This is a genomic window from Bdellovibrio sp. 22V, assembly GCF_030169785.1.
Lineage (GTDB): Bacteria > Bdellovibrionota > Bdellovibrionia > Bdellovibrionales > Bdellovibrionaceae > Bdellovibrio.
In genome coordinates this window covers 1,258,609-1,315,830 of sequence record NZ_CP125854.1, presented here as the reverse complement: position 1 = coordinate 1,315,830, position 57,222 = coordinate 1,258,609, and the positions used below count along the sequence as shown (strand labels likewise).

The window sequence follows — 57,222 nt, the reverse complement described above, 5'->3', positions numbered from 1 at the left end:
GTTGATGTCCACACCCATCTCGCGCGCCAAACGACGAGTCGCCGGAGTCGCAAGAACTTTAGAATCCGCCACTGGAGGGAAAATTCCGCCCGTCGCGACAGCCGCTGCTGAAGAAGCTTGTGCTGGCATTGCAGATGCCGCCGCGAAATTCGCATGCGCTGAAGCAGGAACTTCACGTTGTGCGCCCGCAGGAGCTTGTGGAGCTGGAGCCGCACCGGCTCCCGCTGTAAGAGTAATCATTGTCGAGCCGACTTTTACGACGTCACCAGATTTGAATTTCAAATCTTTGACAACCCCTGCGACTGGAGTTGGAACTTCAACGGTCGCTTTGTCCGTTAAAACTTCTGCAATCGCTTGGTCTGCTTTCACAGAGTCGCCTGGTTTTACCAACCATTTTACAAGTTCACCTTCAGTAACACCTTCTCCCAATTCTGGAAGTTTGATGTCTTGAACTTTACCGCCACCCGCAGCTGGAGCTGCCGCTTGCGGAGCCGGAGCCGCCGGAGCTGCTGGTTTTGCAGCCGGAGCCGCAGGTGCCGCCGTTGCGCCCGCGCCGTCAAGTGTGATCATTGTTGCGCCGACTTTTACGACGTCGCCAGATTTGAATTTTAAGTCTTTAACAACACCTGCAACAGGAGATGGAACCTCTACAGTTGCTTTGTCAGTCAATACTTCCGCGATAGGTTGATCGGCTTTGACAGAGTCGCCTGGTTTTACCAACCATTTTACCAATTCACCTTCAGTAACACCTTCACCAAGTTCGGGCAGTTTTACATCAGTTGCCATGTTGAGAAAGTTCCTTTCCTTGTTGCATATCCGTATTAAAAATTAACTTGTTCCAATTCCATCGCTCTTTGTTTCTCGACGATTCCTTTCATGAAGAATTCGCCGGCACGATAAGAGCTTCTTACCAGCGGGCCTGATGCTACGTACAAGTAACCCATGCCTTCCGCTGTCGTCTGCCACTCTTTGAATTTCTCGGGAGTGACATACTCTTCCACTTTCAGATGTCTCTTCGCAGGTTGCAGGTATTGACCAAAGGTCACAACGTCACAGCCTACGCTTCGCAAATCTTTCAGTGTCTGCAAAACTTCTTCGTCCTTTTCACCAAGTCCCAACATGATTGAAGACTTCGTGTAACGGGAAGGGTCTCGCTCTTTCACCATCTCAAGCACGCGCAGAGTTTGACGATAACCCGCACGTGGGTCCCGCACCTTCGGAGTCAGACGCTCCACCGTTTCGATGTTGTGTGCATACACATCCGGTTTCGCATCGGTGAGTTGATACACAAGATCCCGCTCACCACGGAAGTCTCCTGCAAGTATTTCGACAATCAAGTTCGGTGCGAGCTTCTTAATCGTCTTCACGGTGCGCGAGAAATGTTCGGCACCTTGATCGGGAAGATCATCGCGATCGACGGTTGTGATCACGACGTATTCCAAACCCATCTGAGAAATCGAGTAAGCAATTTTCTCAGGCTCAAAAGGATCGAGGACTCCTTTCGGATTTCCTGTCTTCACGTTGCAGAAGCGACAGCCCCGAGTGCACACGTCACCCATAATCATAAAAGTGGCTGTGCCGCCGGACCAACATTCACCGATGTTGGGACAACGCGCTTCTTGACAGACCGTCGCCAGTTTCAACTCACCAAGCATTTCCTTGATGCGCGTGTAATTTTCTCCGACAGGAGCGCGCACCTTCAGCCACGAAGGCTTCGGACTTACTGGCTTTTTTTCAGACATAATCCGTCCTTTTTGAACACTCCCTTCTATTCTCACCCTAGAGCATTTGCACTTAATTACGCCATGCATAAACGGAATAAAAAACAGACGCTGCGGAGGCCTAGCAAAAGGCATCGACAACGGCCTATTAAAAAGTCTAAGTTGATGGTGAAATCGCAGGCTTACAAGGGGTTGCCATGAAGTTTTCTCGGAAGTTGCAGGAAGGTATTTTGTTGAAGCGCTATAAACGCTTCTTCGCGGATATCGAATGGAAGGGTGAAACAATTATAGCCCACGTTCCTAACACGGGAAGTCTTAAAAGCGTGAACAACCCGGGTCAGCACTGTCTGTTTTCGGAAAGTGATAATCCCGAAAGAAAGCTCAAGTTTACATTGGAGATGATTAAAGCTCCAACGGGGGCCTGGGTGGGCGTGAACACCGCGACTCCCAATACGATCGTTAAAGAGACCTTGCTTCGTGTTGTCGGGCAAAAGGGCATTCTTGGCACTTTCGCCGACTGGTCTCGTTTTGACGAGTGTAAGGGCGAGCACAAGATCAACGCGGAAACGCGGTTGGATTTTGTTTTAAAAAGAAAAAATTCAGACAAAATGCACTTTATCGAAGTGAAAAATGTGACACTCGCAGAAGAGGGTGTCGCAAAATTTCCGGACGCTGTCTCCGAGCGCGCACAAAAACACCTGCGTGAGCTCATGCTCTTAATGGAGCAAGGCCACAGTGCCGAAATTATTTTTACGATTCAGCGAAATGACTGCGGATCGTTTGCGCCTGCGGATGATATCGATCCCGAGTATGGAAAACTTTTGCGTGAGGCTTTTCATAAAGGTTTGAAAGTCTCGCCTTTGGTGGTCGACCTCAGCCACGAGTCGGCGGAGTTGTCAGAGACGACGCTGCCTTTGCGCCTTTAAAGAAAAAGTCGCGAGTTTTTCACTCGCGACTTTGTTTTATCTAATGTTCTGAAACGCTTTGAAGTGTGTCGTGACTGATTCTTGCGCTGCCAGCTTTGGTTGCGATGTCACCGATGCTGACCATGCCGACCAAGCGTTTGTTGCGGTCTACGACCGGTAAACGTCGGATCTGTTTCGACGACATTTTGCGACTGACTTCGCTGACATCTTCGTCATCAAAACAATAACTAATACCCGGACTCATGATGTCTTCCACTTTTGTGCTGCGCGGATCTTTGCCGTGAGCGACAACGCGAATGGCGATGTCCCGGTCCGTCACCATACCAATCATTTTATCGTCTTTTTCAACCGGAATGGAGCCGCAGTCTTCTGATTCCATCAGTTGCGCGGCTTCAGCGACAGAGTGTTTAAAATTAAGAACTTTGGCATCTGGATGCATGATTTCGCGGACTTGCATAAAAGGACCCTCCATCATCTGTTGTTCTTTTCCCCAATGATAAGTCGGATTTGCTCTGGAGGACTTTAAATAATCTGTCATGTGTCGTCTGAAACGGGACCTTGGGCGGCTCACTTTTTCTCTTTCTTTTTAATGGTGATAGAGCCGTTGTTTTCAAGCACGGCGAGTTCGACTTCTTCGTAAGTCGTGCAGCCCTCTTGGCGCATGGCCGCTTCAATCTCGTGACGTGTGAGTCTTTCTCGTCTCACAAGATCTTCATTGAGCTGCCCTTTGTAGATGAGAACCTCGGGCCGACCTTCAAGCAGAGTGCCCACGCGTTTGAATTTAAAACCGATGATGCCCACAAGATGATCCATAGTAAAAAGAGTCAACGCCGTGATCAAACCTCCGGGAAGGGATTCGTCACCGCCGCTCATGGAGTTCTGCACGCCATCGGCAATGATGAGTAACAAAACAAAATCAAACGGGGAGGATTCCCCAATCTGCCGTTTTCCTGTGAGCCGCAATGCAAGGAAAAGAAAAAAATAAACGATGACGGCTCTTAAGATAATCTCCCAGAAGGGTAAAGAAAGTTGCATCATGATTTTTGCTCCTCTTCACCATCAAGCCAGCCTTCTTCGCGTAAGTAATTTCTAAATCCCTGATCATCTAAAGACATCGCCGGCATGTACAGACTGACGCGAGCGCGTTTCCACCAGCCCTCTTTGGGATTTTTTGTGAATCGATAGAGATAAAGATGGGCCCGGATGTAGCGGGGCTTTTCGCCTTTAAAGGGATCTTCTTTGAGCAATCCCAAAACTTCTTTATTTCCCTCTAAAAGTTTCGCGACAAGATTGATGATCCATGGATGAAAGCGAAAGTCCGACATCGCTGCAAACCACATCTGCCAATCCAGTTTGTAGTGGTAAGGGCTGACTTGCGGGGGACGTCGGCGCGGATCTCCCGGTTTGCCTTTGAACTCGTAAGGAGTCCACTGCGTGGCAGGATCGGGATGTTGCTCGGTGGTGCCTTCCAGAATAATCTCATAGCGCTCTTTCGTGATGCTGCCGAATGCGCCGTAGGTGTTCATCAAATGCCAACGATCAAAACTGCGATTCATCGCCTGGCGTTTTGAAATCATGTTCATCAGTGGTTTGTAACTGAGATAAAGAAGCAAACCAGAAACGGCGATAACGAAAACCGCATGGAGGGGCGAAAAGGCCTCTGCCCTCATTGCGAAGCTTGGCAGTGTGGCAAAGTAAGCGAAAAATCCGTCGTCAAAACACGGAATACAAAGAACGATCGTGATCAGATTCAACCAGCTGAAATTACCGCTGATGGCGATCACGATCTGAAAAATGATCGTGAGCAAGGCCGTCGTGTAACGGACGACAGCAGGCCCGAAATAACCGAAGGGCGCAATCAATTCGACAACGTGATTGTAAAACACCGAAAAGCGATGAAACCATTTTGGCAAGTGATGAAAGTACCACGACAGCGAATTCGGCAATGGCTGCGTTTCATAGAAGTAGTACATACAAGTAAGATCGCGCCAGCATTCGTCGCCGCGGATTTTGATGAGGCCCGCGCCAAAAATTACCCGGAATAAAAGCCAGCGGTAAAGCCAAATAATGGGGAGCGCGACGGGAGCCGACGTGGGCCCCAGGAATAGCGCAAGAAAACCCGTTTCAAGTAATAATATTTCCCAGCCAAAGCCATAGAAGTCTTGACCGACATTTACGAAAGAAGAGTAAAGAACCCACAGCGAGAACCAGATAACAAAAGAAAACAAATATCCAAAAGCATCAGAAAGACCCAAAAGTGCGAGTGTGGAAATGAAAACGCCGAGCCACGCGATACCACTTATAAATCCATCGCTGTTCTTCCAATAAAAAATACTGGGATTGTCCCAGAAGCGTGTGCGCGCCGTGAAAAGATGAATTGGAAGCAGTCCGTGCTGTCCCAGAAGACCGCGGCCCTGATTTGCAGCAATTAAAAATCCCATGAGGTAAAGAAACGCGATTCCTCTTTGCAACAAGAAGCGCGTGAAGGTGTATTCTTGGGAGTACAAAATTTCCAATCCCATATTTTGCAAATTATAGATGATACCAAGAGGCGCACAGGACATGTGTTTTACCAGAGATCATTTGCGCGAGAATGATCTCGTGTTTAGTATGAGACTTCTAAACCTGAACGGAGTTGTGAAATGCCAACTGTAAACGCTTATGCTGCTTACAATGCCAAAGAAGATTTAAAGCCCTACCGTTTTGATCGCCGCGAACCGGGGCCTTACGATGTCGTCATCGACATTCATTACTGCGGTGTTTGCCATTCTGATTTGCATCAAGTGCGTGACGAGTGGGGCGGCTCTCAATTTCCGATGGTTCCCGGTCATGAAATTGTCGGTAAAGTTTCGCAAGTCGGCGGCTCGGTCAGTAAATTCAAAGTCGGCGACACCGTCGGGGTCGGCTGTATGGTGGAGTCCTGCCGTACATGTCCATCATGCGAAGAAGGCCTCGAGCAATATTGCGAAAAAAGTTTCGTAGGCACTTATAACTCTGTAGAAAAAGACGGGACGACGCCAACGCAAGGCGGTTATTCCCAAAAGATTGTTGTGACGGAAGATTTTGTTTTAAGAATTTCGCCAAAGCTGCCTTTGGATAAAGCGGCACCTCTCTTGTGCGCCGGCATCACTACTTATTCTCCTCTTCGTCATTGGAAAGTGGGACCTGGCAGTAAAGTCGGTGTGATGGGACTTGGCGGCTTGGGACACATGGCCGTCAAATTAGCGGCGGCGATGGGGGCGGAAGTCACGGTCCTAAGTTCGTCTCCGAAGAAAAAAGAAGATGCGCACCGCTTGGGCGCGAAAAATTATGTCGTGGCTGCGGATGCGGAAGCGATGAAAAAGCTGTATCGCAGTTTTGATTTGATCATTAACACAGTGTCTGCGCCGATTGATTTGAATCAGTATCTGGTTTTGCTTAAGCGTGATGGCGCCATGGTACTTTTGGGTGTTCCAGAAAAACCGGAAGCGATTCATCCGTTTCCCCTTATCATGGGCCGTCGCAGTCTTGCGGGCTCCTTGATCGGTGGAATCAAAGAAACGCAAGAGATGTTGGACTTCTGCGCCGCTAAAGGCATCACGTCCGACATCGAATTGATTCCAATTGCCAAGATTAACGAGGCTTACGAACGCATGTTGAAGGGCGATGTTCGCTATCGTTTTGTGATTGATATTGCCTCTTTGAACTAGGCTTTTTTCGAGGGAAAGTGTCAAGAATTCACACGTTTTCCCTCTGAATGCTGTTCAGAGATCAGTCACAAATAAAAAGTTTTAAGTTCTAAAAATGACCTGCCGATCACTTCCGTAGACCACTACGGAGGATCGGCATGATGTCATTATCTCCCACGAAAGTTCTTACGACCTTAGCAATGATGCTTACGCTTTCTGCCTGCGGACCGCAAATTCCGGTTTTGCCGGATGACCCTCATAACGAACCCGCAGCGACATTTCCCGGCGATGGTAACAATGAAGGGCAAGGGGAGTTGCCTTCGGAAACTCCACCCGACGTTGCGGAGCCAACGACTCCCACATCGCCTCCCAATCCCGAAGAACCTGTGCTGACAGAGCGCGAGCAGATTTTAAAAATGTACGACTATTTGGATCCGAATCAGATTGTTCCGACCAAGCCGTTGGAAGAGGCGGTGATTTATTTTCACAAAAATAAATCCAAATTTAAAAACACTTCGGTGATTTCGGTTTTGGATTTCAGTCAGAAGTCGACGCAGAAGCGCTGGTATTTTATTAACATGCAAACAGGGTCCGTATGGAACGTGCATGTGTCCCATGGAAAAGGATCGGACAGCAATCATGATGGCTATGCTGAAAAATTCAGTAATACCTCGGGCTCGAACGCGTCTTCGTTAGGCTTTTACAAAACAGCCGAGACCTATACCGGAAGCAATGGATACTCTTTGCGCTTGGACGGCCTTTCTACGACAAATTCCAACGCGCGATCTCGAGCGATCGTTGTGCATGGTGCGAACTATGTTCAGGATTCAAGCGTGATTCAGGGAAGAAGCTGGGGTTGCCCTGCGGTTTCGCAAAGCAACCGGGATAAAGTCATCAATATGATCAAAGGCGGAAGCCTGATCTATGCAGTGAACAAGTACTAAAGGTACTTGAGCTGTTCACCCACAAGTTTTTTAAGGTTCTCGACATAACCTACATACTCTTCCATGTCCAAGCGCTCGTCTTCTTTCACGTGAGCTTTGGGAAAGTTGTAGGGAGTCAATTCAATCACATCCGCATGAGAAGAGATCGCCGCAAAATTGTTTTCTTCCAAAACTTGCATAAGAGCATCAAGATCGTGCCCTTCTTCGTCATGGGGATATTCAAGGCCGCGCATTTCGCAAAGAGCTTTTAAGTATTTCTCGCACGCTTGCGCCAAATTATAACCGACGAGATCGTGCTGTTTTTCATCGTGAAGATTCTTTTTTGCTAAGTCGAGATCGTCCTGAGCCTTAAGAATAAGAGATTTTGCGTGAGCGCTCATGATGGACTCCTTTGTGGTGGTTCTACATTTATTTAACCGGACAAAAGACGAGGAGCCAATGAAAATCATGAGCTCTAAGGCAAAAAAAAAGCCACGGTTTGGGCCCGTGGCTTCTTTGTTCGTCTTAGCTTTTCAGATTACTGAGCTGCTTTAAGGTGACGATCAATGATGTCTTTGAATTCAGAGAATGGGTACGCACCACGAAGAGAAACACCGTTGATCAAGAAACCTGGAGTTCCAGAGAATCCGAACTTACGAGCTTCTTCCATGTCAGCGTCGATACGCTTAGTGATTGCTTCGCTGTTCAAGTCTTTTTCAAGTTTCTTCATGTCAGCGCCCGCTTTTTTAGCAGCGTCTTTCAAAGCGCCTTCTTTTTTAGTGCGAAGATCGCCTTGGTTTTCGAACACGAGGTTGTAGAACTTTTCAGCTTTTGCATGGTCTTGCATTGCAATCGCTTCGAAGTATCTAGCTGCAGGCATTGCCATTGGATGGAAATCCAAAGGAAGGTGCTTGTACACAACGCGCACGTCTTTAGGATATGCTTTCATCACTTCGTCAACTGTCGCGTGACCTTTTGCACAGTATGGGCACTCAAAGTCAGAGTATTCGATGATAGTGATTTTTGCGTCTTTAGGGCCAAAGATAACGCGGCCTTCTTCGATTGCCGGTTTCAATGGATTCGCAAACTCTTCGTCACGCTTTTTGCCTTCTTCAGCAACAGCTTTTTCTTGAGCTTTACGTTGAGCGTTCTGAGCCGCCTTGTTTACAACTTCGATGAATTGTTCTGGATCTTTTTCAATAGCAACGAAAACGATGCTTGGATCTTTTTCTACTGCTTCTTTGAGTTGTTTCGCTGAAGGAGCACAATTTACAAGAGAAAGTGCCAACGCGCCGATACCTAAAAACTTAAGTGCTTTCAATGTTTCCTCCGAGATGGATGATTAAAGTTTTGAGCCCTTCCATTTGACAATATTTTTAGTTTAGAGGGAAGGAAAAAATCCCGGTCCTAGGTCGGGATGATTCTGGCCTTGTCTCAGTACCGGACGTCTTTAAACTTATGTTTATGAAAAAAGCAATATTCATTCTAACAATGTTCACCTTTGTATTTTGCACACAAGCCCAAGCAGGTTTGTTATTTAACTACTCACAATTGGCACTGAAAGACTTGGACCAAATGAATAAATTGGTCAGTGACAAAGTGAAAGAATCGCGAAAGTCGGCAAGCGGCAAAGCGGTGCCGCTTAAGGAAGCATTGCAGGCAGTTTATTCTCGGCCGAACGAAGATGACATGATTGATAAAATTATTGCACCTTTGCGTTCCAATTTAGATGAGTTGGAGTCCTGGGAAAAAACGGTCAGTCAATTAACTGACGAAGCCATCAATGCTTTGAAAAATCCTCGGGCTTTTAAACCGGTAGTGCAAACAACGTACGTCATTTTCCTTGAAAATCTTTTGGCTGAGATCAAACCGTATGTAAAGAATGACGGCTTTGAAAAGCAGATCGCTGTCAGAGTGCGTGATGCCAAGATTGAGGTTTCAAAAGAAGCGGTCAATGAACGCAAACTTCGCACGATGAAACCGACGACATCGCCATCGGAAATCGCCGAAAAGATTTTGTCTCAAAGCAACGAGCCGGCTCCTGTGGTCACAGATACAGAAGAAAAAACGTCTGAAACTTCGGCAAAAAATGCCGAATCCGCGCAGTAATTTCCCTCGACTAGACTGGCTCCGGACACATTCGACCGTGGGCCAGCGTCAAACGATAGATCTCCTCAAGTCTCGAAAAATCGCCTCAAATTGACTCAAGTTCTCACGAACTCCTACCGATAGAAACAACATGTAGTGGCTGGATGCCCGAAAGAGCAATTAGGAGGATTCGATGTTTCTACAAGGCGATTTACAAATAGTGTTCGATGCACTCTACACAGTGGGCGCAATTGATCCTGTTTTAAAGTTGGATTGGAATGAAGTCACAAAAGAGATGATGGCAAATCCACAACTCTTGAGCGATGCGTTTCAAAACATCAACGCGTGTAAAGGAAACAAAGATCTCCTCATCCAGAAGCTTCACATGATGGATCAAAGATCCGTGAATTATATTGCTATGGAGGTGGCGCGTGAGTTTTGTGAGTTCCAAGATCGCACTGAATTGCACTAAGGTTTTCTTCGCTCTTTGTGTGACTCAGTCGGCGTTCGCCTTTGAAGTGGACTTCTCTCGTCGCCAGGTTGATTTCAACAGAGTTAAAAACGAAGATCGTTTACCTGCAAGCATTCAGGAAGATCAATCGGTGAATATCCTTAATAAAGTTTTTGATTCGGTTGAGCCGACGCAAGACATCGTGATCATGAACACGGATAAAGGCTTCGTGCCTGACACGGTTCGTTTGCGAAAAGGGAATAACTACCGCATTCATGTGGTGAATGTGAACGGCAAAGAAAAGAACGTCAGTTTCGTTCTTGATGCTTTCTCTGAACATCACAATACGGTGTTCGGCGAACAAAAAACTTTTTATGTCACTCCGAAAACGGATGGAATTTTCTCTTACCAATGCCCGGAAACGGCGGTGCAAGGAAAGTTCATTATCTTTTCTGAATCCGGAGCGGACAGAAAACCTGCTTCTAACTAATTTTGGAGATGCGCCCTCATGTCTGATCAGTCGAACGTTTTCAAACAGACCATTCAGCAGAATCTAGGTCCTGTTTTGAAGTACCTCGATGACAAGGGCGTTTCCGAAATTCTTGTCAACGGTCACAAAGAAATTTTCGTCGAAAGAAAAGGGAAGCTCGAGCGAGTTCCTGAAAGTTTTCCTTCGGAAGACGATCTTCGCGCGGCCGTAAACAGTATCGCGCAAAGCGTGGGTCGTCGTATCGACGATGAGTCCCCGCGTTTGGATGCGCGTTTGCCGGATGGTTCGCGTATCGCGGCGGTGATTCCGCCGATGTCGCGTAAGGGGACGACTCTTTCGATTCGTAAATTCACGAATAATAAAATCACTTTTGCGGATTACATTAAGTTCGGCGCGATCACTGAAGACGGCGCGCGTTTTTTGGATATCTGCATGTTCCTTGGCAAAAACATCATCGTGAGCGGTGGTACCGGTTCCGGTAAGACGACACTTTTGTCGTTGTTGTGCACGCGCATTCCCAAAGGGCAGCGTGTGATGGTGATCGAGGACTCTTCCGAATTGCAAGTCGACTATGAGCACGTGGTGATGTTTGAAACGCGCCAAGGTGACCAAATGGGGAAAGGCGAAGTCACGATCAAAGATCTTTTGAAAAGTGCGCTTCGTTTGCGTCCTGACCGTATCATCGTGGGGGAGGTTCGTTCGAGTGAAGCGATGGAGCTTCTGAACGCCATGAACACAGGTCACAAAGGTTGTATGGGAACGGTGCATGCGAATACACCGGAAGATGCGATTGTGCGTCTGGAAGCTTTGGCTCAAGGCGGGGATGCGAAGATCAGTGAGAAGGCTTTGCGCTCGCAAGTGATCTCAGCCATCGAAATTATCATCCAGGTCTCGCGTTTTTCCGATGGATCTCGCCGTATCGCAGCAATCTCGGAAGTGCGCGGATTCAATGCGGATGGTTCGTACAACGTCGTTCCAATCTTTGAAATGTCCCGAATGACTCGTCGTCCCGACGGCACTCTGGAAGGTAAACTCGTTGCCACAGGCAATATACCGACGTTCATGGACGAAATCATCGACAACAACCTCCCATTCCCAAAATCCAAATTCACAAAAGCCGCCTAAAAGGTGCCTGCTTCTTTTTTCTGGCAATAGTGCGTCATCCGATTTTCGGCATAATATAGTTATTTAAATGCCCTGGGAATTACGCTAAGACTTCCCCGTGCACTTTAGTTGTAAGATTTCAAACGCAGTCTTGAATATTTTAGAGGAACAGGGTGAAGACCTGACGCCTCTTTATGAGCAGACTCACCTGCCGGTGGAGTTGCTCCGGGATTCGTCGTATTGGATCAGCGCTCCGGATATGGAAGCGTTTTTGGAACTCACTCTTCGTCTGCCCCTGAAGCGTGACGGAAATATTTTGCAGCGTGCGGGCCATGAAGGGCCGAGTCTGCGCGCGTGGGGCGTGCTCGACAGCGTTCTGCGCATGATGCCGCGTCCACAAGAAATTTTTAATCAGCCCGAGCAGTTTCTTTCTTACTTTATTTCGCCAAAGCCGCCGATTGAAAATCTTCGTCGTGACGAAGTCAGTATCTCGTTCGACCTTCCTCTGCCAGCGGAGCAATACCCACTGGTGACGACATACCTGAAAGCGGCGTTTGAATCTTTGCCAGTTTATGTCGGTCAACCGCCGGCGATTTGCGAGTGGACGGGGATCACAATCAAACTCAACTGGTCGACACAACAAAATTCGATCTTCAGTGAGAGTGTCGGCCATCAAGTCAGTCCCGCTCTTTTCCAAAGTTTGATCGATGATTTGCAACGCACGCAGCGTGAGCGCGAGGACTTGCAAAAGTACGTCAGTGATCTTGAAGAGAAAGTGCGTGATCTCGAGAAACAAAAAATCAAATTAGTGACCGAAGTCGCTGTCGACGTGGAAGAGCAAAAAAGAGAATCGCTTCTCCCGCATGAAGGCTCTTTGTCGCATTTGAGTTTTGATAGCGAGTCACCTGCTTACGTGCTCAACCAAAATCTTGCGCGTATGCACGACTACATGGTCCGAGCGCAACAGCTTATCACTATGCTGGTCGCGCAAGGCAAAATGACGTCGCCGGTTAAAGAGGCGATGAGACGTGTGGATTGGGAACATGTGAAAACACAGTACCCGCGCACTGTCTTTGAAAGCATGGAATTAGTAAAAAAAGTAACAAATAAAAACACCGACAAAGAAGGAAATCATCATGTCTGAAATCGTCAGCGTCGTATCTCGTGAAATCTTGGATAGCCGTGGAAACCCGACTGTTGAAGTCGAAGTGACAACAGCAGAAGGCAATATCGGTCGTGCCGCAGTTCCCTCTGGAGCTTCTACAGGCGCGCACGAAGCTTGCGAATTGAGAGATGGCGATAAAAATCGCTATTTGGGTAAAGGCGTTTATAAAGCCGTCGACAACGTTCGGGAAAAAATCGCTCCGGAAATTTTGGGCCTTCAGGTTACTGAACAAGTTTACATCGACAAGATCCTTCGTGAAATCGATGGAACTGAAAACAAATCAAACCTGGGTGCGAACGCGATTCTTGGCGTTTCTTTGGCGGTAGCAAAAGCGGCGGCGGCGGATAGTAACTTGCCTCTTTATCGTTATGTAGGCGGCTCTCAAGCTTGCCGTTTGCCAGTGCCTTTGATGAACGTTTTGAACGGCGGCGCGCACGCGAACAACGGTTTGGACATTCAAGAGTTCATGATCGTTCCGACAGTAAACAACTCTTATGCGGAATCGCTTCGTGCGGGTGCTGAGATCTTCCACACTCTGAAAAAAATCTTGGGCAAAAAAGGTCTTTCAACAGCCGTGGGTGACGAAGGTGGTTTCGCTCCGAAATTGGGTTCCAATCAGGAAGCTTTGGACTTGTTGATGAACGCGATCGTAGACGCTGGTTATGATCCGGGCCAAAACGTATTCTTGGCGTTGGATGTGGCTTCCACGGAAATGTTCAAAGACGGAAAATACGAATGGCAAGGTGGCCATATTTCTCCAGCAGAACTTCTTGGCATCTACAAATCCTGGGCTGAAAAATATCCTCTCGTTTCCATCGAAGACGGTTTCGCCGAAGACGACTGGGATGCATGGGTGAAAGCAACGGCAGAGATGGGTTCAACGATGCAATTGATCGGTGACGATCTTTTCGTAACAAATCCAAAACGCTTGCGCATGGGTCTTGAGAAAAAAGCCGGAAACGCGTTGCTAGTAAAAGTAAATCAAATCGGAACTTTGACAGAAACTTTCGAAGCCGTAAACTTGGCGCAAAGAAATAAGTATCGCACAATCATGTCTCACCGTTCGGGTGAAACAGAAGATGTGACGATCGCGGATCTGTCAGTTGCATTGAACTGTCACCAAATCAAAACCGGCAGCTTGTGCCGTGGCGAGCGTACTGCGAAGTACAACCAGCTTCTTCGTATTGAAGAGGATTTGGGGGGGATGGGGCAATACTGGGACAAAGCCGCTTTCCGCTAGTCGGTCGCTGAAAAGGGCTTGCCTGACTTCGTTGGCGGGCAACCTTCTCGCTCCGACGTGCTTTTAGCACGCCTGCGCTGCGAGGGTTACCCTCCGCCTCGCATTCAAACCCTTTTGAGCGACCTTGGTTTGTCGTGTTGAGAGGGGAGTTTTTGAATTTAGAAAAAAAAAGCCCTGCTGGTTTTGTCTTGCAGGGCTTTTTTGTTTTTTGGAAAAGGTACCTGGTACTTTTTTTATTTTGTTAGGTGCATCGGGGTTGTGCCAACAGCTAACGAAAGAGTACCGGAGCTTTCTACTGCTGTTAGGTAGTAGAACATGGATAGTGTGTTGCGGGAGTCTGTTGCGAAAAGAGAGTCGTTGAAAAGAGTTTGGGGTTGGATTTCCAAACCTTTTTCTGTCTTTGTTAATTTTGCTTTTACAGTCAGAGTGTTGAATGGAGACAACCATACTTGAACTTTGTTCCAGCCTTTTGGTGGAGCGACGTTTAAGTCATACGGACGGCCCGTTGTAGAAACATAAAGAACTTGGTCGCCCGCGAAATCGTTTTCCGTCAAGGTGCACTCTTCGCTTTCGTCTTGCTTAGAGATTGTTGCCTGAAGAGGAAGCGTGCGCGAGATCACTTCGCCGTTCAAAGAATTTTTCAACGTTAAAGTCATAGCGCCCACGTCGTAAGTAAGAGTGGAAACGCAGTAAAGATCATGGTCATCGCGGTGTTGACGACGAGTCAGCTGAGCTGTTGCCGGCTGTTGAACAGCGTTAAACTCTGCTGTCACAACGTAGTGGCCAGCATTGAAGCCGCCATAGGCGTTTGTAAAATCCAAAGTCGCTTCTGCTTTAAGATCCGCACCGAAAGACGCGAACGAAGCCATAAACACCAAAAAGAAAGCCAAGAGTCTCATAATTTCTCCTCGTAATTGGGAGTCGTTATGAACTCTTGGCGTTGGGAGTTCAAGTTTGTTTCGTGTTAGGGTTTTGTTAAGACCGTTTCCACTTCTTTCAATCCCAAATAAGCTGCGATCTGCGCGCCATATTGGGGATCACATTTCGCAAAGTGGGCGATATTTTTTCTTTGCAGCTCTTCAGGCAGGCCGCGCATCGTTCCTGCAATGTTGCTTGTCAGACGCTTTCTTTCCTCCACGGAAAGCAGTCGATACAAATTGCCCGCTTGCGTAAAGTCATCGTTGTCTTTGTGCGAATCGTAACGATCTAATGCGCCTGAAAGAGGAAGGGCGGGCTCGCGCACGCTTTCATCTTGTTTCGGACCGCCAAAGCCGTTCGGTTCATAGTTGTCTTGTCGTCCACCGTTACCATCAAAGCGCATGCAGCCATCGCGATGATAAGCATTCACGGGCGCTTGCGGGCGATTGACCGGCAAGTGTTGGTAATTCACGCCCAGGCGATAGCGGTGAGCGTCGGGATAAGCGAACAATCTTCCCTGCAACATTTTATCAGGAGAAAAACCAATTCCCGGCGGTACGTTGCTTGGAGAAAACGCCGCTTGCTCCACTTCCGCAAAATAGTTTTCTGGATTGCGGTTCAATTCAAGCACTCCGACGTCGATCAACGGGAATTCCTTGTGCGGCCACACCTTTGTTAAATCGAACGGATCGAAAGAAGTTTGTTCAGCTTGGCGTTCCGTCATAATTTGCACTTTCAAGGCCCAGCGCGGGAATTCTTTTCTTTCAATCGCTTCGAAAAGATCGCGGCCTGCATAGTCGGGATCACTTCCCGCTAACTCCGTGGCTTTTTCAACGCTGAGATTTTTAATCCCCTGCATGGACTTGAAGTGGAACTTCACCCAAACGCGTTCGTTCGCCGCATTGATAAGACTGAATGTATGGCTGCCGTATCCGTTCATAAAACGATAGCCATCGGGAAGACCGCGATCGCTGAAAAGAATCGTGATTTGGTGAAGAGCTTCCGGTGCTTTCGACCAATGGTCCCACATGCGAAATGGATTTTTATATCCTGTTTGCGGATCGCGTTTTTGCGAATGAATAAAGTCAGGGAATTTAAGCGGATCTCTTTCAAAAAAGACGGGAGTGTTATTGCCGACAAGATCCCAATTGCCCTCTTCCGTATAAAACTTCAAAGCAAATCCACGCGGATCGCGTTCCGTATCTGCCGAGCCTTTTTCACCCGCGACAGTGGAGAATCTTAAAAAGACATCCGTTTTTTTGCCGATCTTTGAAAACACCGCCGCCTTTGTGAAGCGGGTGATGTCGTGAGTGACGGTGAATGTGCCGTAAGCGCCCGAACCTTTCGCGTGCACGACGCGCTCGGGGATACGCTCGCGATTAAAGTGCGCAAGTTTTTCGATCAAGTGAAAGTCTTGCAAAGCCACCGGACCGCGGGGCCCTGCCGTGATGGAGTGTTGATTTTCAGAAACGGGAATCCCTGCTGAAGTCGTTAATCTTTTGTTATTCATAAGTCGCTGCTCCTTGATTGGAATGGGATGTGAAGTAATTGGAAATCATTTTTGAAAAGGCTCTGAGTCTGCGAAAAGCTTTCGGCCCACGAGAGCTTTTATCGGGAGACATTTCGGTGAAGAGTCGAACGATTTCTTCGCGGCCGAAAGCTTCCGCATACATCAAAGCGGTTTGTCCGTTATTATTTATCGCGTGGATTTCGGCGCCGTTGGCAATCAAGCGGCGTGCGATCTCGACGTGTCCTTTAAAAGAAACACCCATAAGAATAGTGCTGCCCGAGTTGTCGCGCGAATTCGCATCGGCGCCATACTCTAAGAGCAGGTCTACCAATATGGAATGTCCGTTGTAGGCCGCCAGCATAAGTGGGGAGTGGCCTTTATGATTGACGACATTGGGGTCGCCGTTCGTTGCTAAGTATCTTAAGGTGCTTTTGATATCGCCGTTACGAGCAAAGTCGAATATTTCTTCCTCACGTACTGCGGTTTGTTTGTAATCTGCCCATGTTCTCACCGAAGAACCTCCTGCGTATGTAAAGAAGATCGGTCATTTTGGGCTATAAATCGAATCGATATAATAGATATCAGTCATCGATATTATCTATGGCGCGAAAAGAGTCCTCTCGAACTGGTCCTCAGTCCTGTAGCCATTTATTGCGACTGAGAGCTAAAATAAGCTCATGTCTTACACACAGTTTGCGGTCGGCCTTCGTCGTTTTTTAAATCACCCTACCAAAGTAGCTGTATGCTGCCTTGTCGTTTTATCAGTTTCTATTGTGCTCAACGGAAACTTGTTTCGACTTTGGGGATTACATAGAGATTTCGATAGAATCACCGCCGATATTCAGCAGACTCGCAGCAACATTGCGTCCCTTTCGGGCCAGCTTAAGCAGGCCAAAGATCCCGCATTTATTGAGCGCCAGGCCCGCGATAAATTGGATCTTGCCGGGGAGCATGACCTCGTATTCGTATTTCCTGAACAATAGCCTTTAGCCCGTCGCATTATCAGGTGCGAAATGCCTATAATACAACTAGTATTCCGACTCTAGTAACTGCTAGTTTTTAGAGTCAATCTAGGGGTTTATATGATCGATAATCATTCATTGAGTTGGGATAAAGAAGCACTTCGCTCTTTGCGACTTCGCCTTGGCTGGAGCAGATCAGATCTTGCTCGTCACCTGCACTGTTCGTCGGAGCAAGTGGAGTTGATGGAAGACGGAACTCGCCAAATCGACACGTCTCTCAGAGGTCAGTTGGAGTTGATTCTGCGCCAAGCAGAAGCATGTTGTGATGAAGTGAAATTCACTCCGGTTGCTGAGAATGAATGCGATAAAAAAGCTCTCGAGCAAATCGATTTTTCTCGAGTGAGAGCAGAACTGGAATAAGGGCTATCGACAGTTCGATCTCCCAATGTTAGAAGAGAGAGTCTTGCATTGGGAGAAATTATGAAAAAGCTATACCTCATTGACGTCAGTGCCATGTTCTTTCGCGCTTATTACGCGATTCGACCTCTGACGGCTCCCTCGGGTCTTCCTGTTAACGCCATTTACGGTTTTCTTTCGATGATGATTAAACTCTTCAAAGAGGAAAAGCCGGAGTATCTGGTTTTCTGTTACGACCGCAAAGAAGCTTCATTTAGAAAAGATCTTTACGAAGATTATAAAGCTCACCGCACCGAGATGCCGGATGATCTGGCAAAACAGATTCCTTACATCAAAAAATTAGCGGAGCTTATGGGGGTTCCGTCTTTTGAAATTCCCGGTTATGAAGCGGATGATATCATCGGCTCTTTAACAAAATGGGGGCGTCATCACGATATGGAAGTTTTCATTGTGAGCGGCGATAAGGATTTTGGCCAGTTGATCCAGGATCACGTTTGGCTTTATGACACCATGAAGGACGTCAAATACGACGCGAAAGGTGTTTTCGATAAATGGGGCGTTCGTCCGGATCAATTCATCGACTATCTTTCCATCGTTGGCGATGCCTCGGATAACGTTCCGGGTGTGAAAGGTATCGGCGAAAAGGGCGCGATCAAACTTTTGGAGCAATTTAAAACTCTCGAAGATATTTACGAAAACATTGATAAGGTCGAGAGCAAAAGTGTTCGCGAAAAACTTATTGCTTCTAAAGACAATGCTCTTTTGTCGAAGAAGCTTGTGACAATTTCGACGGATGTCAAAGTTCCGGAACTTTATGAAGCCTACCGCTTGCAACCTATGCAAATGGATGAGTTAAGAACTTTATTCCACGAATTGAACTTCAAAACATTTGAAAAGAGTCTTTTGGGAATCAACGGTAACGGCGAAGCGGCCGCTGCAGCTTCTGCATCCGTTGTCGCTGTCGATACCATGACTCCAGAAGGAGAAGTCCAGGCGACGATCGTGATCGCGAAAGATGACAAGACCTATACAGAGCGTTCGATCACGACTCGTGTGCTGGCGGAATTCCTTGAAGAAAAACAAAACCTGTGGGGCTTCAGCGACAATCGCGGTGTTTTTGTCGGCACTGAAACGGAAATTTTGGAAGTTACTGATTATGAATATCTGGGCAAACTGACGGACACTTTTCAAGTCCGTTGGTACGGTTTTGATTTGAAGGCTTTGTGGCATAAAATCGGAGCGCGCACTCCAGTAGCCGCGTGGGATTCGCAGTTGGCGGCGTACGCCTTAAAAGCCGGGGACACAACGAACTTCAACAAAGTTTATACGAAGTACATGTTGGATACTTTGCCGGAGCTTGCCACACCAACAATGCTTTACAATGCCCACAGAAATTTCGCGGCAACGTTGCAAGGTCAGATGAAATCCGCGCACGTCGAAAAAGTTTATCAAGAATTGGAATTGCCGCTGGTCAAGGTTCTTCTGGCGATGGAGAAGTGGGGCATTCGCATTGATAAAGATCTTTTGGGCAAACAAAGTGAAGAACTCGCAAAAGAGTTGGCGTCTTTGGAAAAACAAATCCATGAGGCAGCCGGTGAGTCTTTCAACGTCGGAAGTCCGAAGCAGCTGGGCGTGATCCTTTTTGAAAAATTGCAATTACCTGCGGGAAAAAAGACAAAAACCGGGTACTCAACGGATGAAGACGTTCTTTTGGGGCTTGATCATCCGATCGCAAAACTTGTGTTGCAATGGCGTGAACTCTCTAAATTGAAGTCCACTTACGTGGATGCATTGCCGGGCATGATCAGTCCTAAAGATGACCGCGTACATACAAGCTTCAACCAAGCTTTGACGACAACGGGACGTCTTTCGAGCACGCAGCCGAACCTGCAAAATATTCCGATCAAAACGGAGCGCGGCCAGCAAGTGCGCAAAGCTTTTGTGGCAGCACCTCGCATGAAACTTTTGTCGGTCGACTATTCGCAAATTGAATTGCGTATTCTCGCGCATATTTCTGAAGACCCGAATCTTTGCCGCGCGTTCGCGGATGATTTGGATATTCATGCGGCGACGGCGGCGGAAATATTTAACGTGTCTTTGCAAGATGTGACTTCGAACCATCGTCGCCTGGCGAAGGCTGTCAACTTTGGTATCGCCTACGGTCAAGGTGCTTTCGGTCTTGCCGAGAATCTTGGAATCTCGCGCGGAGAAGCGAAAGACATCATTGATCGTTATTTCAATCGCTTTAAGAACGTGCGTGAGTACATCGAGGGCACGGTTAAAAAAGCGCATGAACAAGGTTATGTCGAGACTCTGTTTGGACGTCGCCGTTATATCGAAGAATTGCAATCTAAGAACATGGCTTTGAAAAAGTTCGGAGAAAGAGCCGCCATCAATGCGCCTATTCAGGGAACGGCGAGTGACTTAGTAAAAAAAGCGATGATCGAAGTTTTCGAAAAGGTTCCCGTGCGCATGGTCTTGCAAGTGCACGACGAATTGATCTTTGAAGAAACGGAAGAGAACTTGATTAAGTACACGCCGCAGTTGGTTTCCATTATGGAAAATGTGGCGCAGCTGCGAGTTCCTTTAAAAGTAAATTACTCTATGGGAAATAATTGGGACGAGGCTCACTAAGAGCCTCTATTCGGTTTCCCAGCCCACAACGCGCCCGCCTTCAAAATAAACATAGCGGGTTTCTTTGCGATACCCTTGGGATGTGGAAATTTGGCGCTGGTACTTCCAGCGCTCATTTTTATAAATGGGATTTCCAGAGACTTCGACACTTGTCGGTTCACCCCAAGACCTTTTGACGTACTCTTGCGGCATCCCGACAGCGATATCTTGATTCTCGATAAGATCCTTCATCTCTTCTTGCGGCGCTTGAGATCGACTCCAGATATTTTGTTTGTTAATCCATTGCTGACGGCCTTCGATCGAAGGAATAGAAAGAAACTGGATTTTTTCTTCGTCACTGCTAAGCCAAGGCAACACTTTAGAGTATTGTTCGCGCTCTTTTTTCGAACTGAGAGTGCGTTCCAACTCGCGGACTTTTTGGCGAGTTTTGATTTCGTCAAGATCGTCGGAAGTCAAAGAATTGGGGTCTTTTCCCAACTCGTAAGCTGTCTGACGAGTCGTGCGATCATAACCGCTGGAACGCTGATTTTGATCTTGATATTGAACTTCGCTGCGGTAGCCGCTGCCTGAAGATCTTTGAAATTGGGCACAGCCGGAAATCGCTAAAACGCTAACAACTGAAAGAACAAAGACTTTCATTCTTAATACTCCTAGTCCCTTATGCTAGCTGATGCAGAGAAGATTATAAATTGTTCTTGCGACCCCTTAAGTTCTTTTCTTACAATCGTCTTGGGAGAACAAGCTTGGCAGAGAATGAGGATACGACCAAAGTAGAGGAAGAAAAGAAAGACGGTGCCCCTGAAGAGGCGTCCGAAGATCTTCTTTCGTTAGAGTCGTTGGATGAGGCCATCGCCTCGGAAGACCCTGACTTTGCCAATTCCTTAAATGAAATCGGTCCCGACGATCCCGCGAACGTCGAAATTTACGCGGAAGGTTCCGAGCTAGAGTACACACTCGCTGACGAAGTGAAGCTGTGGAAGGCGACACCGGGAGTACGAGCGAAAGCCGCGACTTTTTTTCCATTCTTACCGAAGATTTCCTACAAAATTAAAATGCGTCGTACGGTTCTGCGTTTGAGTTGGCTTAAATGGAAAGAACAAGCACGCTACAACATTCGTCATGCGGGTCCTCTTTTAGGTGCGTGGTTTAAAAAGAAACTGCAAAGCCTTAAAGCGGGCCTCGGAGCAAGTCTTGAGACTTTTAAGTCTTTTACACTTGTAAAAAAGCTGGCGTTTTTTGGACTGATTCTGGTAACGGCGGCCTCCGTGTTTGTCCTTTACCGGGTCAGCACGAAAGGCCTTCTGCCGCACCAAGAGGATCTTTTCATCAGCTCCATGGCGGATTGGGCTCAGCAAAAATACACCTATGATCCCAAGACGGAAGTGGAATCTTTTTACGAGTCGACGCGGGCTTCGCAAAATATTTTAGTACTGAAAAAGATGGTGGTGAATTTGCGCCGCTCTTCCGAGTCAGGTCCAAATCCCATGGGCGCTTTCGAGTTTTATGTTGAAGGTGCGGCTTCAGAGGTTGTTGTGGAAATCAAAGACCGCGAACCTGAAGTGGAAGACCTTTTCTTAAGAACCATTGAGGACATGACTTTTGATCAAGTCGCTTCAGGCGAAGGCAAGCAGCTTTTGTGTGAACGCTTGCGCAAAGAAGTGAATAAGATTTTGACTAAAGGTTACGTGCGCAGGGTTTTTATCAAGACGGCGATCGTGAAGCCATAAAAAAAGCCGAAAGATCACTTTCGGCTTTTCTTTTCTCAGAGCTTAAAGTTGGAAATATCGATATTGTAGTATTTGAGCCGGTCATGCAGCGTGCTTTTCGGCATTCCCAAATCCTGCGCAGTTCGACGTTGATTCCCGCGATTCGCGCTCAGACGTTTAATAATCATCTGTTTTTCAATCTCTTTAATGACGGGAATGTTGTTGGTGACATTTTCATCCGGTCTTTCAAGCAGCGTGCGGTCAATCAGTTTTTCGATATGCTCTTCGGTGATTTGTAATTTCGGATAGAGGGCGGCAGCTCTGCTGACAAGATTTTTAAGTTCACGAATGTTTCCCGGCCAGGAATGCTGTTTCATTCGTGCAATGGCTCCGAAAGAAAACCGGACACGCATGTTGCGGGCAAAACCGTAAAGAAGATCTTCGAAGTCCTCCATGCGATATTCCAAGGCGGGAGGGGCCACGGTCACCACGTTCAAGCGGAAATAAAGATCGGCACGGAAAGTGCCTTCCTTGATTTTTTCACTCAGATTTTGGTGAGTCGCCGCGATGATGCGCACATCCGTTTTTACGTTGCGATCCGCGCCCACGGGGCGAATCTCGTTGTTTTCCAGAGCACGCAAAAGTTTTGCCTGCAAGCTGTAAGAAAGATCACCGATTTCGTCGAGGAAAAGGGTTCCTCCGCGAGCGGCTTCAAAGGCACCTTTACGGTCGGAAATGGCGCCGGTGAAAGAACCTTTGACGTGACCGAAAAGTTCACTCTCAATCAAAGTTTCGCTGAGGGCGCTGCAGTTCACGCTGAGAAAAGGACCTAGTTCGCGCAAACTGTTTTCGTGCAACGCTTGCGCGATAACGTCTTTACCGGTTCCCGAAGGGCCCAAGATAAGAACCGGAAAATCTGTTTTCGCCACGTTGGATAAGGTTTGCAGTTCAGAGTTCCAAACCTCGTTGCGGCTCTTCAGCGGGAAGGACGCTTGCTCTTCGTTTTTCTCCATAAAGATGAATTCCTGTTCGCCGATGCGAATGATGTCGCCTTCACGTAAAAAGGCCTCCATCACGCGGGCGTTGTTAACGTAGGTGCCTGTCAGTGAACGAAGGTCGCGGATCACAAAATCATGATCTTTTCTTTCAATTCGCGCATGGCGGTCGGAGATCTGTGAGCCCGAGAGTTGAATCTGACATTGTGGGTCTTTTCCCAGCGTCATAAACTCACTAACGGGAAGAGTTTTCGTGTTTTCGCTTAAGATTTTAAGAAAGGGTTGTTGCATAAGTGCCTCCTGATAGAGCAAGTCCCCTGTTCAAGGGTCCTGCCGCGGTAAAATCGAATTAAATGGGGGCTGGCGGTTTTCGACTCGGCAGATTATCCTCGGTGGGTCTTGTTTCTGAGAATTGAGAAAAGCGGCGAGCTTTGGTAGCCTTGGTTATGCCAAAGACAATTCAGTTCATTAAAAGCGCCGTCCTCGAAAAAGATTACCCTTTGCATAGTAAAGCTGAAGTCGCCATCGCAGGGCGCTCTAATGCCGGCAAATCTTCTTTCATTAATACCCTCGCAAAAAATAAAGTCGCGAAAGTGAGTTCGACACCGGGTAAAACTCGTTTGTTGAATTTCTTCGATATGGAAAATTCTTACGTGTTAGTCGATATGCCAGGTTATGGATTCGCGGCTCGTTCCGGTGATGAAATGGTGGAGTGGCACAAGATGATCGAGACGTATTTAATGACTCGCGAGAATCTTTGCGGCTTGCTTCTGGTGATGGATATTCGCCGTTCTTGGACTGACGATGAAGAGCTTCTAAAAAAGTTTTCCGACGAAAAAGGATTCCCTATCGCGGTCGTTCTTACGAAAGTGGATAAGCTTTCGCGCAGTCAAATGTTGCAAGCCGTGGCGAAAATTAAAAAGACTTCCGGCTTGAGTGCCGTCTTCCCGGTTTCCGCTTTGAAAAAAGAAGGCCAAGAGGCTGTCGAAGAATATATCTATGAAAACTGGGTGAAGGCATGAAGATTATCGGAGTGATTCCTGCGCGCTATGGTTCCACACGTTTTCCCGGAAAACCCTTGGTGAACTTGCAGGGTCGCCCTCTGATTCAGTGGACCATTGAAGGAGCTAAGAAATCAAAACTTCTCAGCGATCTTATTGTCGCGACGGACGATGAAAGAATCAAAGCGGCAGCGGAAGCTGTGGGAGCCAAAGTCGCAATGACAGCCAGTGAACTGCCAACGGGTAGCGATCGTATCCATGCGGCGATTCAAAATGTGGATTGTGATGTCGTCGTCAATATCCAAGGCGATGAGCCTTTAGTGACCGGAGACCTCGTAGATCGTTTGGCGCAAGTTTTTGTCAATGACCCGAAAATGGATATGGCGACACTAGCGCATCCAATCAGCGAAGAAGAATTGCAATCAGTGAATTCAGTGAAGGTTGTTTTGAATTATAACGACGAAGCTCTTTATTTCAGTCGTTACTCCATTCCTTATTCGCGCGTAAAAGCCGGCGACATGGGTACTTATGAAGGGTGCCTGAAGCATATTGGCATGTATGCTTATTCAAAAAGTTTTTTAAAGCGGTTCTGTGAAGCTCCGCCGGCTCTCATCGAGAAAGCAGAGAGCCTGGAGCAACTCAGAGCTTTGTATTTAGGTGCAAGAATCAAAGTAATTAGAGTCAAGGAAGCAAGTCTCGGTGTGGATACTCCCGAAGATTTGGTACGACTCGAAAAACTCTTAAGTCAGGGGATGTAATGGCAAAGAGAAAGACCACGAAAGTGTCGACAGCGAAGTCGACCAAGAAGGCTTTGAAACAAAAATTTATATTTGTCACCGGAGGCGTTGTTTCTTCGATTGGCAAAGGACTCACGGCAGCGAGCTTAGGTTCGTTGTTGGAAGCTCGCGGTCACCGTGTGACCATCATGAAGTTCGATCCTTATTTGAACGTCGATCCCGGAACAATGTCGCCGTTTCAACATGGTGAAGTGTATGTGACCGAAGACGGTGCGGAAACTGACTTGGATTTGGGTCACTATGAAAGATTCACATCCGCTGTTATGAATCGTGCGAATTCGGTATCGACAGGTCAGATTTATGACACTGTTTTGTCACGCGAAAGACGTGGCGACTATTTGGGTGGAACAGTCCAGGTTATTCCTCATATCACTGAAGAAATCAAAGCGCGCATTTACGAAGCCGCTCAAGGCAGCGAAATCATTCTTGTCGAAATCGGCGGGACCGTCGGGGATATCGAAGGTCAGCCTTTCTTAGAGGCCATTCGTCAGATGCGTTTGGATGTGGGGCAAGAAAACTCAGTGCTTGTGCATGTCACTTACGTTCCTTACATTGCCGCAGCCGGGGAGCTGAAATCAAAACCTACGCAACACTCCGTGAAAGAGTTGCGTGAGATCGGTTTACAACCGGATTTCTTGGTATGCCGCTCGGAAAAAGTTATTGATGAAAATCTTAAAGGCAAAATCGGTTTGTTCTGTTCAGTGAAAGCGGAAAACGTAATTGCCGCGCAAGACAGCCGTTTTATCTATGAAGTGCCGTTGGCATTACATCGAGAGAAATTGGATGAACTGATTGTAGCGCGTTTAGGATTGTCTTCGGGCAAACCTGATTTGAAGGGCTGGCAAAACCTTGTAAAAGTTTTGAGCAACCCAACTCACACGGTCAAAATCGGTGTTGTTGGAAAGTATGTGGATCTTAAAGAATCCTATAAGTCTTTGCATGAGGCATTGGTTCATGGCGGTATCGCCAACAACGCGCGTGTGGAAATTATTTACGTCGACTCTGAGAAAGTGACAGATAAAACCGTTCATCAGCTTTTAGGAAAAGTGGATGGCATTCTTGTTCCAGGCGGTTTTGGTACGCGCGGAGTGGAAGGCAAAATCACGGCGATCAAGTACGCTCGTGAAAAACGGGTTCCGTTTTTTGGAATCTGCTTCGGTATGCAGTTGTCAGCGATTGAATTCGCGCGCAACGTATGCGGAATTAAAGATGCGACCAGCCGCGAGTTCCATGCGGAAACAAAACGCAGCGGTAATTTTGTTATTGATACAATGGTTGAGCAAAGAGGCATCGTCAACAAAGGCGGAACAATGCGCTTAGGAGCGTTCCCTTGTCATCTAATGACGGGGAGCCGCGCGCAGCAAGTTTACAAAGCCTCCAACATCATGGAACGTCATCGTCACCGTTTTGAATTCAACAACAAGTACAAAGCGTTGTTCGAGAAAAACGGCATGGTGGCATCGGGAATCTGTAAAGAGCGTGATCTCGTTGAGATCGTGGAACTTCCCGATCATCCATGGTTTGTCGGAGTACAATATCATCCTGAATTTAAATCTAAACCTCTAGCGCCTCATCCTCTCTTCGTGCATTTTGTAAAAGCAGGCTTGAAGAAGAAATAGGTATTGGAAGGGTTCCCCATGTCTAGAATTGTGCAACAAGGTCTCAGAGTACTGGAAGTCGAAGCGCAAGCCATCGTTGGTTTGCGCGATCGCTTGGGTGCAGAGTTTGAACAAGTTGTTAAAACAATCAAAGAGTGCAAAGGAAAGTTGATTTTGACTGGCATGGGTAAGTCCGGTCAGATCGCAAGAAAGCTTGCCAGCACTTTTTCTTCAACGGGAACTCCCGCGGTGTTTTTGCATCCGGCGGAAAGTTCTCACGGTGATTTGGGAATTGTCGGTAACGACGATGTCGTTATTGCTATTTCTTATGGCGGGGAATCCCCGGAGTTTGCAGGGATCCTGCGTTTTGTCGCCCGTAAGGGAATTCCTCTAATTGCGATCACGGGAAAAACCACTTCGTCATTGGCCAAGGCAGCACAGATCACTTTGGATGTGTATGTTTCTGAAGAGGCCTGTCCTTTAGGACTTGCTCCTACGGCGAGTAGCACTGCGACTTTAGCTATGGGAGACGCGGTCGCAATGGCCGTGATGGCTGAAAAAGGTTTTGGTCCTGAAGACTTCGCGGAGTTTCATCCCGGCGGCAGTTTGGGGTATCGTCTCTTAACGCGCGTAAAAGATGTGATGCATACGGGAGAGGCTTTGCCGACCGTCGGCCTTGAAGCGCCTATTCGTCAGGTGTTTTCAGCAATGACTCACAAAGATGTGCGTGGGGCGGCGGGTATTGTTGACGACAAAGGCGATCTGGTGGGAGTCGTTACGGACGGCCAAATTCGTCGCCGCCTGGAAAAAAGTGATGATCCGCTCACCGGTGTCGCAAAAGATCTTATGACAACAAATCCGCGCACGATTGACGTCAATGAACTGGCAGAGAAAGCCTTATTTGTGATGGAACAATTCCAAATCAATATGCTTTTTGTCTTGGATAAAGAGTCAGCGACTCCACGTAAGCCTGTGGGGATTTTGCATGTCCAGGATTTATTGAAAGCGAAGGTGCGATAAAGGCTTTAGGCCTTTATCGCCGGGCTTTTTAAGGGCGCAGTTGCGGGCGCAAATTGATAAACTCTTCCATCGCATTGATAATGTGATAAAGAGAGCTTGCCTTCGATGAGTTTGCATTAAACTCATCATTTTCTGAAAGCATATCGTACCACATACCTTTTTTTGGCGTTTCAAAGAATTTAAACAAAGTGACCATCGCATCTTCCGCGGCTGTGATGTAAAGGCCTTGATGGTCATGCTCTACCTCTCGTCCCAAACGTACGGCCGCTTTAATGCGTTCACACTGAGGCCAGAAGCGGGAAGATTGAAGTTTCGGTGTATAATCACTCCACATTTCGTCAAAGACCACATGACGTGTAGGTGATACTCCGTATTTCTCTGCAAGTTGGAAAAGCTGGTGACGTATAGATTTTAAGTCCTGTCCCGTCAGATCCTGATATAAAGACATCAGCCACGCCCACTCATATTGATGGCCAGGCTCGTAAATAAACTTTCCATCGACTAAAATGGGATTCCAGTTTTCATCGAAGTATTCGCCCAAGACTCCGGATTTTTTGTCGATGAATTTATTCAAGCACAAAGTGATAATGTCGTGACCTAAATCTTTCCACTCTTGATCACCGTCGATTTGCATCCACGCGATCGCGGATTCAAACATGTGCATGTGCGGGTTGGACTTGTAAGACTTGTTGCCTTTGTCGTCGACTTCGGTGAAACCGCCACCCGCCACTTTGCGCTCGCGGTACAGATATTTCACAAGTTCTTTTGCGCGATGTTTGATTTCAGCTTTGGGCTCAACAATGTATGTTTGTGCCAAGGCGAATAGAACGAAAGCTTCGGTATAAAGATCCGGCGTGGAGCTTTTTGCTGATCCATCAATGTTGATCGAGTGGATGAATGCTCCCGATGGGAGGGAATAGTTATTGATAAGATAACGTCCGCCCATTTCCACCAATGGATAAGCAGAAGCTTTTGGATAACAGCCCAGTTTCGCTGCCGTTAAAAAAGAGTACATCTGCCGAGCTTGGACCATGGCTCTGCGTGGAACGTCCAGAGGCTCGCCATGGAATGAAAGGCTTTCGATAAATCCACCGCGCTCGCGATCGATACCTTGGGTCGCCCACAAAGGGAAGACGTCGTCTGTCAGCCAGTTTTTGGATTTTTCTATTAATGCATCGGATTTTAAAGACATTTGCAGCTCTCTTGGGTTCGCATTTTACGTTTTTAACTCGGTAACTAGGCCTACCGGGTTTATCATCTTTACCACGTTTACCAATTTTGGCCGAAGCTCTTGCGAGGTCAAGGCTTAACAAAAGTCATTTTGACGGCGTGCGCGCTTCTGTTGTTGTGCAGATTCTAAATATACATCTGTTCAGTCGGGCGTAGAGCGAAGATTCTTGGAGCATGCCTATGAAAAAAGCGCTGAATCTGCCGCATCTTATTTTTTACGGAATCGGGATGATCCTGGGGGCGGGAATTTACTCCGTTATTGGCAAAGCGGCTGGCGTTGCACAAGAAGGACTCTGGTTGAGTTTTTTATTAGCGGCGCTTTGTGCATCGTTAACGGCTTTGTCCTATGCCGAACTTGCGACAATGTTTCCCCGCACGGGAGGCGAGTATATTTATCTTAAAAGTATTTTTCCTTCCTTGCCTTACTTTGCTTTGGTTTGCGGCTCCATGATGGTGTTTGCGGGAATCAGCACCGCGACCACGGTGGCTATCGCTTTCGCGGGTTATTTGCAACAATTCGCCGCCGTTCCGATGTGGGCCACTTCCGCGGGACTTTTAGGAGTCTTCACGCTCGTAAATATTGCAGGCATTAAGGAATCAAGCTGGGTGAATATTGTTTTTACTCTTATAGAACTTTCGGGGTTGATTTTATTTATCATCGTCGGCACGCAATCGGAAAAGTTCGGAGCCGCCTTGTCAGAAGTTCGCTTCGATGGCGCGATGATTTCAGGGGCGGCGCTGGTGATTTTTGCTTACTTCGGTTTCGAAAATATCGTGAATTTGATTGAAGAAACCAAAGAGCCGGAAGAGCAGCTGCCTAAAGCGATCTTTATCAGTGTGGCGCTTTCAACTGTTTTGTATGTGCTTGTCAGTTTAGCCGCGTTGGCTTTGGGAACACCGCAAGAGCTCGGAGCCAGCGACGCTCCATTAAGTGACGTGACGAGAAAAACGAACCCGTTGGTGGCGAGCGCTTTGGGAGGGATAGCCATGTTTTCGACGGCGAACACGGTTTTAATCTCGATGCTCTCGACCAGTCGTGTGATTTTTAGTATGGCCCGAGAAAAAGATCTGCCCGGAGTTTTTACCAAAGTATCGCCCAAAAGAGCCACGCCGTGGGTGGCGTCCATTGTGGTTTTTGGTTTGGCGTTGTCGCTGCTGCCGGTGGGTGGCATTGAAGTGATTGCAAGCGCTTCTTCTTTTGCAACAATGCTGGCATTTTCCGTCATCAATTTAGCGTTGATTCACTTGCGTTTCGTCGAGCCTGATAAGGAACGTCCTTTTAAAGTGCCTCTGTCTATCGGGAAGTTTCCAGTCATTACGGGTCTTGCTGCGGCGGTCTCGATAGCGCTTCTCTTCTTCTTCACGAAAGAAGTGTATCTGCTGGGAGGATTTGTTTTCGCGGTCGTCAGCTTACTTTTTCTTTTTCGCAAATACGTACAGAAAAAGTATTAAAGAACTTTGCTCAGAAAAGCCTTTGTCCGTTCGCTTTGCGGTGAATTGAAAATCTGCTGAGGCGAACCCTGTTCCACGATCTGTCCCGCATCCATGAAAAAGATACGGTCGCTGACTTGTTTTGCAAAACCCATTTCATGAGTGACGACAATCATCGTTTTCCCGCCATGAGCCAGGGATTTAATAACGTCCAAGACTTCGCCGACCATTTCTGGATCCAATGCGGAAGTCGGCTCGTCAAAAAGCAGAACTTGTGGACCCATGGCCAAAGCTCGCGCAATGGCTACACGTTGTTGTTGACCTCCGGAAAGTTCTTGCGGATAAGCCTCTTCCTTTTCAGAAAGACCGACTCTTTTTAGAAGTTCGCGCGCTTGGGCTTTGGCTTCATCCGCCGAGATTTTTTTAATAGTCATCGGCGCAAGACAGATGTTTTCAAGGGCGGTCATGTGTGGGAACAAATTGAATCTTTGAAAGACCATGCCGACATGAGTTCTGAGATCGTTCAGATCCGTTTTCGGATCGGTGACTGTGAAATCGTTTACCTTGATAAAACCCTCTTGGGCGGTTTCCAAAGCATTGAGGCAGCGTAAAAAGGTGCTCTTGCCTGATCCCGAAGGGCCAATCACGCAAACGACTTCGTTGTCCTTGATTTCGCAGTCGATATTCTTAAGAACTTGTTTCGTTCCGAAAAACTTTTGCAGGCCTTTTACTTCAATCATGCGTTTTTATACTTTCTTTCCAAGACATGCACGACATAGGACATGCAGAGAGTGATCACCAAGTAAATCAGCGAGATAAAAAGATAAGGCTCCCAGTAACGGGCATAAGCTCCAGCGGCAGTTCTTGCGGCGTAAGCGAGTTCAGCCAAACCAATTGCAGAAACCAAAGACGAGTCCTTAAGAAGAGTGATTGCTTCATTTCCTAATGGCGGAAGCATTCTGCGAAAAGCCTGCGGAATGATTATGGACTTCATCGTATGGAAATAATTAAGACCTAACGAGCGGGCTGCTTCGAACTGACCGCGGTCGATAGATTGAATTCCTGCACGAAAGATCTCCGCGATGTACGCGGCGGAATTAAGACTTAATGCCAAAGCTCCGGAAATGAAAGCGCCATATTCGCGCTTAAGATAAAGTGCTGTATCTCCCGAAATAAGCAGACCGTCTTCGGGATGAATTAACAATGGGACGAGTGCAAAATGGATCAGAAGGATTTGTACAAAAAGAGGAGTGCCGCGAAAGAAACCGATGTATATCTGCGAAGGCAGTTTGATAAAAAACCGCACCGGCCATTTCCAAGGGCCTCGTTCCACCATGGCGATCTTACCAAGCCCCAGAAGAAGTCCCAAGAGAGTTCCGAATAAAATACCGACAGCAGTCAGCTCAAGCGTGGTCCAAAGACCTTGAAGAAAGAGAGGAAAATATTCAGCAATGATGTCAGTGCGAAACCAAGCGAACATTCTTATTTCTTCTCGCCGAAGTAAGATTTGTAAATGCGATCATAGGTTCCGTCGGCTTTAATCGCGGCAAGTCCTTCATTGATTTTCTTCAGAAGATCCAAGTTGCCTTTCTGGACGGCGATTCCGTAGTACTCTTTTGAAAAGCTCGTATCCGAAATAGTCTTGAAACCTTGCGCATTGTTTTTCAGGAAGTTATTCACAACACCGTTATCGGCGATCACGGCATCCACTCCTCCATTCAGAAGTTCTTGCAGAGCTAACGGCGTCGATTCGAACCTTTTCACGTTCGGATTGGTCTTGCCAAGAAGACGGCTGGCCACTTCGTCCCCCGTTGTTCCTGTCTGCACGCCCACTTTCAGTTTTTTCAGATCATTGTATTTTGCCACTTTTGACGTATTCGGAACGGCGATCAGTTGCACGGCTTCGAAGTAAGGTTCGGAAAATTCCATCACCTTTTTGCGGTCGTCATTGATAGTGATGGCGGAAATTAGAATGTCGCGATCACCTGACTCCAATTGAGTGAAAAGACCTTCCCAAGGCGTATTCACGATTTCAATGTCCAATTTCGCTTTCTCGGCGACAGCTTTAATAATGTCGATGTCAAAACCAGAGATGGTTTTGTCTGCATTCTCGATTTCAAAAGGGGCATAGGCCGCGTCCGTACCAACGACTAAAGCAGCCGGTTTGGATTGCATCGTCGCCTCGCTTTTTACCGAGTCCGATTTTTTTGTACAACCCAAAGCAAAAAGACAAAGAAGAAGAGCCCAACGTTTCATATTTCACCTCGCCTAGACCGTCCTAGCTCACTTGACCATTTTGCATCCGTTGAGTCAAATGTCATTTCGGGAGTATTCATGCGTGAGGCTTTAGGAAAAATTGCCGGCTCCATTTTGCGCAGCCTTTTCATTTCTATCGTGATGTTCGTTGTCGTGTTCTCTGTCATCACAGGAGAGTTTCCTCCGCGCTTCAGCCGTCTTAAGAATACCTATCATAACTTGCAGCAGATGGCGCAACTCAGCCGACAGATCCACGAGCAGCAGAAAGTCTTAAAGAAACAGTACGCACAAGACGGTTTAGTCGAAGATGCGGATCTTGAGGCTTTGCAGGAGATGAATCTTCGTCGGGCAGAAATCGGCGCGGGCATCCTGCAGGGGAATGCGGTCGCCGGTGGAGCCTCTGAAGAGAATAAAGAACTTCAAGAACGCCTTCAGCAGTTAGAAAAACAAGTGTACCGTTTGCAACAACGAGTTTCAGAACTGGAATCAGAACGTAAGTAGGTTCTTATGAATTTATTTTTTCGCCTTTTGCACATTTTATTGTTTTCAAAATTTCGCAGTAAAGTGGATGTCTTGCAGGAGTGTGCGACGCCGTTTCGGGTATGGCCCACGGATCTCGACGTATTAAGACATATGAACAACGGCGTTTATCTTTCATTGCAGGATTTAGCGCGCGTTGATTATATGATCCGCGCCGGAGCTGCCGAAGTTATCGAAAAGAACGGCTGGTATCCCGTGGTCGCTTCGGAAACGATTCGGTTTCGCCGGTCGCTCAAACTTTTTCAGTCTTTCGAGCTCTGCACACGCTTGTTAAGCTGGGATGAAAAGTATCTTTATCTGGAGCATAAGTTTGTCAGCAAAGGTGAAGTCATCGCGTTGGGAATGATTCGCGCCCGTTTTTTAAGTAAAAAGGGCGGGCTCGTGGCGCCGCAAGATTTATTGAAGGCTTTAAACTTACAACTGAGTGCGCCGTCTTTTCCAGAACATCTTGAATCTTGGATTTCTGCCGACGTGAACCATTCGAAGTCTTTAGGGTTGTGAGCGCTGGACGTTCGTCGTGATTGTCACTCAACCCTAAGTCCTGTATCAAGGTAGGGCACTTGCTCCCTTGTCTATTCTTTCCCACAATGATTCAGTGGGAATAGAAATTTCAAAATTGAAAAATATCAAGATGTTGGTCCTCGATGTCGACGGAGTACTGACAGATACACGAATGTGGTTTGACGGAAAAGAATGGCGTCGCTTTTATTCCGTTCGCGACGGTGTTGGCATAAAACGTCTGATTGAGTCGGGATATAAAATCGCAGTCATTACAGGCAGTAAAGCCGAAGACATTCGTGCACGAGTGAAATCTCTGGGAATTCATTTCCTCTATGAAGGCGCGCTCGACAAAGAACCTTCTTTCTTACAATTACAAAAAGAATCCGGCTTTTCTCCAGAGGAGATGGCCTATATCGGCGACGACATTTTTGACATTCCATTGTTAGAAGCTGTCTCTTTCGGAGCCACGGTGCCGGAAGCTGTCGATGAAGTTTTAGAAGTGGCGGATTATGTGTCCCGTCGACCTGGTGGTTGTGGGGCGGTACGTGAAGTTTGTGATTACATCTATAAACATGGGGCATTTTCCTCAGGTAGGTAATTCATGCTAAAAAATGGTTTCAAAGCCGTGATGATCATCGTTCTTGCCTTGTTGTTGCACAAGGCAGCTTTTGCGGCTGAAGTTGTCGAGCTTCCACCTGAAGAACTGGCGCAAGAGTCTGTTCTTCCTGTTTTCGATAAAGCAGTGAGCGTTAAAAACCGCAACATCGTGACGGCAAAACGCTGGGACGTGGACGTATTTTACGGATATGCGATGACAGAGCCGATCGCGAACGTTAGCAAGTTCGGCTTGGGCCTTTACTACAATTTCGACGAATCGCACGCTTTGGGTTTAATGTATTCTTATAACTTGGCGGGTTTGTCTGACTATGCAAAGCAGATCGAACAAACTCCGGCGACGAAACTGGATTTCACCAAAGCGCCGATGCCAAAAAGTACTTTGATGGCCGATTACAACATCAAGGCATTTTACGGTAAGATGAGTCTCTCGAAGTCTTTGGTGTTCAATACGATTCTTTACGGTTCCGCTTCATTGGGCGCGATTCAATACGACCATAAAACTTATCCGGCGATTGCGGGTGGTTTAGGTCAGAAATTTTACTTCAATAAAAATTGGGCGTTGAGATTTGATCTTCGTCTTTTCATCAATCAAGGACCTGTTCCTTTCTTGGGTGGAAATAAAATGCAAGTGGGTACGCCAGCTCCGGATTTCAGCGAATTCGAAGAGCGCGTGATGTTTACTACAAACCTCGACGTCGGCTTGTCGTATCTATTTTAAGGAGTTTAGAGCATGTACTTAAAGAAACACGCATACATCTTTCTAGCACTCCTGCTCTTGGCTCCGATGGGGGCGATGGCGCAAGCGGAGACGGACGAGCTTGATATTATCGAATTGGAAATCGATAAGGGCACTCCCGCGAAGCAGCCTATTTCGGACTCCGCGCCAAGCTATCAAGAGACTTCCCCTCGTGATAACACGTTGACGGATTTTTCGGGCTTGGGAACTTTGGCTCCGTTTAAAGAGATTTCCATTATTCAAAAAAGATTCTTGCCGAAAACGGGCCGCTTCCAGTTGTTTGGGGGAGCCACGGTTCTTACCAACAATCCGTTCTTTAATACGATCGGGGGTGTGGCAAAGGCCAGCTATTTCCTCTCTGAAACGTGGGGGATTGAGCTGAACTATTTCGGTCTGACGACATCGGAACGTCAAACGACGGAAGAGTTGCGCGACATTCAGGGCGTGAGCACGGAAAACCTGGTTTATCCGAAGTCCTACGTCGGTGTGGATCTTATGTACATTCCGATCTACGGGAAGATGACTTGGTTTAACGAAAAAATCATTCCTTTCGATCTTTATTTCTCTGCGGGTTACGGTTCAACCATGACTCAAGCGGATGAAGCGGCGGGAACGATTCACTTGGCAACGGGACAAATCTTCGCTTTGAGCAAGGCCTATGCTTTGCGCTGGGATTTCAGTTGGAACTTCTTTAATGCCAAAGGCATTGATGGCTCGACGAATTCATTCAACAACTTGTTCCTCACTGTAGGCATCAGTTGGTTCTTTCCGGAGGCTAGCTACCGATGAAGAAACTTTTACTTCTCCTCATAGCGACAAGTTTCGTTTTGCCTGCAGCCAGCGAGGCACAACGCAGAACCTTGAAACCGAAGACGAAAGCCGCGACGTCGCGCCGTGCACCTCCATCAACGACGCGCGAAGCGACATTGCGCAATCAATTGAGCAATGCTTTGCGCATGGCTCAGGGCGGGCAGTATGAGGCGGCGGCAAATGCGTTGTTCTCTTTGAGCCGTCGTTCCGAACTTGCTGAAGAGCGTCCTCAGATTAAATACATTTTAGGTACGATGTTGATCGAGCTAAAACTTTATCAAACAGCGGCATTTCAGTTCGTTGATGTGATTCGTATGAAACATCCCAAGTACTCAAAACTGGCGATCGAAAAGCTTTCTATCGTAGCGGATACTTTGGGTGACGACACGATTCTGAACTACGCGATTTCCCGTGTGGACTTGAACGATTTCCCAAGTAATTTGCGCGATATGATTCATTTCCGCTTGGGAGAAATCAAACTGCGTAACCGCGAATTCGCGAAAGCGTCCGAACTTTTCAGCAAAGTCGGTTATGGCAGCAGCTACTATTATCAAGCTCTTTACAATAAAGGCTTGGCGGAGCTTGAAGCGAATCAGCCGTCTTTAGCGATTGGCACGTTCCAAAAAATGTTGGATGGCCGTCGTAAAGCCCCGGTGACAGATACAAACCGTGTGGCGGCTCAGATGGGTCTTGCCCGCGCTCTTTATCAAAAGCAGGATTGGGAAGCTTCCGTTGAAGCTTACTCACAAGTGCCGCGCGATACATTGATGTGGCATGATGCGGTTTTTGAACAAAGCTGGGCGATGTTGCGCTCCGCTCGTTTCCGTTCCGCTCTTAGTAACTTCCAAACTCTCCATTCGGCATATTACGAAGACTTTTATATGCCGGAGAGTTTACTTCTTCGCGCCATCGTTTACCTCTACATCTGTAAGTATGATGAGATGGAGAAGGTTCTCAGCCTGTTTGAAAAAACTTACGGGCCGGTTCGTTCGAAGATCGGTGACTTCTTGAAGTCGACGAACGAAGCGAGTTCATTCTATGCCGAAGTTGAAAAAGCACACGTCATGAAAACGACGGACAAGTCGGCAAATTTGCGTTTGCCATACATCGTTCTTCGTAACGTCCTCGATCAAGGCGACGTGAAGCGTTCTATGCACTATCTGGATAAATTGAACCAAGAAAAGGCCCGTGTGGAAGCAAACTCTTCTTTCAGAGCTTCTCCGTTGGGGCAATACGCTTTGAAGATCTTAGCAAACCGCAGTCGTAATACGAAGTTCGCTGTGGGTGACATGGTGAAAGCACACTTGCTTAATATGCGCGTCGAGTTGCGTGATCTTTACGAACAAGCAGGGTTCATCCGCTACGAAATGATTACGGGACGTAAAGAAAGCATTAAAAAGAAAATTGCCGGCAAAGATATTGGCGAGCAGATCGACGAGGATATTGACCGTAAGTTCTATATCCAAAACGGTTACGAGTACTATCCGTTCCAAGGCGAGTACTGGCTCGATGAAGTTGGAAACTACCACTACCTCGGAAAACAAAGCTGCGAGTAATAAAATATGAAATTCAACAAGCGCCCACTTCTAGTTTCAGGTCTTTCCACGCTGCTCTTAGCCAGCTCACTGACTACGCATGCTCAGAGCAGAACTAAAGTCACAAAGACGGTTAAGAAAAAGACAGTGGGAGAGTTGTTGTCGCAAGCAAGCGAAAACAGCCGTGGCGGCCGTCTGCAGATGTCAAAGACGGACACGTCATTGCCTTCAGCAAACATGGGTTTCAAAAGTGAAGTGCGCAATTACAATCTGGAGTCTGTGAAGCCTCCGCGTTCTTCTGAAATTATGCAGCGGGAATCTTCAGCGGGTGGCGAGCGTGCGGAGTATGAACGCGTTTTGGATCAGCAAATCCGCGAATTGTACAAGCTGACACAAAAGTTTAAAACAAGCCCGAACCGCGGGGAGCTGTGGTTGCGTTTGGCGGAACTTTACGTCGAGAAAGCAAGTTTGATCGATTCTCGCCGTCAGGACGAGTACGACGCGAAACTTCGCGCTTTCCAGGCAGGTAAAACAAAAGTGAAGCCGAAACTCGACACGGCGGAAGCTCGCGAATACAACAAAAAAGCCGTCCAGCTTTATGAATGGTTCCAAAGAGATTTCCCGCGCGACGAAAAAATGAGCCAGGCCCTTTTCTTCCTTGGCTATAACTATTTTGAGTTGGGTGACGTTAAAAAAGGCGCTCAGTACTATGAGCAATTGACAAGAGGATATCCAAGTTCTCCTTTTGTCGGCGAAGCGCATTTCGCTTTGGCAGAGTACTATTTCGAGAACGAAAAATGGTCGCAAGCCTACAAAGAATATTCATTCTTGATCAAAGAAAAGAAGCATCGTTTGCATACGTTTGCGCTTTATAAAGGCGCATGGTGTTTGTTCCGTCTTGGTAAGGTTCAACAAGCGATGAATTACCTTGAGTTCATCATCAAAACGGGCAAAGCCGAAACGGGCGAACAATTGGCGGGACGTAAAACGGTCAACCGTAATCGTCTTGAAAACGAAGCTCTTCGCGATATCGTGGTCTTCTATGCGGAAGGCGGCGACCCGACGAAAGCAGCTTCTTATTTTAAAAATCTCGTGGGCAACGACTACAATCCTTACCTTGAAAGACTGGCTTACCAATACAGCGACCGTGGGAATAAAGACGCTTCAAGAGAAGTTTTCAAACTCTTGATCTCGCAGAATCCGACGGCGCCAAAAGCATTCGAATACCAATATCAGATCGTGCAAAACTATTTCTATGCGAAGAACACTTCGCGCTTTAAAACCGAGCTTTACGGCTGGGTGAAAGACTACGATCAAAGCGGCGCTTGGTATGCCGCAAATAAAAATAATAAGGATTTGATCGAAAACTCATACAAGTTGCGCGAAACGACTTTGCGCAACTACGTATTACAACAGCATCAAACAGCGCAGAACTCCCGTGCACCTTATTCGCAAGCGCAGGCTAACGAAGGATACCAATTGTATCTGCGTGAGTTCCCGGATTCTGCTTCTGCCGGCGATATGCACTTCTATTATGGTGAGTTGCTATACGATATGGCGAAATACGATGAAGCAGCCATGCAGTATAAGTGGGTGGTCGATAACTCTCCGCAAAGCAAGTTCTACAACAAGTCCGCGCAAAACTTGATCTTGTCGGTGGAACGAAGCGTTCCTTCCGATCAAGAGATGCAGAAACGTGTAGGAACTTCTTTGGATCCGGTTCCGTTGGAACCAAAGGTGGACCGCTTTATCAAAGCCGGTCAATGGTATGTGGAAAAGTTCCCGAATTCGGAAAAAGCTGTGGAAATCAAATTCCGAATGGGACGCTTGTACTATCAAAGCAATCACTTTGACGAAGCGACAAAATATTTCCGTGAGATTGTGCAGCAGCATCCCAATACAAAATATGCGGAATACTCTGCGAATCTTCTTTTGGATATTTACAATCTAAGAAAAGACTACGTCGGTCTTGAAAAAACCGGGGCCGAGCTGCTTGCGGTTCCTTCCATTGCGTCTTCTAAAGCAGGATCTGACATCCGCGACGTTCTTGAAAAAGCGTCGTTCAAGCGCGGTCAAGATTTGGAAGTATCGAAAAAATACTCCGAGAGTGCGCAAGTTTACGAAGCCTTCGCAAAACAAAACCCGAAATCCAGTTTGGCTTCGACGGCTTTGTTCAACGCCGGCGTAAACTATGAAAGAGCGGGTTTAAATACGCAGGCAATTTCGGCATACCAAGGTGTTTTGAGTTCGAGAGATGCTCAAGCCGAAAAATTGAAGCCGAAAGCGCGCCGTCTGTTGGCGAAACAGTATCAGGACTCGGCCCAGTTTGAGGAAGCTGCAAAGCTTTACAAGCAGGCTGCGCAGGAAAATCCTAATGATCCACTTTCCGCGAACTTGGTCTTCAATGCGGCTGTTCTTTATGAAGCTTTGGGTAAATCGGATGAAGCTATCCGTGCTTACTCCGAATTTACAAAAATGAACAAAAAGCACGCGGATAATATTGAAGCCGTTTACAGCATGGCGCAGATCCACCGTAAAGCGGGCCAAAACGGAGCGGCGATCGCTCGTTACACCGAATACGTTGAAAACGGCGGTCGCGACCAGGAAAAAGTGGTTGAAAGCGCTTACTGGGTCAGCGAACTTTATGGGCGTCAAAGGGCCACGTCTAAATCCAACGAATGGAAACAAAAAACTTTGGCGATCCAAAGACGTTTTGCCCCTAATAAAAAAGGTGTCGGTGCCTCTTATGCCGCTAAAATTAAATTAGATGAGGCGCGAGATACATTTAAGGAAATGCGTGCCATCAACTTCCCGGCGGATCCTAATAAACAAAAGGCCGCAGCAGACAAAAAAGTTTCTTTGCTGACGAAACTGACGGGTGAGTTGGCGGAAGTTATTAAGTACGACAGTGCCGAAGAAATCGTAAGCTCTCTGAGTATTCTCGGTGAAGCCAACCAGAATATGGCTCACGCTATCTTGAATGCGCCACTTCCTCCGGGATTGAATGCGGAAGAAACGAAGCAGTACAAAGCGGGAGTAGAGAAGTTCGCTGAGCCGTTCAATACGAAAGCGAAAGAAAGCTTCAAGCTCGCAGTCGAGCGTGGTTGGGAACTTGAAGTTTATAATGACGGTTTCAAAACAGCTTACGAGTACATGAACAAATTGGATCCAAAAACGTATTACAACGGCGGCGAGATCGGTTCTGATATCCGCTTGGTGAATTGGATAGGTCAATAATGAAAAAGATCAGTTTGCTTATCACTCTCTTGGCATTGTCAGCGTGTTCTTCGTCTTCAGTGAAAGAAACGAAAACCGAAGGCCGCGAGAACACGGTGACGGAAGCTCCTGTGGCTGTGAAAGAAGAGCCGAAGGTCGCCGTAGCGGAAGAGCCTGTGCGTCCTGCCGTCGTGGCGACTCCGTCGCAATACTCTGCTTTAAATGAAGCGATTAAAGCGCAAAGCGATGAGCGTATTTATCAAGCGGCGACGCATATTCTGACTCAATCTCCGAATGACGCCAAAGCATTGAATGCTTTGGCGATGTATCACTATAAACGCGGGCGTTTTGATTTGTGCCGCTACTTCTTGGGTAAGGCGATTGCCTCCAATCCCAAAATGGCGGAACTGTACTCAAACCTTGGTATAGTTCAGCTTGCGCAAGGTGAGCGTCGTGAAGCGATTAAGTCTTTCCGTAAAGCATTGGACATCAACAGCGATGAAGCGGTGGCCGCCGCAAATCTTGGCGCGATTTACGTTCAGGAAAAAGACTACGGTAAAGCGCAGATCGTGCTCGAAACCGCTTACAAGCGCGGCGTTCGTGATGCGCGTGTTTTGAATAACTACGCTATTGCTCTGACGGCCAACCGTAAATACGAAAAAGCTCAAGATTTGTACGAAGCGGTCCTGAAAGACAACGCGAATAACAAAGAAGCTTTATTTAATTATGCTTCATTGTTAGTGGAAAATATGGGCAAGTACCAAGAAGGTCTCGAGGTCATTAACAGACTAAAGTTTGTAGGTGGGCCTGCAGATACTCGCAATAGAATTATTGCTTTGGAAAATAAGGCGAAAGCTGGTTTAAAATAGGATGAAGGGTCAGGTGGCGTCTATGTTGCGATTCGTAAAACACATTACAATTTTGTTGGCGATGATCTCTGCCTTCGAAGTGAGCTTTGCGCAATCGTCGACAACAACGACAACGACTCGTAAAGAGAGAAAAGCGACGTTGAGTTTCGAAGACGAATTAGTCGAAGGCTCCACGCAAAAGCCGGAGCTTTTCTATCTCTTTCAGAAGAAGAATTTCAATTATAAGAGATTGATTAAATTGAGAGAGAACTTTTTACCCGAGATGAGACGTACAGCAGAAGATATTCAGCGGGTTCGGGGTGGGAATTGAGAGCGCCTTTAATATTTAGAATTTTCAAAAACAATCAGCTCGTTGGTGTTAAACAGTTCGATCAAGATCAAATCGTGATCGGGCATAACGCCGAAGTGCATCTTGATTTAGACTCCGATCAGGTGTCGCCGATTCATTGTTTGATTGAATTACGCGATAACGGATATTACGTCTGCGACCTCGGTTCGTCGACGGGCACATTCAAGAATGGCCAAGCTGTTCTGGATGAAGCTGTCGCATCAGGTGACGAAATTGAAATCGGTCCGTTTAAAATTGCTTTCTTCGTCGGTGTGCCGAAGCCTAAAGTGGCGCCGGGCGCAACGGTGTCTACACAAGCTGTGATGCCTTCGATTCCTGAAGTGAAACCCGCTTCAGCGCCAATGCCTCCAGCGGCGGTGGTGAAAACGGAAGAAATCAAAGTGACACCAGTGATTCCGGTGGAACCACCTAAGGTGGAAGACAAACCTGTTATCACGACGGCACCGGTTCGTCCTGAAATTCGTAAAGACAAAGTTTCTTACAAGAAGGCGAAGAAAACGAAAACATTCGCGCCTCCAAGTGAGATTGCTGATTTAAAAACACATTTGAAGCCCGGTAAGGGAACAACCGTTGAAGTGATCGTTGCGTGGAAAGAACGCGTTTTGACGACGTATCACTTCAAAGGAAACAAAACGATTCGTGTGAATGCCGGTGGCGACAATCAAGTCGCTTTGCCTGACGGCCTTGTGCCACGCGGTTATCCTCTTATAGAGATGGCCGGTGGACTGAAAGTAAACACGACTTCGGAAATGAACGTGCAGTTGGTTTCTTCCGCAGGTACACAGCCTGTTGAAGATCTTGCACGTAACGGTAAAGCGACGCGCGGTGGACAAGGTCACTCGGTGCGTGTTGAACAAAATGAAATGCTCTGTGTGGATCTTCCGGGCGGTAACATTCATTTGTACATCCGCTTTGTGCCGCAGGCTCCGGTGGTTCCTATGCTTCCACCATTGATGTTATCAGGCTCAGAAATGACGGGCGTGGTGATGTCGATTGTGATGGTGGCTTTGTTGGCTCTTTATATTTCCGCGACCATTCCCAAAGATTGGCAGGAAAACAAACAAGAGGAAGTACAGCGTATCGCGCAGGTGGTATTTAATAATCCGCCTCCGAAACCGACGCCTTCACCAACGCCAACACCTCCGACGCCACCGCCGCCTCCTCCGGCAGTGCAGCCGACTCCGACACCAACGCCGCAAAAAGTGGTTGTTGCTGACGAAACGAAGGAAGCTCAAAAGAAGGGACCTGCTGCGCCGAAAGCGGCACGTAACCAAGTGGCAGCGCGTGCAAGTGAAGTGGCTCCGAAGCCGAACGCGAAAGACCGTACGAAAAAATTCACGTCCACTCGTCAAGGTGGCGCGATTAAAACAGGTCAAACTGCGGGAGCAAATGCGCAGAGCTCGAACAAAGATCTTTCTAAAGTGGGTCTTTTCAGCGCCTTCGGTGGCGGTGGAAGTCGCGCCAATATCGATAAAGCTTATTCCGGCGCGGGCGAAGTTCTGGGTATGGCCGACAAGGCGACGGGATCTTCCGGTTTTAACGAAGACCGTGCGGGTGAAGACTTGGGATCTAAATTCAAAGATGCGGGTGCCGGTGGTAAAGGTACGGCGACTCAAGGTATCGCAGGAATCGGAACTAAAGGTCGTGGGTCGGGACAAGCCGCTTATGGAGCCAGCGAAGGCTTTGGAAGCAAAACAACTGTCGCCATCGAAGGCGGCGGTATGGGTGAATCTTTCGACGGCACGATTGACAAAGAAGCCATTCGCCGCGTGATTCGCGCCAAGCTTCACGAAGTGAAGAGCTGCTATGAGCGTGTTTTGAACACGATGGAAAAAGGGCGCAAGCTCGAAGGTAAAGTTGTTTTAGGATGGGAAATCATTGAAAGAGGACAAGCGCGTAACGTGAAGGTGAAGAGTTCAACATTGGGTAATGCTCAAGTTGAAAACTGCATCAGAGATCGTTTGGCAAGTTGGACTTTCCCTGAGCCTCCACCAGGCCTTGTGGCCGAAGTACAGGCGTATCCCTTTTTGTTAAATCAAGCGAATTAGTTTTTAAACTCCGTGGATAACGGAGAAGAATTTTAAGGAGGAGTTCCCGTGAACCCAACAGTAGCAGCAGACAACATGAATTTCATCCAGCGTGCTTTCGCTGAAGGTGGTTTCGTCATGTACGTGATCGCGGTTATCGCTATCTTGGCGGTATTCGTGATCGTGGAACGCTTGATGAAGCTCAAAAATCTTTCTGTAGATAAGAAAGAATTCACAGATCAAATTTTCAGAATGGTTGTAGCCGGTGATTTGCGCCAGGCGATCAGCTATTGCGATGCTCGTCCAGCTCCGCTGACTAACACTGTGAAAGCAGGTCTTGTTCAAGCAATGAACAAACGCCCTGACGAAGAAGTGCAAGTAGCGATGGATGCGGCGGTTATGAGAGAAATGCCAAAAGTAGAAGGTTGGGTTTCTTTCTTGGCGGTATTCGGTAACGTGGCCGTACTTGCGGGTCTTCTTGGAACGATCATTGGTATGATCGGTTCATTCCGTGCGGTAGCGGCAGCCGATCCTGCAACAAAGGCTCTTGAGCTTTCCAAAGGTATCTCGCACGCCTTGAACTGTACGGCGTTCGGTCTTTTGGTGGCGATTATTTCTATCGTTGCTTACGGTTTGTTCCAGCATCGCATTCAAAAAACTGAGAATGAAGTTGTTGAGACAAGCATGAGTCTCTTGAATCTTGTAGTTGCAAATAGAGAAAAGATTAAAGATTAGTAGTAGAGGTTTTCTATGGCTCACATAGATAGTGGCGAATCCAGCGGTAGAAAAAGGAATATCGAGTTAAATCTCGTTCCCTTTATTGACTTGATGAGCGTTCTTATCACGTTCTTGCTGATCACGGCCGTTTGGACCCAAGTGTCTATGATTCAGATTGGGAGTTCCCTCTATGGGAAAAAATCGGACACGCAACCAACGCCGACTCCTCCTCCGAATGCGGATGTGGTGCTCAAAGTTGACGTGAAAGAGATTGGTTATGTTTTAACTGTTGGGAAACAAGTCATCAGTCTTCCCATGGTGAACGAACAATTTGACGAAGCGGGCCTTGTGGCGCAATTGCAACGTGTAAAACAACTGTATCCTGAAAAAGTGGATGCAGTTGTGAGCGTGGCGGATGCAATTCCTTATGAACAGCTTATCAAAGCTATGGACAACTGCTTAAGCGCTGGCTTTTCAGCGATTTCAGTGGCGACAGGAGGGCCTAACTAATGGCCATCTTCAGACCGGGCGAAAGACATCGCTATCATAATATTTTGAGCAAGCGTAAAGGAAAACGTGATGTGACCGCACTGCTGTCTTTGACGGCGATGGTGGATATGTTCACGGTTCTTGTGATCTTTCTTTTGCAAAACTACAATGCAACAGGCGAAATTCTTTATATTCCTAAAGAAGTGGTTCTGCCGAAAGCGACTTCGGTGCGTGAGTTGAAACCAGCGCACGTTGTGACGATTTCAAGCAAAGAAATTCTTCTCGATAAAGACGCTGTCGCAACGTTTGAAGAAGTGAAAGCTTCAGAAGACTGGGCGATCCAAAATTTGAAAGACAAATTGCAGGAAGCTTTGGCGAAGTCAAAAGCCGAACAGGAAAGCAAACTACAGAATAAAATTCGTGACGTCGTTGAGAGCACGCGCGGCGAAGCTGAAGAAGACCCGAATGCTTGGAGCAAGGTCACTATTCAAGCCGATAAAGGCGTGGACTTTTTAACCGTCAAAAAAGTTTTGTACACAGTAACGGAAGCTGGGGCGGGCGAAATTAATTTCGCGGTGACTAAACTGCCTCAAGAATCGACTTCCAATTAATTTTCCTTTATGATGCGCAGGACATGAATCGAAATGGACTGCGCGTTTCGCAGATAAACTATGGCCAAATTTAAGAACCTCATCTTTGCGTCCCTCTTGGTGATTTTGTTTGTTGAGGTTCTCATTGTGTTTCCTTCTCGTCTTGAGCACGAGGATGACAAACAAGTGCAGGCTCGCGTTGATGCCGAACGCAAAAAACAAAAAGACAAAGAAGAACGCATCAAACGCGGCGAGAAAGTGGAAGAGGAAGAGCCCTCCAGCCTTGCTGAGCAAAAGATGCAAGGCGTCCACCTTGTTGAAAGTCAGCAAGGCAATCGTGATTGGGAGTTGTTCGCGGTTTCTGCCGAAGGAAGTCAAGGTGCGGGAACTTGGGAACTCAAAAATGTTAAAGTTCTTTTTTATAATAATGAAAAAGTGGAATTCACGGTTACCGGCGACAAAGGCACGATTGATTCCAAATCCAAAGATTTGAGTGTTATTGGAAACGTGCTTACACGTTCCGAGAATGGCTATTCATTTAAAACGCCGTCTATTTTTTATTCTTCCAAAACCCGTCAGATTGAAAGTCCCGAACAAGTCTTAATGCAGGGGCCTAAGGACTCTTCGGGGCAGGGCCTTTTTCTTAAAGGCAATCGCATGAGGGTTTTGGTGGATCAGTCGAAAATGCTGATTCAGCAAAAGGTGAGTGCACAAAAGCCGCTTGAAGATGGCAAGAAGCTGACAGTCGCCGCCGATGGGGCGGAGTTTAGCGGCAAACACAACGAAGCGAAATTTCTCGGCGCCGTTCGCATGGAATATGACAATATGAAGCTCGAAGGTCCCGAAGCCTCGTTCCTCTACAAAGCGGGCGCGAATGTTTTGAGTTCGGTCGCGGTGAAGGGTGGGGTGCGAGTGAGTGACGTGGACAAGTTTGCAACTTCGGAAAGTGTCAACCTAGACCTTTTAGCAAACAAATATACGTTCAAAGGTCGTCCTAAAGTGATTCAGAATAATGACGAACTCTCTGGTGAGGAAATCATCTTTCTCGACGGCGGAAAAAAGGTTAAGGTAGAAAGAGTACGTGCGAAAGTGGAGAAAAAAGAATAATGAGCATGCTCACCATCAAAGACATTTCTAAATCTTTCAAAAAACGCAAAGTCGTTGATGGCGCTACTTTTTCCGTAGAATCAGGTCAGGTTGTCGGTTTATTAGGTCCGAACGGGGCTGGTAAGACCACTTCGTTTTATATGGTTGTGGGCTTGGTTCAATCAGACAGCGGCGTGATTAAAATTGATGATACGGATATCTCCAAAGAGCCAATGTACCGCAGAGCTCGTGTGGGTTTAAGTTATCTGGCGCAAGAACCCAGCATTTTTCGTAAGCTCACGGTGGCGGAAAATATCACCGTGGCCTTAGAGGCGCACGGCTATTCCGGTGCCCAGCGTGCAGAGAAATTAGAACAATTGATTGCTGACTTCCACGTCGACCATATCCGCGACAGTTACGGTTACGCTTTGTCAGGCGGTGAGCGTCGTCGTGTGGAGATTGCACGCGCCTTAGCCGGGGAACCGAAGTTTTTGCTTCTCGACGAACCATTTGCAGGGATCGACCCGATTGCGGTCGCTGACATTCAGAATATCATCCGCGATCTTAAGGCCAAAGGTATAGGAGTTCTTATCACGGATCATAACGTGCGTGAGACTTTAGGTATTTGCGACTATGCTTATATATTGAAGGATGGGAAGATTCAGGTTAGCGGAAGTTCTAATGAAATCGCGAATTCTGAACTCGCTCGTAAGTTCTATCTTGGTGAAAATTTTAGATTGTAGTCTTAAAGGCCTGAGGGCCGGGAAAGGGAACATTTAATGGCTCTTCGACAGACGATGAACCTGAGCCAGTCTCTGGTGATCACTCCGCAGCTGCAACAAGCAATCAAGCTTTTGCAGATGTCTCGCATGGAGTTGGAATCGGCTGTTCGCTCGGAGCTGGAAGAAAACCCGATTCTTGAGGAAGCGGAAACGCTGAAAGAAGAAGATCTACAACGCACTAAAGAAGCCGCAAGTGAAGTCGATCACGCGGAAGCTCCTGATCACAACGTTCAAGACCCGCAAAAACAAGATGAGTTTGAGTGGGAATCCTATATCGAAGCCAACCAAAAACCTCCTCAATCAGGAATGGCGGGCTCTGAAGAGATCATGAACTATGAGAATGTCATTACGGCATCTCAAACTTTGCATGATCACCTTTATTGGCAAGTAAAAATGAACGGCTTTTCTGAAGAAGAAGAAAGAGCCGCAGACGCTTTGATCGGCGCCATCGATGATGACGGTTATATCAAAGTTCCTCTCGAGCAAATTGCCGAAGAAGAAAAAGTCGATCTCGGTCTTTTGGAAGACACTTTGACCTTGATTCACGAGTTTGACCCGCCAGGCGTGGGTGCGCGTGACTTGAAAGAATGTCTTTTGATTCAAGCAAAACATCTGGAAGAAGACACTCATGATCTTGTGAATTTGATTAAAAATCATTTGAAGGATCTTGAGAAAAAGAATTACGAAGCTATTGCCAAAGCTTTGGGTCGCGATGTGGAAGACGTCGTGGAGATGTGCAAAATCATCTATGCGATGGATCCGAAACCAGGTCGTGCGTTTGTCAGCAATGACACTCACTACGTGACGCCCGATGTTTACGTTTACAAAGTCGGCGATGATTACGTCGTTTCATTGAATGAAGATGGTTTACCTCGTCTTAAGATTTCCAACTTCTATAAGAATATGTTGAAGGGCGGAAAATCCACTGGCGATAAAACTCAAGACTATATCCAGGAAAAACTGCGTTCGGCGGTGTGGTTGATTAAATCCATCCACCAAAGACAGCGTACGATCTACAAAGTGACTGAGTCGATCGTGAAACACCAGCGCGATTTCTTCGAAAAAGGTTCTGAGTATCTAAAACCGATGGTCCTGCGCGATATCGCAAACGACATCGGTATGCACGAATCGACTGTCAGCCGTGTGACGACAGCGAAATACGTGCACACTCCGCAAGGTATTTACGAACTCAAATACTTCTTTAACTCAGGGATCAGTTCTTCTGACGGGGACTCGTTGGCGAGTGAATCCGTGAAGATCAAAATCAAAGACCTTGTGGCGAAAGAAGATCCTAAGAATCCACTTTCCGATCAGAAGATTGTGGATTTGCTCAAGGTTGAGGGGATTCAGATTGCTCGTCGTACTGTGGCTAAGTATCGCGACATGTTGAAGATTCTTCCCTCTTCTCAGCGGAAGAAGTACTTCTAATTGCCTTAGGTCACCCAAGCAAACTCGTTCGCGGTTTTTCTAGGAAATAGAGTTTTTTTGTTCAGAGGAGAATCTTTGGATTTTGATGTTGGATTGTTATTTGGGTCTTTTTTAGAGACCCAATTTCTTTTTGATGGCTTCTAGGTCTTTGTTTTGTTTTTCTAACTGTTCTTTGAGTTGGCGGTTTTCTTCTTTGAGGGATGCGATTTCTCTGTCGTGGGAGTTGAGTCTTTCGTCAATCGACTTCATTTGAGCTTCGCTTTGTTTGCATAAGCCATGGAGTTCTTTGACGGCGTTGACTGTGGCCCAGTGGATAGGGTCGACGTTCAATTCTAGGTAGCCGTCTTTTCTAACTTTGACGGCGTCAGGAATTACTTTTTGCACTTCTTGGGCGATGAAACCTGTCATGTTGTGATCGGACGGTAAGCCTAAAGCATTTCCTTTTTTATAGTTATAGCGAACGGTGTGCAGCTGCAGAATTTCGTTCAATCCATATTCGTAATCGCCGTGAATATCCTTCAGTCGAATATCTGAAGCATTTGTCCATGCCGTTCCCGTACTCAAGCCCGCGTTGCCGATAACGTGCAAGTTGTAAGAAGGCGTTCCCGTGCCGATACCGACATTTCCGTTTCTATCAATTATCATTCTAGTGCTAGAGCCAGAAACCGCCGCATCTGTGGCTCCCGCGACCGAAGAAGTCACGAAATACAAACTTCCTGTTGAAGGAGTAAAACCCATGCCGCCAGCATATGCAGAGCCACCGCCGTATCCGCCGTACCTCTGAGTGCCGTTGTGGTAAGAGTTGAAATAATAAACCAAATCTCCTCCGGTATGGAAGATGTGGCCTTTATTAATCTCAAGAGGTTGTCGAGGGGTGTCCGTACCAATCCCGATATATCCATTCGCAGCCACGCGCATTTTTTCATTATTGCCAATCCAAAGACCGATTTGATTGTTCGCCATCAAATTCAGACCGCCGGTATCAGTTCCGGAAACAACAGTTGTGCGCGGTTTAAGTGCACCGGTGGCTGTGTAACCGGCACCTTGATGTGACATGTAACCATATCTTGTGCCCGTCGTTGCTGTTCCAAGTAAGAAAATAGCTCTTGAGTTTGGATCGCCATCATCGGCATTTATGAGATAACTACCAACATCTCCGTCGGCGGCACCTGAGACATGGAGATTTGTTAAAGGAGAGGTCGTGCCGATACCGATGCGCGAAGTGCTTGTCATAGTAAGAGGCACGGCATAAGAACCGTTGCCTTTGTTAAGAAAAAATTGCGCAAAGCCCGGAGTGTTGCCGGTGCTCCAATCACTTTCCGCATTGATTGATAAATACCCGGCCGTTGCATAGTCTGTCGATGTCGTTCCGTAGTAGCCGCTTCCGCCGAAGGTCGCCAGAGCATCGTTATCAAGAACAGGTGCATAAGAACCGACGGTGGCGCCACGACTTTTCAAAGACCAGTGTCCTGCGGATTGATTCGCATTTTCGAAACGAGTCGCATAGATGGAACTGCTGGCCCAATTTGTTCCAGCGACGTGCAGTCGGGCATCGGGAAGCGCGGTACCCACACCCATATATCCGTCGGCCGTGATCGTCATTCTCGTTTGCCGAGCCGTCGATCCCAGGGGCGTTGTTCCGAAATCAATCGCGGTTCCGTTCGCAGTCGCCGTAAAGTTTTCGGCGGCAAGAATTTGAATCGCGCCGGAATTCGTCGAGTAATTAGTGGCATCGTAAGCGCCAGCGCCATAAAGGCCCATCAATCTGTCGCCAGTTTGCACGGCCGTGCGTGCTGCATTTGTGCCGCGCGCTTTTGCAAAAGCGATGGTGGCGCCGCCATTATCATCAGAACTTTTTTGAATCGCGATTCCGCCATTGGCATTGCCCACCACATTCAATGGCGCCAGCGGCGTTTTTGTACCGATACCCACTTGACCGTTAGATTCGATGATCAAGTCAGGAATTTGATTCGAGTTATGTGCAAAGAAAGCAATCGGGCGAGGGGAGACACCCGCTGTGCGCGAGTACATCCAGCTCCAACCATTCGTGGTGTCGACACCAAAACTCATCCCGTTGTTAGAAGAATCTTGAAACGTCGCAATTGCAAAATCGGTTTGCACGCTGGCAGGGCCATGTACTTGAAATTGAGAAGAGGGACTTGTTGCGTTCACGCCGACTTTACCGGCGTTTGAAATAGAAACCCGCGGGGTTCCCGCAGTCTCAAGATCCAATCCGTAAGAATCATTCAGGCCAATACTGGCATTCGCACCGAAAGAGTTGCCACCATTGATGTAAGCGCCGTCTGCTCCTGTTGTCGGAAGGTCTGAAGAGGCAATTGTTCTAAATGTGGGAACGCCTCCCGCTGTGGGGGCCGCCAAAAATGTTTTCGCCGCTTTCGCCGCATAAGTGATTTGTGAATCACCAATCGCGATATTCGTGCAAATATATTTATCCGTCGCCGATTCCCAATTCAGGGTTTGCGCCGCCGTACACGTTGTCGGGAAAAACTGCGCATTGCCTGCTGCCGTCGAACGAATATCCGCAACACCAATGAATCCAGGCGCCCAATTTGTCCCATTGTATTTAAAAAGATTATTTGTTGCCGTCGGAGTCGTGCTGACAACGCCGGTACCTTGAATTTTTCCAACAAGTGTCGCGCCTGTGTTTGAAACCGTCACGTCACCCGCCGGAACAACTGCCGTTGCGACATTCGAGCCGTTACCGATCCAGATATTTCCCGAGTTCAAACTCGTGCCCAGTTTATTGTTGAAAGAGGTCCAATCCGCACTGGATAGATAACCTGCCTGTGAACCGTTGGCTTGTTGAATTCCGATATTAGGTGCAGACGCTGTTCCCGAATTCGTAATCGGAGATGTCACGGCCACACTGGTCACGCCCACGGAAGACAAGCTTGTCCAAGAAAGATTTCCTGCGCCGTCGTTCAGAAGCATTTGATTCGCGCCGCCTTGAGCCGCCGGAAATTTCAAAACGTAATTTGTTGTGACGGTACTAGGAGCTTGCAAAGTGACCGTATTCGAACCGGAGTCTTTCAAAATAACTTTGCTTAACGTCGCAGTGCCTGCGGCGAAGTTTCCGGAAGCATCTCTTTTAACAATTGTCGAAACTGTATTCGCATCGGTTGCGGCATTCGCGGCAAGCTCGGCATTATGAATATTTGCTGCCGAAGATCCGCCGACAGAATTCACTGTCGCCGCCACAGAACCTGATCCGCTTGCGGAAACGTCTCCCGTCAAAGCGGTGATGGTTCCGCCCGCATTGTTGTCGTTCGCGGGGGCCCAACTCGTGCCGTTAAATTTCAATGTCTGCCCACTTGTCGGAGCCGTTGAAAAATCAAGAGCCACGCCTTTGATTTTATCGACACTCACGGCACCAATCGTCCCGCTAACGTCTCCAGCGACACTGACATTAATGGCCATACACTTAAAGCTATTCGTCGCTGCTTCCCAATACATCGTTTGATGTTGGGCACAGTTCGCACTTGCAACGGCATTACTGAAATAAGACTGCGTAACATAACCGCTTAAAGCCGCCGCTAGTCCCGAAACGTCAGACGTCGTGATAACCGTGGGAATCCATTGCGAACCGTTGTATTTAAAATACTCGCCACTATTCGGAGCCGTTGTCGAAACGGTGACACCTTGAATTTTCGCGACCTTCGGATTTGGGTACGTGTTGCTAAGATCACCACCCGCAGTTCCCGTTGGAGTTCTCGCATCTGAAAGACGGGGATCATCACCCGCAGCAACAGTGTTCGCGGTTGAACCGACATTCAAAGTCAGTTGCGGAGTTGACGTGCCATTAATAATCGTCAGGTAAGAATTTGCAGAGGTCACATCCGTAACTGTACCGCCACTGGCTCCCGCTACGGCAGCACAGCTTAACGCCGAGCCATTCCAGGAAAGAAATGTCCCGGCGCCACAAGTGGGAATTCCCGCTTTCAGCAAAAAGTCCGAAGCGCTGTTCGTTCCCAGTTTTGTTGCCGAGTAAGAATAACCAGCGTAAGGCACTGAACGAATTTCTGAATCGGGAGAAATCACTTTCCAGCCGGAACCATCATGAAACTGCACGCGCAGCTTGCGAATATCATCAAAGCCGGGAGTAAAAGTCGAACCGCCATCACAGTTGAGCGTTCCTGCATTCACAAACGAATCGAGCAGTTTGAATCCCGCGGCGGCAGGATAACTCTTAGAGCCGCTGCCGATAGCGACATCGAAAACGCCTCCGGAGTTGGTCATGTTAATGCCATTCACTTGTTCGCGATAGAGAACGCAAAGACCATCGGGACTTGTGACTTCAAAACTGAAACTGACGTTATTGTACTCGAGGGGAGTTCCATCGACTTTTAAAATACGTCCCTGATAGGTCAAAGAATTCGGGCCGGCGAAAGACAGCAGAGGAAGTATTAAAATGAGAAGCAACGTTCCGGTAAGTTTCATAAGTAACTTATCGGCGTGATTTTCATCAGGTTTTAACAATAATTAGTAATTTTCTCTCATATATAATGTGTCGTTTAGAGATCCGAAAATTCTACCCAGGCTTGATTGGTAATTGCCCTGACGCCCCAGTAATGTTGCCAGTGAAAAGTCCAGTTCTGGGATAAACGTCCTGAGTAAGACTTCGCCTATTCATCGCGGGGCCGGAGTTGCTTTACTGACTCTGGATTTTCCCAATAAGATGGGGGAGCGAGGAGTTTTGCATGAATTTGAAAAGTTTGATTCGCGACGTTCCTAATTTTCCTAAAGAAGGTATTTTGTTTCGTGATATGTCTCCGCTTCTGCAGAATCCCGAAGCGATGAATTTCGTATCTCAGAACCTTGTGAAAAAAGTGAACTTGAATCAAATCGATTATTTTGCGGGCATTGAATCCCGCGGATTCATTCTTGCTTCGCACATGGCTGCCACTCATAAAAAAGGTTTTCTTCCGATTCGCAAGGCAGGGAAGCTGCCGCCTCCGACGAAAAAAATTTCTTATGCGCTCGAGTACGGCACGGCGGAAATCGAACTGCCGTTGGGAAAAGGCAACATTATGATCGTCGATGACGTTTTGGCGACGGGCGGTACATTGCAGGCCGCTATTGATTTGAGCCAATCCGCAGGTTACAACGTCGCTTCGGTGGCGGTTCTTGTGAATCTCACTTTTTTAAATCAGATGAAATTTAATAACGAAGAGGTATTTTCCCTTGTTCAATATTAATGATGTCGCGCTGATGATGGCTCTTCCAGGAGAGTCGCAAGGCCTTTTTGAAAAAGAAAATATTCCCGTCGTTTATTCCGGAATCGGAAAAGTGAATGCCGCGCTTTCGGCGATGGACACAATTCACAGAACGAAATGCAAAGTGCTTATTAATCTGGGCACTGCGGGAAGTTCGAAATTCCAAACTCATGATCTTGTTGAGGTCGCAAGCTTCGTGCAAAGAGACATGGATATTTCTCCTCTGGGGTTTAAGATCGGCGAGACTCCCTATGATCCTCTTCCGGGAGCAATTGAACTGATTCCCTATTTCCCTGAACTTTCAAAAGGAATTTGCGGAACGGGCGATAGTTTCGAAACGGGTAAAACAAAAATTCCCTGCGACCTTGTCGATATGGAAGGTTATGCTCTTGCGAAAGTGTGTCGTAAAATGGGTGTGCAGTTGATTTCACTAAAGTACATCACGGACGGCGCGGATCACAACGCGCATAACGATTGGGAAGCCAATCTTCTTAAAGGCGCGCATCGACTTCTTGAATATTATAAGAAGATGGTGACTACTTAACCCACAATTCCACTTTGGGAACGCCCACGTTGGCGCCAGCCATGTCTTCACACGCAGGCAATCCTGCTGGCGTTCCCCATGCAACGTAGGACCCGATAGCAAAGAACCAATTCGAGTGATTCACGGAACCGTCAGATAGAACGGACGTAGTGTCACTATTAAATTCGAGTCCACCCCAATAGTTCGAAGAACAACCGATAGAAACGGCCGTGTACCCTGCAACAGCTTGTGAAGTGAAGTTGCTTGTTTGAGTCCAGATGTTTTTCGGCGTGTAGCCCGGCCAGTTGATACGCAATTCAAATTTTCCAGAGCGACGGAAGCTTTCAAGCTTATTTAAAATCGAATACTTCGATGCTGTCGGATAGTACGGATTCACCGAACGAGCCTCGGTGCCATTTGCAAAGTATCCTCCTGCAATATCGTGAGCGAAGATTCGCGTCCAGCCTCCGCCATCAGAACTCATGTCACAGTAGACGGGAAAAGGAGGATTGTTATTTCCAGAGCCATCCGTATCGATATAGTAAATGCCATCTCCATAAGCGTAACCTGCATCCAAAATCGCCTTACATGAAGCATACACTTGCGGAGGATCAATTTCTTTTACCCAAAGATTCACCTCGGAAACGCCCCCAGAAGAGAGTGTTCCTGATGAAGGAATTCCCGCCGGAGTGCCGTAGGCAACCAAAGATCCCACGGCAAACCACCAGTTGCCTGATTCAACGGAACCGTCCAGCAGGGAGTTGTTATTATTAACCGGACCATGCGTGCCGTTACCGTATTCAAGTCCACCCCAAAAGTTCGTGTTCAGATCAATCGTGTGCGGATAATAACCGCCGACATCCACGTCCGTCGTTGGGTTCGTCGCTTGATACCAGATATTTCTTTGTGTGTATCCCGGCCACGTCAGACGGAAAAAGAATTTTCCATGCGTGCGGAAATTTTCTAACTTATTCAGAATCGAATACTTGGCATTCGTTGGATCGGCGAGATTCGAGGACAGAGCCGCTGCAAAGTCGGCAAAATATCCTCCCGAAATATTGTGTCTGAAGACCCGAGTCCAACCGCCACCATCGGTCGTCATGTCGCAGTAAGCTTGAAAAGGGGCATTGCCGCCGGGTCCGTCGGGATCAATCGTATAGAGTCCATCCGTTGTCGCACCCGCAAGTTTTTTATGTTCGTAACAATTCGCATACGTGTCGTACTCACGCACGAAGTACCAACCATTACCTCCGGCCGCTCCCGCAGAGGCATCCGCATCTGTTGCAAACGCTTTCGTCGTGCCCGTCCAGTAAGCACCGTTAACGTAACCGCCTGCAGAGGTTTCTCCGCCACCAAAGAAAGAGCCTGTCCAACAAGAAAGATACCAGAAAGGGCTATTGCTATAGCTCGTTCCGCAAATCGTGCCGGCGATAGTGACATTTGTATCAACGGAGGTCATAGCTCTGTTGTTATGATAAGCATAAACTCCCGGCGCCACCGTGCCCGTAATATGGGAGAGATTCGAAAGATTGATCGTGTACTGCCGGAACGGATCGAACTTTTCCAACGCGAGCTTCGCGGCTTGCGCTACGGCTTTCCCATAATCCGTTCGCCACTCATACAGGAAGTCCATATACTTGCGTTGATTGGCGATGTTATTCCATTGGTTCAAACTAACGAAATAGTTGAACTGCTCTTTATTACTAGTGACTGATGTGCAGTTCGCGCCACTGGCCGAAGTGCTTCCGTTTGCGACGGAACAACGAGGCAGAGACGCCGTCGTCACATCGTAAAAACTCATATTAGTGAAAGGCTTATTTGTACCGCCGCGAGTATTACTCCACACCAGCGTCCACCCACCACCGTCCGTCGTCATGTCACAGTAAGTGACGTAGGGAACGTTGGCACCGGCGCCATCGGGATCTATATAGTACATGCCGCTGCCGGTCCAAGCTCCGCCATTGTCTTTGATCTCTTTGCACGAGCGGCAATCTTTTGTTTGCACGGCAGCCGGTTTATTAGAAAGAAATGTCGTCCATCCCGTTAAATTCAGAGTCGGAACAAAGTAGTCTTTCGTTGCATGAGTGTTGGTAAGAAGCTTACAGCTGCTATGGACGGGAATACTCATCGAGGTGCCGTGCAGAAGTTTGAACCCTTCGGAAGCCGTATTAATAGCTTCCGCCGATACTGCCAGCAATAAAAAGAAGACCGTAAGCATGAGACGTTCCGTTGTGTTTCTTTTCACAGAATCTTTATCGGAATTTATCGCAGAAAAATGAGCTTATTGTTCTGTAATGGCACAGAGGCCGCCTCATCTTTCGTCGGGAAATTTCCGATAAGAAATTTATGAAAAAGGCATATCATTTTGCGACAGTTTTCACAGCAGGCGTGGGTTTGGCTTTAGGTTTTTGGGCGCATCCATTTGGTTCCGGAAAGAAAGTGGACACCCAAGAGCTTGAAAGAATATATCAAAAGACAAAACTTTATTTTCATGCGGGAAACTTTGAGGGTGCTGCGGATCTTGCAAGAAAAGCACCCAAGAATTTGCCGCCTCATTATGCCGATCTTCGTGAATTACAAAAGCAGGCGGAAGCCGAGATTAAAAAGTACAAAAAGCAAATTCAAGAAGGTTCATTAACACCGACCCCGGTCGACCGTTTGCCCGCGGCCCTTCGCGATTCTTATTTCGACGCAACTATTGAAGCGGAAAAAGGGGATTGTCGCCGGGCGTACGAATCCATGGCGCCCGTCAGCAAGTACCTTAAAAATCGAGAAGACCTCGAAATATTTAAGGCCTGCCAATTAACCAAAAATAAATCCAAATGAGTCTCAAAATAGAGCTCATCTTTGGTCGAGCTCCACCGATAAGGAATTAAGGGCTGAATCAGCAGCCAAAGGAGAAAAAATGAAACTCAACTATA

56 protein-coding genes (2 of these 56 cut by a window edge) are annotated in these 57,222 nt (G+C 47.4%); 38 read left to right on the top strand and 18 right to left on the bottom strand.

The genetic code is table 11. The features are described from left to right. Both QJS83_RS06370 and lipA read right to left on the bottom strand, forming a co-directional pair. A protein-coding gene (locus tag QJS83_RS06370; RefSeq protein WP_284608318.1) for a 2-oxo acid dehydrogenase subunit E2 crosses the window boundary here: on the bottom strand, positions 1-786 show its beginning. 849 nt of this gene lie to the left of the window's left edge; the window shows 786 of its 1,635 coding nt (coding positions 1-786); it begins with the start codon at positions 784-786; the stop codon falls past the left edge of the window. 35 nt (positions 787-821) lie between these two features. Continuing rightward, on the bottom strand, positions 822-1,742 hold the full coding sequence (lipA, locus tag QJS83_RS06365) for a lipoyl synthase (RefSeq protein WP_284608317.1): 921 nt from the start codon (positions 1,740-1,742) through the stop codon (positions 822-824). Between the two features lie 176 nt (positions 1,743-1,918). Here lipA and sfsA point away from each other — a divergent pair, with 176 nt between their 5' ends. Beyond that, on the top strand, positions 1,919-2,647 hold the full coding sequence (sfsA, locus tag QJS83_RS06360; RefSeq protein WP_284608316.1) for a DNA/RNA nuclease SfsA: 729 nt from the start codon (positions 1,919-1,921) through the stop codon (positions 2,645-2,647). 40 nt (positions 2,648-2,687) lie between these two features. Here sfsA and QJS83_RS06355 read toward each other — a convergent pair whose 3' ends face one another. From QJS83_RS06355 to QJS83_RS06345, 3 genes are read right to left on the bottom strand one after another with little or no spacing between them, the layout of a single operon-like run. Next, positions 2,688-3,185: a CBS domain-containing protein gene (locus tag QJS83_RS06355; RefSeq protein WP_284608315.1), complete on the bottom strand. Its 498-nt coding sequence runs from the start codon at positions 3,183-3,185 to the stop codon at positions 2,688-2,690. Positions 3,186-3,214: 29 nt separating this feature from the next. Then, complete coding sequence (locus QJS83_RS06350) at positions 3,215-3,685, bottom strand: DUF421 domain-containing protein (RefSeq protein WP_284608314.1); 471 nt, start codon at positions 3,683-3,685, stop codon at positions 3,215-3,217. Then, complete coding sequence (locus tag QJS83_RS06345; RefSeq protein WP_284608313.1) at positions 3,682-5,169, bottom strand: lipase maturation factor family protein; 1,488 nt, start codon at positions 5,167-5,169, stop codon at positions 3,682-3,684. The genes QJS83_RS06350 and QJS83_RS06345 overlap by 4 nt, the downstream gene beginning before the upstream one ends. Positions 5,170-5,289: 120 nt before the next feature. On the opposite strand from QJS83_RS06345, the gene QJS83_RS06340 reads away from it, so the two are divergent. Further along, on the top strand, positions 5,290-6,336 hold the full coding sequence (locus QJS83_RS06340; protein WP_284608312.1) for an NAD(P)-dependent alcohol dehydrogenase: 1,047 nt from the start codon (positions 5,290-5,292) through the stop codon (positions 6,334-6,336). Between the two features lie 137 nt (positions 6,337-6,473). Then, positions 6,474-7,259, top strand: a complete 786-nt coding sequence (locus QJS83_RS06335) for a murein L,D-transpeptidase catalytic domain family protein (protein ID WP_284608311.1) — start codon at positions 6,474-6,476, stop codon at positions 7,257-7,259. Here QJS83_RS06335 and QJS83_RS06330 read toward each other — a convergent pair. Both QJS83_RS06330 and QJS83_RS06325 read right to left on the bottom strand, forming a co-directional pair. Then, a complete protein-coding gene (locus QJS83_RS06330) occupies positions 7,256-7,639 on the bottom strand; it encodes a HEPN domain-containing protein (RefSeq protein ID WP_284608310.1) in 384 nt (127 codons plus the stop codon). The genes QJS83_RS06335 and QJS83_RS06330 overlap by 4 nt on opposite strands. 137 nt (positions 7,640-7,776) lie before the next feature. Next, complete coding sequence (locus QJS83_RS06325) at positions 7,777-8,559, bottom strand: DsbA family protein (protein WP_284608309.1); 783 nt, start codon at positions 8,557-8,559, stop codon at positions 7,777-7,779. 143 nt (positions 8,560-8,702) lie between these two features. Here QJS83_RS06325 and QJS83_RS06320 point away from each other — a divergent pair, with 143 nt between their 5' ends. From QJS83_RS06320 to eno, 6 genes are all read left to right on the top strand, one after another. Continuing rightward, the gene (locus QJS83_RS06320) at positions 8,703-9,347 is read left to right on the top strand and encodes a hypothetical protein (RefSeq protein ID WP_284608308.1); all 645 of its coding nucleotides are present in this window, start codon (positions 8,703-8,705) and stop codon (positions 9,345-9,347) included. A 172-nt stretch (positions 9,348-9,519) separates the two neighbouring features. After that, entirely contained in the window at positions 9,520-9,798 is a 279-nt protein-coding gene (locus tag QJS83_RS06315; RefSeq protein WP_284608307.1) for a cytochrome, read from the top strand. Continuing rightward, entirely contained in the window at positions 9,758-10,267 is a 510-nt protein-coding gene (locus QJS83_RS06310; RefSeq protein WP_284608306.1) for a cupredoxin domain-containing protein, read from the top strand. The genes QJS83_RS06315 and QJS83_RS06310 overlap by 41 nt, the downstream gene beginning before the upstream one ends. Before the next feature lie 18 nt (positions 10,268-10,285). Beyond that, the gene (locus tag QJS83_RS06305) at positions 10,286-11,392 is read left to right on the top strand and encodes a TadA family conjugal transfer-associated ATPase (RefSeq protein ID WP_284608305.1); all 1,107 of its coding nucleotides are present in this window, start codon (positions 10,286-10,288) and stop codon (positions 11,390-11,392) included. A gap of 130 nt (positions 11,393-11,522) precedes the next feature. Beyond that, entirely contained in the window at positions 11,523-12,515 is a 993-nt protein-coding gene (locus QJS83_RS06300; protein ID WP_284608304.1) for a hypothetical protein, read from the top strand. Beyond that, positions 12,508-13,776 (top strand): phosphopyruvate hydratase, encoded by a 1,269-nt coding sequence (gene eno / locus QJS83_RS06295; RefSeq protein WP_284608303.1) that lies wholly within the window; start codon positions 12,508-12,510, stop codon positions 13,774-13,776. Before QJS83_RS06300 ends, eno begins: the two co-directional genes overlap by 8 nt. 233 nt (positions 13,777-14,009) lie before the next feature. On the opposite strand, the gene QJS83_RS06290 is transcribed toward eno, so the two are convergent. The 3 genes from QJS83_RS06290 to QJS83_RS06280 form a co-directional block, all read right to left on the bottom strand. Next, positions 14,010-14,675 carry a hypothetical protein gene (locus QJS83_RS06290; RefSeq protein WP_284608302.1) on the bottom strand — a complete coding sequence of 222 codons (666 nt, stop codon included), beginning with the start codon at positions 14,673-14,675 and terminating at the stop codon, positions 14,010-14,012. Between the two features lie 65 nt (positions 14,676-14,740). After that, a complete protein-coding gene (locus QJS83_RS06285) occupies positions 14,741-16,204 on the bottom strand; it encodes a catalase (RefSeq protein ID WP_284608301.1) in 1,464 nt (487 codons plus the stop codon). Further along, complete coding sequence (locus QJS83_RS06280; protein ID WP_284608300.1) at positions 16,197-16,715, bottom strand: ankyrin repeat domain-containing protein; 519 nt, start codon at positions 16,713-16,715, stop codon at positions 16,197-16,199. The genes QJS83_RS06285 and QJS83_RS06280 overlap by 8 nt, the downstream gene beginning before the upstream one ends. Before the next feature lie 166 nt (positions 16,716-16,881). Here QJS83_RS06280 and QJS83_RS06275 point away from each other — a divergent pair, with 166 nt between their 5' ends. The 3 genes from QJS83_RS06275 to polA all read left to right on the top strand — a co-directional run bounded on the left by QJS83_RS06275 (position 16,882) and on the right by polA (position 20,217). Then, entirely contained in the window at positions 16,882-17,187 is a 306-nt protein-coding gene (locus tag QJS83_RS06275) for a septum formation initiator family protein (protein WP_284608299.1), read from the top strand. A 99-nt stretch (positions 17,188-17,286) separates the two neighbouring features. Next, on the top strand, positions 17,287-17,586 hold the full coding sequence (locus QJS83_RS06270; protein ID WP_284608298.1) for a helix-turn-helix domain-containing protein: 300 nt from the start codon (positions 17,287-17,289) through the stop codon (positions 17,584-17,586). 60 nt (positions 17,587-17,646) lie between these two features. Further along, a complete protein-coding gene (gene polA, locus QJS83_RS06265; RefSeq protein ID WP_284608297.1) occupies positions 17,647-20,217 on the top strand; it encodes a DNA polymerase I in 2,571 nt (856 codons plus the stop codon). Between the two features lie 6 nt (positions 20,218-20,223). Here the strand turns inward: polA and QJS83_RS06260 are convergent, their stop codons facing one another. Next, complete coding sequence (locus QJS83_RS06260; protein WP_284608296.1) at positions 20,224-20,856, bottom strand: hypothetical protein; 633 nt, start codon at positions 20,854-20,856, stop codon at positions 20,224-20,226. Between the two features lie 104 nt (positions 20,857-20,960). Between QJS83_RS06260 and QJS83_RS06255 the strand changes: the two genes are divergently transcribed. Next, positions 20,961-21,944, top strand: coding sequence for a flagellar basal body-associated FliL family protein (locus tag QJS83_RS06255; RefSeq protein WP_284608295.1), 984 nt, complete (start codon positions 20,961-20,963; stop codon positions 21,942-21,944). A gap of 35 nt (positions 21,945-21,979) precedes the next feature. Here QJS83_RS06255 and QJS83_RS06250 read toward each other — a convergent pair whose 3' ends face one another. Further along, a complete protein-coding gene (locus QJS83_RS06250; RefSeq protein ID WP_284608294.1) occupies positions 21,980-23,209 on the bottom strand; it encodes a sigma 54-interacting transcriptional regulator in 1,230 nt (409 codons plus the stop codon). A 155-nt stretch (positions 23,210-23,364) separates the two neighbouring features. Here QJS83_RS06250 and yihA point away from each other — a divergent pair, with 155 nt between their 5' ends. The 4 genes from yihA to QJS83_RS06230 are packed head-to-tail and all read left to right on the top strand — an operon-like array spanning position 23,365 to position 27,334. Further along, a complete protein-coding gene (gene yihA / locus QJS83_RS06245; RefSeq protein ID WP_284608293.1) occupies positions 23,365-23,940 on the top strand; it encodes a ribosome biogenesis GTP-binding protein YihA/YsxC in 576 nt (191 codons plus the stop codon). Continuing rightward, positions 23,937-24,677, top strand: coding sequence for a 3-deoxy-manno-octulosonate cytidylyltransferase (gene kdsB / locus QJS83_RS06240; protein ID WP_284608292.1), 741 nt, complete (start codon positions 23,937-23,939; stop codon positions 24,675-24,677). The genes yihA and kdsB overlap by 4 nt, the downstream gene beginning before the upstream one ends. A gap of 53 nt (positions 24,678-24,730) precedes the next feature. Then, positions 24,731-26,335 (top strand): CTP synthase, encoded by a 1,605-nt coding sequence (locus QJS83_RS06235; RefSeq protein ID WP_350159284.1) that lies wholly within the window; start codon positions 24,731-24,733, stop codon positions 26,333-26,335. An 18-nt stretch (positions 26,336-26,353) separates the two neighbouring features. Next, positions 26,354-27,334 carry a KpsF/GutQ family sugar-phosphate isomerase gene (locus QJS83_RS06230; RefSeq protein ID WP_284608290.1) on the top strand — a complete coding sequence of 327 codons (981 nt, stop codon included), beginning with the start codon at positions 26,354-26,356 and terminating at the stop codon, positions 27,332-27,334. Between the two features lie 28 nt (positions 27,335-27,362). Here the strand turns inward: QJS83_RS06230 and QJS83_RS06225 are convergent, their stop codons facing one another. Further along, complete coding sequence (locus QJS83_RS06225) at positions 27,363-28,526, bottom strand: AGE family epimerase/isomerase (protein WP_284608289.1); 1,164 nt, start codon at positions 28,524-28,526, stop codon at positions 27,363-27,365. Positions 28,527-28,744: 218 nt separating this feature from the next. Between QJS83_RS06225 and QJS83_RS06220 the strand changes: the two genes are divergently transcribed. Further along, entirely contained in the window at positions 28,745-30,016 is a 1,272-nt protein-coding gene (locus QJS83_RS06220) for an APC family permease (protein ID WP_284608286.1), read from the top strand. Here the strand turns inward: QJS83_RS06220 and QJS83_RS06215 are convergent. Genes QJS83_RS06215 through QJS83_RS06205 form a run of 3 tightly spaced genes read right to left on the bottom strand, consistent with a single transcriptional unit; the run spans position 30,013 to position 32,251 of the window. Next, positions 30,013-30,735, bottom strand: coding sequence for an amino acid ABC transporter ATP-binding protein (locus tag QJS83_RS06215; protein ID WP_284608285.1), 723 nt, complete (start codon positions 30,733-30,735; stop codon positions 30,013-30,015). The two genes, QJS83_RS06220 and QJS83_RS06215, sit on opposite strands and share 4 nt — an antisense overlap. Continuing rightward, positions 30,732-31,475: an amino acid ABC transporter permease gene (locus QJS83_RS06210; protein WP_284608283.1), complete on the bottom strand. Its 744-nt coding sequence runs from the start codon at positions 31,473-31,475 to the stop codon at positions 30,732-30,734. Before QJS83_RS06210 ends, QJS83_RS06215 begins: the two co-directional genes overlap by 4 nt. A gap of 2 nt (positions 31,476-31,477) precedes the next feature. Beyond that, positions 31,478-32,251, bottom strand: a complete 774-nt coding sequence (locus tag QJS83_RS06205; protein WP_284608282.1) for a basic amino acid ABC transporter substrate-binding protein — start codon at positions 32,249-32,251, stop codon at positions 31,478-31,480. Positions 32,252-32,329: 78 nt separating this feature from the next. Here QJS83_RS06205 and QJS83_RS06200 point away from each other — a divergent pair, with 78 nt between their 5' ends. From QJS83_RS06200 to rpoN, 16 genes are all read left to right on the top strand, one after another. After that, positions 32,330-32,752, top strand: a complete 423-nt coding sequence (locus tag QJS83_RS06200) for a hypothetical protein (RefSeq protein WP_284608281.1) — start codon at positions 32,330-32,332, stop codon at positions 32,750-32,752. Positions 32,753-32,758: 6 nt separating this feature from the next. Then, positions 32,759-33,292 (top strand): acyl-CoA thioesterase, encoded by a 534-nt coding sequence (locus tag QJS83_RS06195; protein WP_284608280.1) that lies wholly within the window; start codon positions 32,759-32,761, stop codon positions 33,290-33,292. A gap of 115 nt (positions 33,293-33,407) precedes the next feature. Further along, on the top strand, positions 33,408-33,890 hold the full coding sequence (locus tag QJS83_RS06190) for a KdsC family phosphatase (RefSeq protein ID WP_284608279.1): 483 nt from the start codon (positions 33,408-33,410) through the stop codon (positions 33,888-33,890). A gap of 3 nt (positions 33,891-33,893) precedes the next feature. Then, entirely contained in the window at positions 33,894-34,628 is a 735-nt protein-coding gene (locus tag QJS83_RS06185) for an outer membrane beta-barrel domain-containing protein (RefSeq protein ID WP_284608278.1), read from the top strand. Between the two features lie 12 nt (positions 34,629-34,640). Then, on the top strand, positions 34,641-35,435 hold the full coding sequence (locus QJS83_RS06180) for an outer membrane beta-barrel domain-containing protein (RefSeq protein WP_284608277.1): 795 nt from the start codon (positions 34,641-34,643) through the stop codon (positions 35,433-35,435). Beyond that, complete coding sequence (locus QJS83_RS06175) at positions 35,432-37,012, top strand: tetratricopeptide repeat protein (RefSeq protein ID WP_284608276.1); 1,581 nt, start codon at positions 35,432-35,434, stop codon at positions 37,010-37,012. The genes QJS83_RS06180 and QJS83_RS06175 overlap by 4 nt, the downstream gene beginning before the upstream one ends. A gap of 6 nt (positions 37,013-37,018) precedes the next feature. Further along, entirely contained in the window at positions 37,019-40,228 is a 3,210-nt protein-coding gene (locus QJS83_RS06170) for a tetratricopeptide repeat protein (protein WP_284608275.1), read from the top strand. Continuing rightward, on the top strand, positions 40,228-41,076 hold the full coding sequence (locus QJS83_RS06165; RefSeq protein WP_284608274.1) for a tetratricopeptide repeat protein: 849 nt from the start codon (positions 40,228-40,230) through the stop codon (positions 41,074-41,076). The genes QJS83_RS06170 and QJS83_RS06165 overlap by 1 nt, the downstream gene beginning before the upstream one ends. A gap of 22 nt (positions 41,077-41,098) precedes the next feature. Beyond that, positions 41,099-41,386: a hypothetical protein gene (locus QJS83_RS06160; protein WP_284608273.1), complete on the top strand. Its 288-nt coding sequence runs from the start codon at positions 41,099-41,101 to the stop codon at positions 41,384-41,386. Beyond that, a complete protein-coding gene (locus QJS83_RS06155) occupies positions 41,383-43,473 on the top strand; it encodes an AgmX/PglI C-terminal domain-containing protein (RefSeq protein WP_284608272.1) in 2,091 nt (696 codons plus the stop codon). Before QJS83_RS06160 ends, QJS83_RS06155 begins: the two co-directional genes overlap by 4 nt. 48 nt (positions 43,474-43,521) lie before the next feature. Continuing rightward, positions 43,522-44,187 carry a MotA/TolQ/ExbB proton channel family protein gene (locus QJS83_RS06150; protein ID WP_284608271.1) on the top strand — a complete coding sequence of 222 codons (666 nt, stop codon included), beginning with the start codon at positions 43,522-43,524 and terminating at the stop codon, positions 44,185-44,187. Positions 44,188-44,202: 15 nt separating this feature from the next. Beyond that, entirely contained in the window at positions 44,203-44,679 is a 477-nt protein-coding gene (locus QJS83_RS06145) for an ExbD/TolR family protein (RefSeq protein WP_284608270.1), read from the top strand. Beyond that, entirely contained in the window at positions 44,679-45,269 is a 591-nt protein-coding gene (locus tag QJS83_RS06140; protein WP_284608269.1) for an ExbD/TolR family protein, read from the top strand. Before QJS83_RS06145 ends, QJS83_RS06140 begins: the two co-directional genes overlap by 1 nt. A gap of 60 nt (positions 45,270-45,329) precedes the next feature. Next, positions 45,330-46,355: an LPS export ABC transporter periplasmic protein LptC gene (lptC, locus tag QJS83_RS06135; RefSeq protein WP_284608268.1), complete on the top strand. Its 1,026-nt coding sequence runs from the start codon at positions 45,330-45,332 to the stop codon at positions 46,353-46,355. Next, positions 46,355-47,077, top strand: a complete 723-nt coding sequence (lptB, locus tag QJS83_RS06130; protein WP_284608267.1) for an LPS export ABC transporter ATP-binding protein — start codon at positions 46,355-46,357, stop codon at positions 47,075-47,077. Before lptC ends, lptB begins: the two co-directional genes overlap by 1 nt. 36 nt (positions 47,078-47,113) lie before the next feature. After that, complete coding sequence (gene rpoN, locus QJS83_RS06125) at positions 47,114-48,544, top strand: RNA polymerase factor sigma-54 (protein ID WP_284608266.1); 1,431 nt, start codon at positions 47,114-47,116, stop codon at positions 48,542-48,544. Between the two features lie 111 nt (positions 48,545-48,655). Here rpoN and QJS83_RS06120 read toward each other — a convergent pair whose 3' ends face one another. Next, the gene (locus QJS83_RS06120) at positions 48,656-53,002 is read right to left on the bottom strand and encodes a tail fiber domain-containing protein (protein ID WP_284608265.1); all 4,347 of its coding nucleotides are present in this window, start codon (positions 53,000-53,002) and stop codon (positions 48,656-48,658) included. Positions 53,003-53,262: 260 nt separating this feature from the next. On the opposite strand from QJS83_RS06120, the gene QJS83_RS06115 reads away from it, so the two are divergent. Both QJS83_RS06115 and QJS83_RS06110 read left to right on the top strand, forming a co-directional pair. Beyond that, the gene (locus QJS83_RS06115) at positions 53,263-53,760 is read left to right on the top strand and encodes an adenine phosphoribosyltransferase (protein ID WP_284608264.1); all 498 of its coding nucleotides are present in this window, start codon (positions 53,263-53,265) and stop codon (positions 53,758-53,760) included. Between the two features lie 13 nt (positions 53,761-53,773). Beyond that, positions 53,774-54,322, top strand: a complete 549-nt coding sequence (locus tag QJS83_RS06110) for a 5'-methylthioadenosine/S-adenosylhomocysteine nucleosidase family protein (protein ID WP_374030206.1) — start codon at positions 53,774-53,776, stop codon at positions 54,320-54,322. Here QJS83_RS06110 and QJS83_RS06105 read toward each other — a convergent pair. Next, positions 54,315-56,546: a fibrinogen-like YCDxxxxGGGW domain-containing protein gene (locus QJS83_RS06105; RefSeq protein ID WP_284608262.1), complete on the bottom strand. Its 2,232-nt coding sequence runs from the start codon at positions 56,544-56,546 to the stop codon at positions 54,315-54,317. The two genes, QJS83_RS06110 and QJS83_RS06105, sit on opposite strands and share 8 nt — an antisense overlap. Positions 56,547-56,647: 101 nt before the next feature. Here QJS83_RS06105 and QJS83_RS06100 point away from each other — a divergent pair, with 101 nt between their 5' ends. Both QJS83_RS06100 and hpf read left to right on the top strand, forming a co-directional pair. Next, positions 56,648-57,127 carry a hypothetical protein gene (locus QJS83_RS06100; RefSeq protein ID WP_284608261.1) on the top strand — a complete coding sequence of 160 codons (480 nt, stop codon included), beginning with the start codon at positions 56,648-56,650 and terminating at the stop codon, positions 57,125-57,127. A gap of 79 nt (positions 57,128-57,206) precedes the next feature. Further along, a protein-coding gene (gene hpf, locus QJS83_RS06095) for a ribosome hibernation-promoting factor, HPF/YfiA family (protein ID WP_284608260.1) crosses the window boundary here: on the top strand, positions 57,207-57,222 show its 5' portion. 335 nt of this gene lie beyond the right edge of the window; only the first 16 of its 351 coding nucleotides appear in the window; its start codon is at positions 57,207-57,209; its stop codon lies off the right edge, out of view.

Coding starts and splice junctions, on each gene's coding strand:
- lipA (WP_284608317.1), bottom strand. CDS start 1,742: ATGTCTGAAAAAAAGCCAGTAAGTCCGAAGCCTTCGTGGCTGAAGGTG.
- sfsA (WP_284608316.1), top strand. CDS start 1,919: ATGAAGTTTTCTCGGAAGTTGCAGGAAGGTATTTTGTTGAAGCGCTAT.
- QJS83_RS06355 (WP_284608315.1), bottom strand. CDS start 3,185: ATGACAGATTATTTAAAGTCCTCCAGAGCAAATCCGACTTATCATTGG.
- QJS83_RS06350 (WP_284608314.1), bottom strand. CDS start 3,685: ATGATGCAACTTTCTTTACCCTTCTGGGAGATTATCTTAAGAGCCGTC.
- QJS83_RS06345 (WP_284608313.1), bottom strand. CDS start 5,169: ATGGGATTGGAAATTTTGTACTCCCAAGAATACACCTTCACGCGCTTC.
- QJS83_RS06340 (WP_284608312.1), top strand. CDS start 5,290: ATGCCAACTGTAAACGCTTATGCTGCTTACAATGCCAAAGAAGATTTA.
- QJS83_RS06335 (WP_284608311.1), top strand. CDS start 6,474: ATGATGTCATTATCTCCCACGAAAGTTCTTACGACCTTAGCAATGATG.
- QJS83_RS06330 (WP_284608310.1), bottom strand. CDS start 7,639: ATGAGCGCTCACGCAAAATCTCTTATTCTTAAGGCTCAGGACGATCTC.
- QJS83_RS06320 (WP_284608308.1), top strand. CDS start 8,703: ATGAAAAAAGCAATATTCATTCTAACAATGTTCACCTTTGTATTTTGC.
- QJS83_RS06315 (WP_284608307.1), top strand. CDS start 9,520: ATGTTTCTACAAGGCGATTTACAAATAGTGTTCGATGCACTCTACACA.
- QJS83_RS06305 (WP_284608305.1), top strand. CDS start 10,286: ATGTCTGATCAGTCGAACGTTTTCAAACAGACCATTCAGCAGAATCTA.
- eno (WP_284608303.1), top strand. CDS start 12,508: ATGTCTGAAATCGTCAGCGTCGTATCTCGTGAAATCTTGGATAGCCGT.
- QJS83_RS06290 (WP_284608302.1), bottom strand. CDS start 14,675: ATGAGACTCTTGGCTTTCTTTTTGGTGTTTATGGCTTCGTTCGCGTCT.
- QJS83_RS06285 (WP_284608301.1), bottom strand. CDS start 16,204: ATGAATAACAAAAGATTAACGACTTCAGCAGGGATTCCCGTTTCTGAA.
- QJS83_RS06275 (WP_284608299.1), top strand. CDS start 16,882: ATGTCTTACACACAGTTTGCGGTCGGCCTTCGTCGTTTTTTAAATCAC.
- QJS83_RS06270 (WP_284608298.1), top strand. CDS start 17,287: ATGATCGATAATCATTCATTGAGTTGGGATAAAGAAGCACTTCGCTCT.
- polA (WP_284608297.1), top strand. CDS start 17,647: ATGAAAAAGCTATACCTCATTGACGTCAGTGCCATGTTCTTTCGCGCT.
- QJS83_RS06260 (WP_284608296.1), bottom strand. CDS start 20,856: ATGAAAGTCTTTGTTCTTTCAGTTGTTAGCGTTTTAGCGATTTCCGGC.
- QJS83_RS06250 (WP_284608294.1), bottom strand. CDS start 23,209: ATGCAACAACCCTTTCTTAAAATCTTAAGCGAAAACACGAAAACTCTT.
- yihA (WP_284608293.1), top strand. CDS start 23,365: ATGCCAAAGACAATTCAGTTCATTAAAAGCGCCGTCCTCGAAAAAGAT.
- kdsB (WP_284608292.1), top strand. CDS start 23,937: ATGAAGATTATCGGAGTGATTCCTGCGCGCTATGGTTCCACACGTTTT.
- QJS83_RS06230 (WP_284608290.1), top strand. CDS start 26,354: ATGTCTAGAATTGTGCAACAAGGTCTCAGAGTACTGGAAGTCGAAGCG.
- QJS83_RS06225 (WP_284608289.1), bottom strand. CDS start 28,526: ATGTCTTTAAAATCCGATGCATTAATAGAAAAATCCAAAAACTGGCTG.
- QJS83_RS06220 (WP_284608286.1), top strand. CDS start 28,745: ATGAAAAAAGCGCTGAATCTGCCGCATCTTATTTTTTACGGAATCGGG.
- QJS83_RS06215 (WP_284608285.1), bottom strand. CDS start 30,735: ATGATTGAAGTAAAAGGCCTGCAAAAGTTTTTCGGAACGAAACAAGTT.
- QJS83_RS06210 (WP_284608283.1), bottom strand. CDS start 31,475: ATGTTCGCTTGGTTTCGCACTGACATCATTGCTGAATATTTTCCTCTC.
- QJS83_RS06205 (WP_284608282.1), bottom strand. CDS start 32,251: ATGAAACGTTGGGCTCTTCTTCTTTGTCTTTTTGCTTTGGGTTGTACA.
- QJS83_RS06200 (WP_284608281.1), top strand. CDS start 32,330: ATGCGTGAGGCTTTAGGAAAAATTGCCGGCTCCATTTTGCGCAGCCTT.
- QJS83_RS06195 (WP_284608280.1), top strand. CDS start 32,759: ATGAATTTATTTTTTCGCCTTTTGCACATTTTATTGTTTTCAAAATTT.
- QJS83_RS06185 (WP_284608278.1), top strand. CDS start 33,894: ATGCTAAAAAATGGTTTCAAAGCCGTGATGATCATCGTTCTTGCCTTG.
- QJS83_RS06180 (WP_284608277.1), top strand. CDS start 34,641: ATGTACTTAAAGAAACACGCATACATCTTTCTAGCACTCCTGCTCTTG.
- QJS83_RS06175 (WP_284608276.1), top strand. CDS start 35,432: ATGAAGAAACTTTTACTTCTCCTCATAGCGACAAGTTTCGTTTTGCCT.
- QJS83_RS06170 (WP_284608275.1), top strand. CDS start 37,019: ATGAAATTCAACAAGCGCCCACTTCTAGTTTCAGGTCTTTCCACGCTG.
- QJS83_RS06165 (WP_284608274.1), top strand. CDS start 40,228: ATGAAAAAGATCAGTTTGCTTATCACTCTCTTGGCATTGTCAGCGTGT.
- QJS83_RS06160 (WP_284608273.1), top strand. CDS start 41,099: ATGTTGCGATTCGTAAAACACATTACAATTTTGTTGGCGATGATCTCT.
- QJS83_RS06145 (WP_284608270.1), top strand. CDS start 44,203: ATGGCTCACATAGATAGTGGCGAATCCAGCGGTAGAAAAAGGAATATC.
- QJS83_RS06140 (WP_284608269.1), top strand. CDS start 44,679: ATGGCCATCTTCAGACCGGGCGAAAGACATCGCTATCATAATATTTTG.
- lptC (WP_284608268.1), top strand. CDS start 45,330: ATGGCCAAATTTAAGAACCTCATCTTTGCGTCCCTCTTGGTGATTTTG.
- lptB (WP_284608267.1), top strand. CDS start 46,355: ATGAGCATGCTCACCATCAAAGACATTTCTAAATCTTTCAAAAAACGC.
- rpoN (WP_284608266.1), top strand. CDS start 47,114: ATGGCTCTTCGACAGACGATGAACCTGAGCCAGTCTCTGGTGATCACT.
- QJS83_RS06120 (WP_284608265.1), bottom strand. CDS start 53,002: ATGAAACTTACCGGAACGTTGCTTCTCATTTTAATACTTCCTCTGCTG.
- QJS83_RS06115 (WP_284608264.1), top strand. CDS start 53,263: ATGAATTTGAAAAGTTTGATTCGCGACGTTCCTAATTTTCCTAAAGAA.
- QJS83_RS06110 (WP_374030206.1), top strand. CDS start 53,774: ATGATGGCTCTTCCAGGAGAGTCGCAAGGCCTTTTTGAAAAAGAAAAT.
- QJS83_RS06100 (WP_284608261.1), top strand. CDS start 56,648: ATGAAAAAGGCATATCATTTTGCGACAGTTTTCACAGCAGGCGTGGGT.